General features: G+C 70.2%; 39 protein-coding genes and 3 pseudogenes (1 of these 42 running past the window's edge). 18 read left to right on the top strand and 24 right to left on the bottom strand.

Going from position 1 to position 57,671, the window contains the following annotated elements; all coding sequences use genetic code 11:
- A protein-coding gene (locus tag AWB89_RS09110) for a TetR family transcriptional regulator (RefSeq protein WP_085173005.1) crosses the window boundary here: on the top strand, window positions 1-495 show its 3' portion. The gene continues 105 nt to the left of window position 1, outside the view; only the last 495 of its 600 coding nucleotides appear in the window; its start codon lies beyond the left edge, outside the window; the stop codon is at window positions 493-495.
- 19 nt (window positions 496-514) lie between these two features.
- On the opposite strand, the gene AWB89_RS09105 is transcribed toward AWB89_RS09110, so the two are convergent.
- On the bottom strand, window positions 515-1,615 hold the full coding sequence (locus tag AWB89_RS09105; RefSeq protein WP_085173003.1) for an NAD(P)H-dependent amine dehydrogenase family protein: 1,101 nt from the start codon (window positions 1,613-1,615) through the stop codon (window positions 515-517).
- A gap of 311 nt (window positions 1,616-1,926) precedes the next feature.
- Between AWB89_RS09105 and AWB89_RS09100 the strand changes: the two genes are divergently transcribed.
- The 7 genes from AWB89_RS09100 to AWB89_RS09075 all read left to right on the top strand — a co-directional run bounded on the left by AWB89_RS09100 (window position 1,927) and on the right by AWB89_RS09075 (window position 6,867).
- Window positions 1,927-2,598: a hypothetical protein gene (locus tag AWB89_RS09100; protein WP_085173522.1), complete on the top strand. Its 672-nt coding sequence runs from the start codon at window positions 1,927-1,929 to the stop codon at window positions 2,596-2,598.
- A gap of 161 nt (window positions 2,599-2,759) precedes the next feature.
- The gene (locus AWB89_RS09095; RefSeq protein ID WP_085173520.1) at window positions 2,760-4,289 is read left to right on the top strand and encodes a nitric oxide reductase activation protein NorD; all 1,530 of its coding nucleotides are present in this window, start codon (window positions 2,760-2,762) and stop codon (window positions 4,287-4,289) included.
- The gene (locus AWB89_RS09090) at window positions 4,286-5,092 is read left to right on the top strand and encodes a CbbQ/NirQ/NorQ/GpvN family protein (RefSeq protein ID WP_085173001.1); all 807 of its coding nucleotides are present in this window, start codon (window positions 4,286-4,288) and stop codon (window positions 5,090-5,092) included. Before AWB89_RS09095 ends, AWB89_RS09090 begins: the two co-directional genes overlap by 4 nt.
- Window positions 5,093-5,108: 16 nt before the next feature.
- On the top strand, window positions 5,109-5,237 hold the full coding sequence (locus AWB89_RS28265; RefSeq protein ID WP_263993100.1) for a hypothetical protein: 129 nt from the start codon (window positions 5,109-5,111) through the stop codon (window positions 5,235-5,237).
- A complete protein-coding gene (locus AWB89_RS09085) occupies window positions 5,234-5,944 on the top strand; it encodes a hypothetical protein (protein ID WP_085173000.1) in 711 nt (236 codons plus the stop codon). Before AWB89_RS28265 ends, AWB89_RS09085 begins: the two co-directional genes overlap by 4 nt.
- A gap of 17 nt (window positions 5,945-5,961) precedes the next feature.
- Window positions 5,962-6,396: a hypothetical protein gene (locus tag AWB89_RS09080; protein ID WP_085104784.1), complete on the top strand. Its 435-nt coding sequence runs from the start codon at window positions 5,962-5,964 to the stop codon at window positions 6,394-6,396.
- A gap of 48 nt (window positions 6,397-6,444) precedes the next feature.
- On the top strand, window positions 6,445-6,867 hold the full coding sequence (locus AWB89_RS09075) for a hypothetical protein (RefSeq protein WP_085172998.1): 423 nt from the start codon (window positions 6,445-6,447) through the stop codon (window positions 6,865-6,867).
- Between the two features lie 20 nt (window positions 6,868-6,887).
- Here the strand turns inward: AWB89_RS09075 and AWB89_RS09070 are convergent, their stop codons facing one another.
- The 3 genes from AWB89_RS09070 to AWB89_RS27700 all read right to left on the bottom strand — a co-directional run bounded on the left by AWB89_RS09070 (window position 6,888) and on the right by AWB89_RS27700 (window position 22,635).
- Window positions 6,888-9,455, bottom strand: a complete 2,568-nt coding sequence (locus AWB89_RS09070; protein WP_085172996.1) for a sugar epimerase family protein — start codon at window positions 9,453-9,455, stop codon at window positions 6,888-6,890.
- 3 nt (window positions 9,456-9,458) lie between these two features.
- Window positions 9,459-21,935, bottom strand: coding sequence for a type I polyketide synthase (locus AWB89_RS09065; protein ID WP_085172994.1), 12,477 nt, complete (start codon window positions 21,933-21,935; stop codon window positions 9,459-9,461).
- Between the two features lie 337 nt (window positions 21,936-22,272).
- Window positions 22,273-22,635: a hypothetical protein gene (locus AWB89_RS27700; protein ID WP_085104776.1), complete on the bottom strand. Its 363-nt coding sequence runs from the start codon at window positions 22,633-22,635 to the stop codon at window positions 22,273-22,275.
- A gap of 161 nt (window positions 22,636-22,796) precedes the next feature.
- On the opposite strand from AWB89_RS27700, the gene rbpA reads away from it, so the two are divergent.
- On the top strand, window positions 22,797-23,132 hold the full coding sequence (rbpA, locus tag AWB89_RS09055) for an RNA polymerase-binding protein RbpA (RefSeq protein ID WP_066913172.1): 336 nt from the start codon (window positions 22,797-22,799) through the stop codon (window positions 23,130-23,132).
- Between the two features lie 15 nt (window positions 23,133-23,147).
- Here the strand turns inward: rbpA and lnt are convergent.
- From lnt to AWB89_RS09035, 3 genes and pseudogenes are all read right to left on the bottom strand, one after another.
- Window positions 23,148-25,951 (bottom strand): annotated as a pseudogene (gene lnt, locus AWB89_RS09045) (apolipoprotein N-acyltransferase).
- Entirely contained in the window at window positions 25,944-27,476 is a 1,533-nt protein-coding gene (locus AWB89_RS09040; protein ID WP_085173518.1) for an amidohydrolase, read from the bottom strand. Before AWB89_RS09040 ends, lnt begins: the two are co-directional and overlap by 8 nt.
- A gap of 124 nt (window positions 27,477-27,600) precedes the next feature.
- On the bottom strand, window positions 27,601-28,125 hold the full coding sequence (locus tag AWB89_RS09035; RefSeq protein WP_085172987.1) for an FxsA family protein: 525 nt from the start codon (window positions 28,123-28,125) through the stop codon (window positions 27,601-27,603).
- A gap of 73 nt (window positions 28,126-28,198) precedes the next feature.
- Between AWB89_RS09035 and AWB89_RS09030 the strand changes: the two genes are divergently transcribed.
- On the top strand, window positions 28,199-28,906 hold the full coding sequence (locus AWB89_RS09030; protein WP_085104767.1) for a dienelactone hydrolase family protein: 708 nt from the start codon (window positions 28,199-28,201) through the stop codon (window positions 28,904-28,906).
- A 24-nt stretch (window positions 28,907-28,930) separates the two neighbouring features.
- Window positions 28,931-29,539: a hypothetical protein gene (locus tag AWB89_RS09025; RefSeq protein ID WP_085104765.1), complete on the top strand. Its 609-nt coding sequence runs from the start codon at window positions 28,931-28,933 to the stop codon at window positions 29,537-29,539.
- An 11-nt stretch (window positions 29,540-29,550) separates the two neighbouring features.
- Here AWB89_RS09025 and AWB89_RS09020 read toward each other — a convergent pair whose 3' ends face one another.
- Genes AWB89_RS09020 through AWB89_RS09010 form a run of 3 tightly spaced genes read right to left on the bottom strand, consistent with a single transcriptional unit; the run spans window position 29,551 to window position 31,356 of the window.
- Window positions 29,551-30,405: a type 1 glutamine amidotransferase domain-containing protein gene (locus tag AWB89_RS09020; RefSeq protein WP_085172984.1), complete on the bottom strand. Its 855-nt coding sequence runs from the start codon at window positions 30,403-30,405 to the stop codon at window positions 29,551-29,553.
- A 5-nt stretch (window positions 30,406-30,410) separates the two neighbouring features.
- The gene (locus tag AWB89_RS09015) at window positions 30,411-30,797 is read right to left on the bottom strand and encodes a PPOX class F420-dependent oxidoreductase (RefSeq protein ID WP_085104761.1); all 387 of its coding nucleotides are present in this window, start codon (window positions 30,795-30,797) and stop codon (window positions 30,411-30,413) included.
- A gap of 4 nt (window positions 30,798-30,801) precedes the next feature.
- Window positions 30,802-31,356 carry a TetR/AcrR family transcriptional regulator gene (locus AWB89_RS09010; protein ID WP_085172982.1) on the bottom strand — a complete coding sequence of 185 codons (555 nt, stop codon included), beginning with the start codon at window positions 31,354-31,356 and terminating at the stop codon, window positions 30,802-30,804.
- A 108-nt stretch (window positions 31,357-31,464) separates the two neighbouring features.
- Between AWB89_RS09010 and AWB89_RS09005 the strand changes: the two genes are divergently transcribed.
- The gene (locus AWB89_RS09005) at window positions 31,465-31,917 is read left to right on the top strand and encodes a nitroreductase/quinone reductase family protein (protein ID WP_085172980.1); all 453 of its coding nucleotides are present in this window, start codon (window positions 31,465-31,467) and stop codon (window positions 31,915-31,917) included.
- A gap of 79 nt (window positions 31,918-31,996) precedes the next feature.
- On the opposite strand, the gene cobN is transcribed toward AWB89_RS09005, so the two are convergent.
- The 3 genes from cobN to AWB89_RS27695 all read right to left on the bottom strand — a co-directional run bounded on the left by cobN (window position 31,997) and on the right by AWB89_RS27695 (window position 38,119).
- Entirely contained in the window at window positions 31,997-35,572 is a 3,576-nt protein-coding gene (gene cobN / locus AWB89_RS09000; RefSeq protein ID WP_085172978.1) for a cobaltochelatase subunit CobN, read from the bottom strand.
- Between the two features lie 3 nt (window positions 35,573-35,575).
- Entirely contained in the window at window positions 35,576-36,250 is a 675-nt protein-coding gene (locus AWB89_RS08995; protein ID WP_085172976.1) for an alpha/beta hydrolase, read from the bottom strand.
- Between the two features lie 81 nt (window positions 36,251-36,331).
- Window positions 36,332-38,119, bottom strand: a complete 1,788-nt coding sequence (locus AWB89_RS27695; RefSeq protein WP_085172974.1) for a nuclear transport factor 2 family protein — start codon at window positions 38,117-38,119, stop codon at window positions 36,332-36,334.
- 113 nt (window positions 38,120-38,232) lie between these two features.
- Here AWB89_RS27695 and cobG point away from each other — a divergent pair, with 113 nt between their 5' ends.
- From cobG to AWB89_RS08975, 3 genes are read left to right on the top strand one after another with little or no spacing between them, the layout of a single operon-like run.
- Complete coding sequence (gene cobG, locus AWB89_RS08985) at window positions 38,233-39,354, top strand: precorrin-3B synthase (RefSeq protein ID WP_085173516.1); 1,122 nt, start codon at window positions 38,233-38,235, stop codon at window positions 39,352-39,354.
- 4 nt (window positions 39,355-39,358) lie between these two features.
- Complete coding sequence (locus AWB89_RS08980; RefSeq protein ID WP_085172971.1) at window positions 39,359-39,985, top strand: precorrin-8X methylmutase; 627 nt, start codon at window positions 39,359-39,361, stop codon at window positions 39,983-39,985.
- On the top strand, window positions 39,982-41,463 hold the full coding sequence (locus AWB89_RS08975) for a precorrin-2 C(20)-methyltransferase (protein WP_085172969.1): 1,482 nt from the start codon (window positions 39,982-39,984) through the stop codon (window positions 41,461-41,463). Before AWB89_RS08980 ends, AWB89_RS08975 begins: the two co-directional genes overlap by 4 nt.
- A 4-nt stretch (window positions 41,464-41,467) precedes the next feature.
- On the opposite strand, the gene AWB89_RS08970 is transcribed toward AWB89_RS08975, so the two are convergent.
- The 4 genes and pseudogenes from AWB89_RS08970 to AWB89_RS08955 all read right to left on the bottom strand — a co-directional run bounded on the left by AWB89_RS08970 (window position 41,468) and on the right by AWB89_RS08955 (window position 47,274).
- On the bottom strand, window positions 41,468-42,094 hold the full coding sequence (locus AWB89_RS08970) for a flavodoxin family protein (RefSeq protein WP_085172967.1): 627 nt from the start codon (window positions 42,092-42,094) through the stop codon (window positions 41,468-41,470).
- Between the two features lie 51 nt (window positions 42,095-42,145).
- A pseudogene (locus AWB89_RS08965) lies at window positions 42,146-45,063 on the bottom strand (MMPL/RND family transporter).
- Window positions 45,060-45,491, bottom strand: coding sequence for an MmpS family transport accessory protein (locus AWB89_RS08960; protein ID WP_085172965.1), 432 nt, complete (start codon window positions 45,489-45,491; stop codon window positions 45,060-45,062). The pseudogene AWB89_RS08965 and the gene AWB89_RS08960 overlap by 4 nt, the downstream one beginning before the upstream one ends.
- Window positions 45,492-45,735: 244 nt before the next feature.
- Window positions 45,736-47,274, bottom strand: coding sequence for a PPE domain-containing protein (locus AWB89_RS08955; protein ID WP_085172963.1), 1,539 nt, complete (start codon window positions 47,272-47,274; stop codon window positions 45,736-45,738).
- Between the two features lie 138 nt (window positions 47,275-47,412).
- Here AWB89_RS08955 and AWB89_RS28260 point away from each other — a divergent pair.
- Window positions 47,413-48,048, top strand: a pseudogene (locus tag AWB89_RS28260) (DUF2275 domain-containing protein); the annotation flags it as partial.
- Window positions 48,049-48,231: 183 nt separating this feature from the next.
- Window positions 48,232-48,786, top strand: a complete 555-nt coding sequence (gene sigC / locus AWB89_RS27925; protein WP_241520463.1) for an RNA polymerase sigma factor SigC — start codon at window positions 48,232-48,234, stop codon at window positions 48,784-48,786.
- On the opposite strand, the gene AWB89_RS08945 is transcribed toward sigC, so the two are convergent.
- Genes AWB89_RS08945 through AWB89_RS08930 form a run of 4 tightly spaced genes read right to left on the bottom strand, consistent with a single transcriptional unit; the run spans window position 48,783 to window position 52,175 of the window.
- The gene (locus AWB89_RS08945) at window positions 48,783-49,511 is read right to left on the bottom strand and encodes a cobalt-precorrin-6A reductase (protein ID WP_372515261.1); all 729 of its coding nucleotides are present in this window, start codon (window positions 49,509-49,511) and stop codon (window positions 48,783-48,785) included. The genes sigC and AWB89_RS08945 overlap by 4 nt on opposite strands.
- On the bottom strand, window positions 49,508-50,260 hold the full coding sequence (gene cobM / locus AWB89_RS08940; RefSeq protein WP_085172959.1) for a precorrin-4 C(11)-methyltransferase: 753 nt from the start codon (window positions 50,258-50,260) through the stop codon (window positions 49,508-49,510). Before cobM ends, AWB89_RS08945 begins: the two co-directional genes overlap by 4 nt.
- Entirely contained in the window at window positions 50,257-51,429 is a 1,173-nt protein-coding gene (cbiE, locus tag AWB89_RS08935) for a precorrin-6y C5,15-methyltransferase (decarboxylating) subunit CbiE (RefSeq protein ID WP_085172957.1), read from the bottom strand. Before cbiE ends, cobM begins: the two co-directional genes overlap by 4 nt.
- Window positions 51,426-52,175 carry a decaprenylphospho-beta-D-erythro-pentofuranosid-2-ulose 2-reductase gene (locus AWB89_RS08930; protein WP_085172955.1) on the bottom strand — a complete coding sequence of 250 codons (750 nt, stop codon included), beginning with the start codon at window positions 52,173-52,175 and terminating at the stop codon, window positions 51,426-51,428. The genes cbiE and AWB89_RS08930 overlap by 4 nt, the downstream gene beginning before the upstream one ends.
- Before the next feature lie 35 nt (window positions 52,176-52,210).
- On the opposite strand from AWB89_RS08930, the gene AWB89_RS08925 reads away from it, so the two are divergent.
- Window positions 52,211-52,621, top strand: coding sequence for a F420-dependent biliverdin reductase (locus AWB89_RS08925; RefSeq protein ID WP_066913250.1), 411 nt, complete (start codon window positions 52,211-52,213; stop codon window positions 52,619-52,621).
- Window positions 52,622-52,642: 21 nt separating this feature from the next.
- On the opposite strand, the gene AWB89_RS08920 is transcribed toward AWB89_RS08925, so the two are convergent.
- From AWB89_RS08920 to AWB89_RS08910, 3 genes are all read right to left on the bottom strand, one after another.
- Window positions 52,643-52,858: a hypothetical protein gene (locus tag AWB89_RS08920; protein WP_085172953.1), complete on the bottom strand. Its 216-nt coding sequence runs from the start codon at window positions 52,856-52,858 to the stop codon at window positions 52,643-52,645.
- Between the two features lie 28 nt (window positions 52,859-52,886).
- Entirely contained in the window at window positions 52,887-55,400 is a 2,514-nt protein-coding gene (locus AWB89_RS08915; protein ID WP_085172951.1) for an ADP-ribosyltransferase domain-containing protein, read from the bottom strand.
- A gap of 85 nt (window positions 55,401-55,485) precedes the next feature.
- On the bottom strand, window positions 55,486-57,671 hold a 2,186-nt coding region (locus AWB89_RS08910), incomplete at its 5' end, for an alpha/beta hydrolase-fold protein (protein WP_142282491.1).

Genomic DNA, 57,671 nt, shown 5'->3' with positions numbered 1-57,671 from the left:
GAGGCAGACGTCGGTGCCATCGTGGCCGCCGCGGGAGTCGCCCACGGGACGTTCTTTTTCCACTTTCCCACCAAGGAGCACGTCCTGCTGGAGCTGGAGCACCGCGAAGAGGAACGCATAGCCAAGCAGTTCGCGCAATTCCTGAAGTCCAAGCATGACCTTGCCTCCGCATTGAATGAGGCGGTCCGCCTGGTGGTCGGTTTGGAGCGCCGGCTGGGCGATCTGCTCTTCAACGACTTTCTCGCGCTGCACTTCTCCCAGACCCGCCCCCAGACCGAAGATGGCAGGGATCACCCCCTGATCGTCTTGGTCGCCCAGGAAATTGCGCTTGCCCAAGAACGCGGCGAGGCGGATTCGCAGGCCGATCCGATGAACAGCGCGGTGTTCTTCCTGCTAGGTCTTTACGCCCTGTTGATCACCACCAACCACTGGCCGACCGGCCACGCCCTGCTGGAAGACTACGTCGCGCGGACGTTGCGCGGTCTGAAGCCCTGAGCCGCAACGCCTTACGCCGCTAGCGCACCACACCGCGCAGCGGCACCAACCCGAGTTCCTTGTGGGTCAGGAACCCCGGGGCGGCGTCGCACACGGCCGGGACCGTGTTCGCCGGGCCCATCGCGGTCCAGGTGTAGCCGGGCTTGGGGTAATTGCCCTGCGGATCCGCCGGCGCCTGCAAAATCAACTCGGTGGGCTCGTCGCCCTCGATCACGATGCGGTAGTGATAGTGGCCGCCCCAATCCGGCTGCGGCTCAATGGCATCGTATTCGTCCATCGTGTACATCTCGTGGAAGGTGATGAGGGGCTTGCCGTCGACCCACGTCGTCCATTGGTGATGCTGGGAGGCGACGGTGCCCTTCTTGATCGAGCCCTTGAAGCCCGGCATGTCGCTGGACGGGCCGCCCTCATAGGGGATGTCGCGGATCGCCGTTCCCAGTTCGACGTCCGTGGTGTACTTCTCGACCGTCTTCCCGAGGCCGTCGACCACCATGGCCATCGACTGGGCGAACAGTGGCCAGGCGTTGCCGAGCAGGTTCGGCCCCGCCAAAAACTCTTCGGGCGTGTTCCCCATCCCCATTTCGTGCAGGTACTTCAAGGTGTCCTTGCCGAAGTTCACCACCTCGTAGATGTGGATGGCGTCGATCCGGCTGACGATGCGGGCCAGCGTCAGGACGAGGAGATCTCCGGCAAAGCCGGGGTTGACCCCGCCCGCGTGGAAAGATGTTCCGCCCTCGTGGCACGCCGCATCGATCTTGTCGATGTCCGCCTTGCTGTGCTCGGTCCGAAACCACCACGCGCCACCCGATGCGACGACGTTCTTGCCCGAACGCAACAGACGGCAGACCTCGTCGGGATCCGACCACAGCGGCGCGTAGAACACGCAATCGGCATCGAGGGCTTCGATCTCCGCCTTGTCGGTCGTGGCGAGCACCCCGATCGGCGCGACGCCGACGAGTTCGCCGGCGTCCTTGCCCACCTTCTCCGGGCGGTTGCAGAGCACCCCGACCACCTCGAAGGCGGGGTTGTGCGCAAAATGACGGAGCGCCACCGTCCCGACATTGCCTACGCCCCATTGGATGACGCGATACTTCTTGTCGGTCGGCGATTTGAGCGCCATCGCTACTCCTTTGCATGCATCCACATGGCTGAGCGCCCGAGCGTAGGCACGTCCTTGAGATGATGTCAACGACAATCGTCCTGACTTCTGTCAGTCGATTCTCCCATCGCCGCCTCGCATGTGCGCTCGGCCGCGTTGGATATCGGTGCCACAAAGGCATACCGTCCACACCGCGCGCGATATGCCCCCAATGCTCGGCCCCTTATGCTGACTTAAGTCAGCCTGTTATAGTGCACGAGCCTGCCGATCAGCTTCGATGACGAGGAGGGTTCGTGAATCTGCCGAAGCTGCGCCAGCGCGAATCGGCGCCTATGGGGCTCACGCTTGACGAGCACATGGAGCAATCGCAGCGCGCACAGCGTCAGGCCGACAAGTGGCTCATTTCCGGCAGCCTCCTGATCGGCACCGCGGCGTTGGGCATCTTCGGGCTGCCGCTGTTCGGATGGGGTGTGCGGCTGCAGCGCCGGGCGCAACACGATGGCCTCTCCGTTCGGCCGATGCTGGTCACCTTGCTCGGTTACCTCGTCATCATCGACGCCGCGATCAATACCGTCGGATGGGCGCTCGACCTCGTCGCAAACCACACCCTGCTGGCCCGCGTTCTTTTGAACGGCTGGGGCAACATGTTCGATGCGGGCTACTTCTGGCACTACAACGAGCTATGGATAGGCGGCGCGGCGGGGCCCGGCGAAAAGGGCTGGGAAGTCGGCCTCATCCTGACGGTGTTCACGATGCGAATCGCCGCGGCCATCGGATTCCTGCAGATGAAGCGTTGGGGCCACCAGTGGATGGTGGTCACCTGCTGGATGGGGGTCGTCATCTGGATCGGCTACGTCTTCAACATGACCATGTTCGCCGACGTGCGTTTCGCCGGCGTCGTGCTGCCCGTCGTCGGGTGGTGGCTCTACGACATCTTCTACATCACCCCCTTTTTGGCGATCCCGTACCTGCACACCGTCAACCGCGAGCTCTTCTCCGACTGAGAGCCGCGAGCCGAAATTCACCACGTCCTTGAGGAGGTCACATCGTGGGCTATCTGTGGGAGATCCTTCGCTACGTCGCCGCCTGGGGCGGCACGGGCCTGATCATCTGGTTTTGGTATTGGCTGTTCTCCAACATCGGCACGTTCTGAGCGATGCCGGCGATGGCTGACGGCTCCGACGTACGGGCGATGGCGCTCGAACGGAGTTGCGCCGTGACCGCGGTCGCGCTGAGCGAGCGGCGCCGCGAGGGCGCCCGGCTCGTCACCGGTGCACGCCGCGCCTTCGGGTTGAACGCCAGCCTGATGTTCGTTCATGTTCCCCACCCGGCAGTGTCCGGCTGGACACGCAGGACCCTGACATGCGGTGTCGCCCTGCAATGTTCGCCATCCAAGGAGCGCATCACCGGATATCGGCTGCACGAGCTGTCCACCCGCGAGCTGCGCGCCCTCGCGATTGTCGAAGGCGGCGTCGCCCTCGGCTGGATGGCGTCACGCTGGCCGGGCCTGCTGACCGAGGCGCGGCGGGTGCTCCCGGAAGTCCAGACCGAAGCCGGTGACATGACTGCGGAGCAGATGCTCAACCGCGCGATCGCGCTGGCGGCCACGGGGCGGGCGCTGACGGTTCATCCACTGCTGGGCACGCTGCCGCTCGCCCACACCATGCCGCAGGGATGGGCCGACAGATTGCGCCGCAGCTTTGGCAGGATGCCGTGGACGACCACGCAGCAGCGTCTGCCGCGGCCATATTCGGTTCCCGTCGGCGGCGACGGGGGCGTCCGCAACCCAAACCTGCCGCCGCCCAGCCGGCCGCAGGACAACGACCTCGACGTCACCCCGGAACATCGGCCCGGGATCCCCTACCCCGAATGGAACGCGTGGACGCAGCGCTTCCTGCACGACCACGTCGCCGTCGTCGAGAGTGCGGACGTCCGGCGCGTCGACCCGGCCGCCCCCGTGAGCGTCGACGTGCGCAAGTGGTTCGAAGAGCACACTCACCGTGCGATGACGAGCCGCCTCGAAGACGGCGCCGACCTCGACGTGGACCAATACGTCAGCCACTACATCGATCTCACGACCGGCGAGGCCAAGGAGCCGAGGATATTCCGCGACCTGCTCCCCAGCGGCCGCGACGTCACCACCGCTCTGCTCCTCGACGGCAGTTCGTCGTTGGGGGTGCACGGCGGGCGGATCTTCCAGCTGGAGCTGGCCTGCGCCGACGCACTGTCCCGCGCCATGACGCTGGCGCGCGAGCGGCACGGTGTGTTCGTCTTCACCGGCAACACCCGCCATCGAGTCGAGGTGCGCTGCCTCAAGGACTTCGACGACCGCCGATTCGTGCCACCGAGCGGGCTGGGCCTGTCCACGCGCGGATACACCAGACTCGGTGCGCCGCTGCGCCATTTGACGAGCCGGCTGCTGGCGCAGCCCTCCGAGCGGCGCCTGCTGATCGTCATCGGCGACGGTCTGATCTCCGACGAGGGTTATGAGGGCCGGTATGCCTGGGCCGACTCCGCGCACGCCGTCGAGGAGGCCAACGACGCCGGCGTGTCGGTCTACTACGTCGGGGTGGGACCGACGAGAGTCGACCCCCTCCCGGAGGTGTTCGGATCTCGCCGCTCCCAACGGATCCGGCGAATCGAGGAGCTGCCGCGGGTACTGGCTCATGTCCATCGCGAATTGGTCACCGCATGAACGCCGGCCACAGGTATTTCGCGCACGGCAACGAGGTCGAGCTGTTCGAGCAGGCGTTCCGCCGGCGCATACCGGTGATGCTCACCGGTCCGACCGGGTGTGGCAAAACGCGATTCGTCGAGCATATGGGGGTGCTGCTCCGACGGCCCGTTGTCACCATCAGCTGCCACGACGATCTCACCAGCTCGGATCTCGTCGGCCGGTTCATGGTGACCGGCGGTGACGTGGTGTGGACCGACGGCCCGTTGACCCGGGCCGTCAAGGCCGGGGCGATCTGCTACCTCGACGAGGTCGTCGAGGCGCGCCACGACTCGCTGGCCATCCTGCATTCGCTGACCGATCACCGGCGCTCGCTGTACCTCGACCGCGCGAACGAGGTGGTCGAGGCGCCCGAGGAGTTCATGCTGGTGTGTTCGTACAACCCGGCATATCGCAGCTCGCTCAAGGAACTCAAACCGTCGTTCCGCCAACGGTTCGTCACGCTCGCGATGCGGTATCTGCCGCCCGACCGCGAGGCCGAAGTGATCGTCGCCGAGGCCGGAATTCCCATGGACACCGCGCGGCGGCTCGTCGGCTGCGCGCTGGCGATCCGCACGGCCGACGATGCCTTCCACTTCGAGCCCCCGTCGACGCGAGTCCTGGTCACGGCGGCGCAGCTGATCGCCGCCGGCGCAACCGAATTGGATGCGGCGGAGGCCTGCATACTCGCGCCGCTGAGTACCGACGGCGCCATCACCGACGGTCTACGTGAAGTCGCGGCGGCCAGCCTGGTCGCCACCGACGCCTCGAACACGCTGAGCTAGAAAGGAGCCGATTGGCATGGATCTCAAGGAGCAGAAACGCAAGCGGGCCCTCATCGTCTTCCAAATACTCATCTACGGCTACCTGGCGGCGATGTTCGGAATCCAGCTCTACATGTCGTTTGCCCGGGGGTGGTGGGATCTGTGAACCTTCCTCTGCTCAACCGGCTTTCAGCCAACAGACCCTCGGTCGGCCTCGAGGAGCACCACGACGAATCCCGGCAGGCTCAGCGCCGCGCCGATAAGTGGATGATCATCGGCGCGGCCCTGATGGGCATGTGGGCCCCGGGTCTGATCGGATTCCCCATCTTCATGCGGGGGGTGTGGCTGCAGCGCCAAGCGCTGCGCGCCGGCCTGTCCGTGCGGCCGATGATCGTGACGCTCATCGGCTATCTCGTCCTGATCGACGGGATGCTCAACAGCCTGGGCTGGGCCCTGGACCTGGTCGCCAACCACACGTTGATCAACCGCGTGCTCATGGTCGGGTGGGGCAACATGTTCGATGGCGGCTACTTCTGGCACTACAACGAGCTCTGGGTTGGCGGCGCGGCGGGGCCCGGCGAGAAGGCCTACGTGGCGGGGTTGATTTTCACGGTGTTCTCCATGCGCGTCGCCGCGGCGATCGGGTTCTTGCAGATGAAGCGGTGGGGCCACCAGTGGATGGTGATCACCTGCTGGATGGGCGTGGTGATCTGGTCCGCCTACGTGTTCAACATGACCATGTTCGCCGACGTGCGTTATGCCGGTGTGGTTTTCCCGGTCATCGGCTGGTGGCTCTACGACATCTTCTACATCACGCCGTTCCTCGCGATCCCGTACCTGCACACCGTCAACCGCGAAATCTTCACCGACTAGCTTCAAGGAGCATTGCGATGACCGCACCCTCAGCCGCCGAAAACCAAAGCCCCGCCGCCGATCTCGAACCGGGAACCACGCCCTACTACGCACGGATGCATCGGTGGATCAAACGCGCCGTCTTGGTCTGCCTGGTGGCTCTGGTGATCGAAGGCGCGTTCACCTTGCCTTTCATGGCGGTCTATTACGGCTACCCCACACTCAGCCTCACCGAGATCTGCAGCGAGCTGCTGAAGATCCGGTACTCCAACGACACCCTGGAGTGCAAGTATCCCTACCCGCCGTTCGGACCGCCGGAGGGCGCCGAGGGCAAGGCGACCGCGCAGGACGTCTGGGGCATCCAGCCGATCCCGAAATACCACCGGCTCGGATTCCGCGAACTCGTCAAGATTCACAACGAACGGCTGGCCCGGCAGGCCGCGGGGCATCAGCAACCGGCGCCGCATCCGTAATGCGGCATACTGCACGCGGAGTGCTAACAACCAGCTGAAGGACGTGCCATGACGGCGGACAACCAATCGTCGCTTCATCACGTCGTATTCGCGGTGGCGCCCGAGCGGCACGCCGCCGCCGCGCAACTGTTCACCGACCTGGGCTTCGTCTTCGAGAACTTCCAGCTGACCGAACTCGGCTTGGACATCCACCTCGACTGGAATCGCGGTATCGAGCTGATCAGCCCGATCGCCGAATCCCCCGGGCCGGTGGCCGCTTCGGTCAACGAGTTCCTCGGCGCGCACGGCGACGGCGTCTACAGCGTGGTGATCCGGGTGCCGGCGGCCTCGGCGGCCGAAGCCGTCGCCGAGCGCTACGGAGCCACGACGCGGTTCAAGCAGAGCTTCGCGGGCGAGGGCTCCCATCTCGACGAAATCGACCTGTCGGTGTTGGGCCTGCCGCTCACGTTCCTGGCGACCGACATTCCCTGATCGACGCGCGGCCGCCGGGATCAGACTTCCAGCACGCGGATCTCGCCCGTGGCGCCGTCGACCTCGACGAGCGCGCCCGGCGGCAGGGAGCGGGTGGCCCCCTGGACGTCCACCACGCAGGGGAATCCGAATTCGCGCGCCACCACCGCCGCGTGCGACATCGGGCCGCCCAGCTCGGTCACCACCGCCGCGGCGTAGCAGAACGCGGCGGTGTAGCCGACGTCGGTGACCTCGGCGACGAGGATCTCGCCCGGCTGCAGGTCGTCGATCGTCTCGGGTCGCACGATCCGCACCCGGCCCCGCACCCGACCCCCGCAGACGCCCACCCCGCGCAGGGAGTCGCCGCCGGCCAGCGCCGGCGCGGACGTCACGGTCGGCTGCCAGGTCCCGCTGAACACCGTCGGCGGGACGACGCCGGCCAGCCGGCGCTGCTCGGACCGCCGCTCGGCCACCAGCTTTCCGACGTCCGGCGGCAGCGCATCGAGTTCGTCGACCAGCAGATAGAACACGTCATCGGCGGTGCGGAAGATGCCGGCTTCGACCAGCCTGCGCCCGTACTCGCGCATCAGGTTGCGCAGCACCCAGTTGGCCCGCACCACTTTGTCGCGACGGACTTCGCGATCGCGAAGTTGGTGTCCCGCCAGACGCGCAATCGGCTTGGCCCGCAGCGGAATCCGGGCCGGTTCTGGCTCCGGTGCGGGAGGAGCGCTCATCGCTTTGGTCACCATCCGCACGAGCAGCTCGGGATCGTCGGCGTAGCTGGTCGACAGCATCTCGAGTTCGGCCGGGCCGCGGTGCCCGATCAGCGCCAGCTCGGCGAGCACCGCGGCGTGAAACTCCGGCGCCTCGACGGCCAGCTTGCCCAGCCGCTCACCCGGTTCGGCAAGCAGCGCCGCCACTTTCGGGTCGCGCTGCGCGGCGACCACCAACCGCTGCATGGCCTCGACCGATCGCGCGCTGACCAGTTCAGGTCCCGCGGGCGCGGCGGTGTCTCGCCCACACAAACCGCGCAACAACACGTTGAACGCGGCGCACAGCATGAACGATGCCGAGGCCAGCACCCAGCCGTGCACCACATCGTCGCGCGCCAACGCGATCAGGCTCAGCAGCCGGCGATCCTCCAGCCGGGTGAGGTCGTCGTCGGCCAGGCGCTCCAGGCGATCGACATCGGCGACGAACTCGTCGGTATCGGCGGCCGATCCGGCGGACAGGCCGATCAGGTTGACGCCGAATACCCCGATGTTGCGAACGGTCCGCAGTTGCCTTCGGAGGCGGCCGGTTTCGGAGCGCGGGCGCTCCGCTCCGAAGATCGGCAGCGACGCCATGCTCGGGCCGAAAAACCCGCTATTGCTGACGATCGTCGCGGGTTTGGCGAACGGCACCGTTTCGGCCATGAAGTGCGCCGAGGTGATCGCGCCATAGAGCCGATTGGCGAACACCGCGACGGTGCGCATCGCGATCTCGCGCTGGATGATGCCACCGGGCCGCAGCCGCTCGGCGATGGCCACGCCGCCCGCGCGCAGCCCGCGCACGGTCACCGACGCCGACGCCGGCGAGAACGGACCCGGCAGTGCCTCCGACAAATTGGTGGCCAGGAACGTGGGGAAGCGCGGGTCGATCGGGGTGTCGAACTCCCCGTTATCCCCGGCGGGGCCGGCCCAATTGGGTTTCACGCCGTCTTCGCTCGGCGCGTCCACGGCGGGCAGGTCCTGGATGCTGGTCATCCGCCAGGGCAGCGATACCACCCGCTTGCCAATCGTGACCCGGCCGCGCACCGCGAGGGCGAAATCCTCGACGCACTCAGCGGAGCTCCACGCCGGCCGGAATTCCCACTGCTCGCGCAACCGCGCGGTATCCATGAACGGGGCGTCCTGCACGAGTTGCAGCTCGGCCGGTCGCACGCCCAGCGGCACGATCGGGCGCCGGAGCGCCGCGGCGACCCGCCGGAACGTCAGTTCGCCGGGCGCCGCGAGATTGACCGGGCCGCTGCCGACTTCGGCGTCCACGATCGCCCGGTGGAGGAGGCGAAGCGCGTCGTCGAGGTGAACGACCTGCATGCGATGATCGGCCGTCCCGCCGGGAAAGGCCGGCAATGCCAACAGCCGGCGCACCCAGTTGTCGACGCCGCGGCCGAGAATCAGCGCGGAGCGGATGGCGATCCATTCCAGGCCCGAATCCTCCAGCATCTGTTCGACGCGGGCCTGGTGCCGACCGTCGGCGCTCAGCGGCATTCTCGCGTCATGCTCGGTCTTGGGCGCGTCTCCCCCGCCGTAGACGTGCGCCGACGACGGGAAAACGATGCGCCGGGTTCCGGTTCCGGCGACCGCGTCGAGAACGTTGCGCGTTCCCCCGATGTTGACCCGCTCGACGTTGCGGGCCCAGGCGCAGTGCGCGACGACCTCGGCACCGGCGAGGGCACGGCTGACCGCGGCAGCGTCCCTGATGTCCGTCTCGACGAAATCGGCGGCGCTGAGCCAGCTTTCGGGGCGATGCCGGGCGATGCCGACGACATCGTGGCCCTGGGCGAGCAACCGGGCGGCGAGGCCGCGGCCGAGCACGCCGCTGGCCCCGGTAATCGCGATTCTCATCGGCTACTCGTCGTCATCGTCGCGCAACGCCGCGTTGACCAGCGCGTCGAGGTCCATGCCCGCGATGTCCGTTTCGGTGGTCGCCGCGGGGGACGCGGGACCGCCGCTGTCGGCCTCATTCGCCAACGCCAGCAGCAGCTCGAGCACTCCCGCCTGGCGCAGCCGCTTGACCGGAATGGACCCCACCACACGCTGGATCTCGGCCTCTCCGGGCGCGGCGGCCGGCGCCTGCTGCTCCGAGCTGCCGACCAGCTCGCGGTACATGTAGCCGGCCAGTGCGGCGGAGTTCGGGTAGTCGAAGATCAGCGTCGGCGAAAGCGCCAGTCCCGTTGCGGATTTCAGCCGGTTGCGCATTTCGACCGCGGTCAGCGAGTCGAAGCCCAACTCCTGGAACGCCCGGTCGGGATGGATGGACTCGGGGCTGGAGTTGCCCAGCACGGTGGCGATGTTGGAGCGCACCAAGTCCAGCAGGACTTCCTGCTGCTCGTCTTCGGGCAGCCCCTCGAGGCGCTGCAGCAGAGCCGATTTCGACTTCGCCGCGGCCAGCGAGTCGTCAACCTGCCGTCGCGTCGGCGCGTTGATCAGGTCGACGAACATGGGCGGCAAGGTGCCGTTGTCGAACTTGACCCGCAGCGCCGCCAGGTCGATGTGGGCGGGCAGCATGAACGGCTCGTCGACGATGAGGGCGGTGTCCATCAAGTCCAGCGCCTCATCGGAGGACATCGCGACGATCCCGTCGCGGCCGAACCGGGCGCGGTCCGCGGCGCCCAGCGCCCCGGTCATGGCGCTGGCCTGATCCCACAGCCCCCACGCCAGCGATATCGCCGGCAACCCCTGTTTGCGCCGGTGCACGGCCAACCCGTCGAGGAAGGAATTGGCCGCCGCGTAGTTGGCCTGACCCGACGCGCCGGCCAGCCCGGCCATCGACGAGAACATCACGAACGCCGCCACATCGAGGTCGCGGGTGAGCTCGTGCAAGTTCCATGCCGCGTCGACCTTGGCGCGCAACACCGCGTCGACGCGTTCCGGCGTCAGCGACGAGATCACCGCGTCGTCGAGCACCCCGGCCGCGTGGATCACTCCGGACAGCGGCCGTTGCACCGGGATATCGGCCAGCACCTTGGCGACGGCCTCGCGGTCCGCCGCGTCGCAGGCGATCACCTGCACCTGGGCGCCGGCGGCGGTCAGCTCGGTCACCAGCTCCGCGGCGCCCGGCGCGTCCAGCCCGCGGCGACTGACCAGCACCAGGTTGCGCGCACCGTGCCGGTTCACGACGTGGCGCGCCAATGCCGAACCCGCCATGCCGGTGGCGCCGGTGATCAGGACGGTGCCGGACACCCAGGCGTCGGGCATGCTCATCACGACCTTGCCGACGTGGCGGGCCTGGCTCAGGTACCGCAACGCCGCGGGTGCGCGCCGCACGTCAAACCTGGTGGCCGGCAAGGGGTGCAGCACGTCCTCGCCGAACAGCGCGGCCAGCTCGTCGAGCAGCTGTGCGATGCGATCGGGGCCGGCCTCGAACAGATCGAAGGCGCGATAGCGCACGCCGGCGTGGTCGCGGGCGACGGTCTGCGGCTCGCGGATGTCCGTCTTGCCCATCTCCAGGAACACCCCGCCGGGGGCAACCAGCCGCAGCGAGGCGTCGACGAAATCGCCGGACAGCGAGTCGAGCACCAGGTCAACGCCTCGCCCACCGGTGACCGCGCGGAACTTGCCCTCGAACTCCAGGCTGCGGGAATCCGCGATGTGGTCGTCGTCAAAGCCCATGGCCCGCAACGTGTCCCACTTGCCGCGGCTGGCCGTCGCGAACACTTCCAGGCCGAGGTGGCGGGCCAGTTGCACGGCGGCCATCCCGACCCCGCCGGCGGCGGCGTGCACCAGCACCCGCTGGCCCGGCCTCGCGGCCGCCAGGTCGACCAGCGCGTAGCGCGCCGTCGCGAAGACGACCGAGGCCGTCGCGGCGGCGGTGTGGGACCATCCGGCCGGCACCTTGGCGAGCAACCGCTGGTCGGTGGTGGCGATCGTCCCGGTGCCGTCCGGGAAGAGGCCCATGACGCGGTCGCCGACCGCGAAACGCCCCGCGCCCGGACCGATTTCGACGACGACGCCGGATCCCTCGATACCCATGACCGCGTCGGGATCGGGATAGAGGCCCAGCGCGATCATGACGTCGCGGAAGTTGGCGGCGATGGCCGACAAGGCGACCCGCACCTGACCGGGGCCTAGCGGCGCCACGTGCTCGGAGGCATCGGGGATCCGCTCCAGCCGCAGGTTCTCGATGGTGCCGTAGCTGCTCATGCCCAGCCGCCATGGCCCGTCGTCGGGCGGCACCAGCAGGCCGCCGACGGCGCGGCTGCCGTGCACCCGCGCGGTGTAGACCGTGGCGTTGCGCAGCACAACCTGCGGCTCGGACGCCGCCAGCACCGCCGCGACCGCGTCGGCATCCAGCGGAGCGTCGGTGTCGACGAGCACGATTCGGCCCGGGTGCTCGGTCTGCGCCGAGCGCACCAGACCCCACACCGCGGCGCCCGCCAGATCGGTGACGTCCTCCCCCGGCAACGCCATTGCGCCCCGGGTCGACACCACCAGCGTCCCGGCCCCCTCGCGGGCCAGCCACGACTGCAGCACCGGCAGGACCGCCCGCGTGGCCGCGTACACCTCCGTCACCACGTCACCGGCGACCGGCGCCGATTCGAACAGCACCGCCGTCCGCTCCGCCTCGGCGCTGTCCGATTCCGCTGTCCCCCAGGCCGATACCGACACCGGCTGCACCGCGGACAGCGGCTGGGCCGACCAGATGACCTCGAAGAGCCGGTCCGGCCCCGAGCTCGACACCGCGGCCAGCAGCTGCTGATCGGTCACCGGCCGGGCGACCATCGACGCCACCGACAGCACCGGCAGCCCCAACCCGTCGGCCAGCTCGATCGACACGGCCGACTGCCCCACCGGCACGATCCGCGCGCGCACCGCCGCCGCGCCGGCGGCATGCAACGACACCTGCTGCCAGGAGAACGGCACCAGCATCGAGCCCGCCGCGAGCTCGCCGTCGTCGGACGCCAGGATCACCGCGTGCAGTGCCGCGTCGAGCATCGCGGGGTGCACCCCGAACCCGGTCACCGACACCCCGGCGTCCTCGGGCAGCGCGACCTCCGCGAATACTTCGTCGCCGCGGCGCCACATCGACGTCAGGCCGCGGAACGCGGGCCCGTAGCCGTAGCCGCGCTCGGCCAATTGCTCGTAGCCGTCGCCGATGTCGACCGGCACGGCGCCCACCGGCGGCCAGGCCGACAGGTCCGCGCTCGGCTGCACCGACCCCGCGCGCAGCACGCCCTCCGCGTGCAGCGACCAGCCGGACCCCGCCTCGGCGCGCGAGAACACCGACACCGCGCGGGCGCCCGACTCATCCGGGCCGCCGACCACGACCTGAACCGCGACCGAAGCACCGGTCGGCAACACCAGCGGCGCGGCCAAATTCAGCTCGTCGACGATCCCGCAGCCCACCTCGTCGCCGGCGCGGATCGCCAGCTCGACGAATCCCGCGCCGGGGAACAGCACGACGCCGCCGACGGCGTGATCGTTGAGCCAGCCCTGCGCGGCCGGCGACAGTCGACCGGTCAGCACCACGCCGCCGGAAGCCGGCAGCTCCACCACCGCGCCAAGCAAGGCGTGTTCGCCGGCGGCCAGCCCCAGCCCGGCGGCGTCCGCCGGGGCGCCGTCGCCGGACAGCCAAAAGCGCCGCCGCTCAAAGGCGTACGTGGGCAACTCGACGAAGCCGCCGGTCCCCAGGGCGGCGCGCCAGTCCACGTCCATCCCCGCGACGAATCCCCGCGCGACGGCATTGGTCAGTGTCGCCGGCTCCGGTCGGTCCTTGCGCAGCGCCGACATGGTGGTGACGGGGGCGTCCGGAAGCGACTCTTCGATCGCCGCCGTCAGCCCGCCGCTCGGGCCCAGCTCGAGGAAACGGTTGGCGCCGGCCGAATGCACGAAGCGCACGCTGTCGGCGAATCGCACCGCCTCCCGGACGTGCCGCTTCCAGTAGGCCGCCGTGCCGAAGTCGTCGCCCGCGAGCTGCCCGGTGAGGTTCGAGACGATCGGGATGGTGGGCTTGCCGACGGCCAGTCCCGCCGCGACGGTGCCGAATTCGTCGATCATCGGGTCCATCAACGGGGAGTGGAAGGCGTGGGACACGGCGAGTCGGTGCACGCGGCGCCCGTCGGCGCGCAGCCGATCGGCCACCGCGGCCGCCGCCTCCTGGTCGCCCGAAATCACCACCGAGGCGGGCCCGTTGACCGCCGCGATACCCACACCGGGGGTCAGCAGCGGCAGCACCTCCGCTTCGGTGGCCTGCACGGCGATCATCGCCCCGCCCGTCGGCAGCGCCTGCATGAACCGGCCGCGCGCGGCGACCAGGACCGCCGCGTTCTGTAGCGACAGCACTCCGGCGACGTGCGCGGCGGAGATCTCACCGATCGAGTGGCCCAGCACGAAGTCGGGCCGCACGCCCCACGATTCGAGCAGCCGGAACAGGGCGACCTCCACGGCGAACAACGCCGGCTGCGCGTATTCGGTGGTGTTCAGCAGGTTTTCGTCACTGCCCCACACGATGTCCCGCAGCGGCCGCAACAGGTGCTGGTCCAGTTCGCCCAGCACGGCGTCGAACGCCTCGGCGAACACCGGGTATGCGGCGTGCAATTCCCTTCCCATGCCGAGCAGCTGGGAGCCCTGCCCGGGGAAGACGAAGACGGTCTTGCCGGGCGTCGCCGTGCCCTGGACGGCGGAGACGGCCTGACCGGCGGCCAACTCGTCGAGGCCGGACAGCAGCTGTTCGCGGTCGGCACCGACGACGACGGCCCGGTGCTCGAAGTGTGAGCGGCCCGCCAGCGTCCACGCGACGTCGGCGACGTCGAGCTCGCCGTGCCGGCGTAGGTGTCCGGCCAGCCGGGCGGCTTGAGCGCTCAACGCCGGCAACGACTTTGCCGAGATGGGCCACGGCGCCACCGGTAGCTGCGGCCGTTGCGCGGTGGGCGCGGCCCCGACCGGGGCCGCCTCGATGATCACGTGGGCGTTGGTACCGCTGATGCCGAAGGACGACACGCCGGCGCGGCGCGCGCGGGTGGCCGGCCAGGGCTGGGCCTCGGTCAGCAACGACACCCTGCCCACCGACCAATCCACGTGCGGGCTGGGCTCGTCGACATGCAGTGTGGCGGGCAGCAATTCGTGGCGCATCGCCAGCACCATCTTGATCACCCCGGCGACGCCCGCGGCGGCCTGCGTGTGACCCATGTTCGACTTGATCGAACCCAGCCGGAGCGGCTCGCTGCGATCCTGACCGTAGGTCGCCAACAGCGCCTGGGCCTCGATGGGGTCGCCCAGCGTCGTTCCGGTGCCGTGGCCCTCGACGGCGTCGACCTCGGCCGCCGACAACCCGGCATTGGCCAGCGCCGCGCGCACCACCCGCTGCTGCGAGGGGCCGTTGGGGGCGGTCAACCCGTTGGAGGCGCCGTCCTGGTTGATCGCCGAACCGCGCACCAGCGCCAGCACGGGATGCCCGAGCCGCTGCGCGTCCGACAGCCGCTCCACCACGAGCATCCCGCCGCCCTCGGAGAATCCCGTGCCGTCCGCCGCGCCCGCGTAGGCCTTGCACCGGCCGTCGGCCGACAACCCGCGCATGCGGCTGAACTCCACGAAGATGTCCGGCGTGGCGTTGACCGTGACGCCGCCGGCCAGGGCCAGGTCGCATTCGCCCGAACGCAGCGACTGCGCCGCCATGTGCAGCGCCACCAACGACGACGAGCACGCCGTGTCCACCGAGACCGCGGGGCCCTCCAGGCCCAGCGCATACGAGATACGACCCGACGCCACGCTCGACGACTGCCCGGTCAGCCGGAAGCCCTCCGCGGCCGGCGCGGCGCCGATGCCGTAGCCCTGCGTGTAGACGCCGGCGAACACGCCGGTCGCGCTGCCGCGCAAGCCGCCGGGCTCGATCCCCGCGCGCTCCAAGGCTTCCCAGGACAACTCGAGGAACAGCCGTTGCTGCGGATCCATGGCCAGCGCCTCGCTGGGCGCGATGCCGAAGAAGGCCGGGTCGAAATCGGCGACACCGTCCACGAAGCCGCCGGTGCGGGTGTAGCAGGTGCCCGGAACGTCGGGGTCGGGGTTGTAGAGCCCGGCCAGATTCCAGCCGCGATCGGTGGGGAACTCGGTGAGCACGTCGCGGCCCTCGGTGAGCATGTCCCACAGGTCGTCGGGGCCATTCACCCCACCCGGGTAGCGGCACGACATGCCGACGATCGCGATGGGATCGTCGTCGGTGGCGCGCATGACCGGGGCCTGCTTGATTTCCTGCGGCACGCCGGCGAGTTCGGAGCGCATGTAGCCGGCCAGGCCGTTGGGCGTCGGGTAGTCGAAGATGAGCGTCGGCGAAAGGGCCAGCCCGGTCGCGGTTTTGAGCCGGTTGCGCATTTCGACCGCCGTCAGCGAGTCGAAGCCCAGCTCCTGGAACGCCTTGTCGGGGTCGATCGCCTCGGGGCTGGTGTTGCCCAGCACCGTGGCGATGTGCGAGCGCACCAGGTCCAGCAGCACGGCGTGCTGCTCGGCTTCGGGCAGCCCCTGCAGGCGATGCGCGAGAGCCGATTTCGACTTCGCGGCGGCCAGTGTGTCGTCGACCCGGCGCCGGGTGGGCGCGCTGAGCAGATCGGCGAACATCGGGGGCACGGCGACGGCGTGGGCGCGCAGCGCGCCGAGATCGATGCGGGCCGGCGCCAGGAACGGTTCGTCGACGATCAACGCGGTGTCGAACAATTCCATCGCCTCGGCCGAGGACAGCGCCAGGATCCCGTCGCGGCCCAGCCGGGCGAGGTCGGCGGCGTCCAGCCCACCGGTCATGGCGCTGGCTTGGTCCCACAGCCCCCACGCCAGCGAGATCGCGGGCAGCCCGTGCGCCCGCCGATGCGCGGCCAGCCCGTCGAGGAACGAGTTGGCCGCCGCGTAGTTGGCCTGGCCCGAGGAACCCACCAGCCCGGCCATCGACGAAAACATCACGAACGCAGACAGATCCAGGTCGCGGGTCAGTTCGTGCAGGTTCCACGCCGCGTCGACCTTGGCCCGCAGCACCTCGTCGACGCGCTGCGGCGTCAGCGAGGTGAGCATCGCGTCGTCGAGCACGCCGGCCGCATGGATGACGCCGGACAGCGGCAGCCCGGCGATGGCCCGCTCCAGCGCGTCCCGGTCGGCCGCATCGCACGCGAGCACCCGCACCCGGGCGCCGGCCGCCTCCAGCTCGGCGACCAGTTCGGCCGAACCCGGCGCGTCCGCGCCGCGGCGGCTGAGCAACGCCAGGTCCCGAACGCAGTGGTGCGCCACCAGATGACGGGCCAGCGTCGAACCCGCCATCCCGGTTCCGCCGGTGATCAGCACCGTCCCCGAGGCCAGCCCGGAAGGCATCGTCATGACGACCTTGCCGATGTGGCGGGCCTGGCTCAGGTAGCGCAACGCGCTGCGCGCGCGTCGCACGTCGAACGTGGTGACCGGCAACGGCTTGAGGATTCCGGCCTCGAACAGCCCGGCGAGCTCCAGCATCCACTGATGCATCCGGGGGCGGCCGGGCTCGAACAGGTCGAAGGCGCGGTAGCGCACACCCGGGTATTCCTGGGCGACGGCGCCGGGGTCGCGGATGTCGGTCTTGCCCATCTCCAGGAAAATGCCGCCGGGGGCGACCAGCCGCAGTGAGGCATCGACGAATTCGCCGGCCAGCGAGTCCAGCACGACGTCCATGCCGGCCCCGCCGGTGACGGCCCGGAACTTGTCCTCGAATTCCAGGCTGCGCGAGTCCGCGATGTGGTCGTCGTCAAAGCCCATGGCCCGCAAGGTGTCCCACTTGCCGCGGCTGGCGGTGGCGAACACCTCCAGGCCCAGATGCCGGGCCAGCTGGACCGCGGCCATCCCGACGCCACCGGCGGCGGCATGCACCAGCACCCGCTGGCCCGGCTGAACCTCGGCCAGGTGGATGAACGCCATGTACGCGGTGGTGAAAACGGCCGAGATGCCGGCGGCTTCGGCGTAGGTCCAGTCGGCCGGCATCGGCACCAGCAGGCGCACGTCGCCGGGCACCAGCGTGCCGCTGCCGTCGGGGAAGAACCCGTACACCGAGTCGCCGACGGAGAACTCGGTGACCCCGGGCCCCACCTCGACCACCACGCCGGCGCCTTCGCCGCCGAGCAGGGCGTCGTGGGTGAACATGCCCAGGGTGATCATGACGTCGCGGAAGTTGGTGGCGATGGCGCGCAGGGCCACCCGGACCTGGCCCGGCTCCAGCGGGGCGTCGGCGTTCGGAACCGGCTCCAGTTGCAGGTTTTCGAACGTGCCCGCGCTGCTGATGCCCAGCCGCCAGGGCACCTCCGCGGGCGGGGTCATGATGCCGTCGACCGCGCGGCTGCCCCGCACTCGCGCGAGATACGCCGCGCCGCCACGCAGCAGCACCTGGGGCTCGCCTGCCGCCAGCGCGGTGGCGATCGCGGCAGCGTCCAGCGGCGCATCGGAATCCACCAGCACGATGCGGCCGGGGTGCTCGGTCTGCGCCGACCGCACCAGCCCCCACACCGCCGCGCCGGCCAAGTCGGTGACGTCCTCACCCGGCAGACCCACCGCGCGCCGGGTGGCGACGAGCAGCACACCGGAGTCGCGCTCGGTCAGCCACGGCTGCAGGGCCGCCAGCGCCCGGTGCGTGCGCTCGTACACCGCGGCGACCGGATCACCTTCGGCCGCAACGGATTCGAATACTTCGTGCGCGGGCGCCTCGGCGTCGGTGACGGTTGTCGTCGCCGGCGTCCAGTGCACCTCGAACAACCGGTCCGGGCCCGCGCCGGACACCGCGGCCCGCAGCTGCTGCTCGCTCACCGGGCGGGCCACCATCGCGCCAACCGACAGCACCGGCAAGCCGAGTCCGTCGGCAAGCTCGATGGAAACCGCCTTCGAGACACCCGAAGCCCCAGCCGGCGCGATGCGCGCGCGTACCGCCGATGCCCCGGCGGCGTGCAACGAGACGCCCTGCCACGAGAACGGCAACACCACTTCGTCGGCCGCACCGGCGATTTGGTGGTTCATCACCAGCGCATGCATCGCCGCGTCGAGCAGCGCCGGGTGCACACCGAAGCCGTTGACGCCGCCGGCGGCATCGGGCAGCCGCACCTCGGCGAACACCTCGTCGCCGCGGACCCACGCCGCGGTCAACCCGCGGAACGCCGGGCCGTAGCCGTAGCCGCGCGCCGCCAACTGTTCGTAGCCGTCGGCGGGATCGGCCGCGACGGCGCCCGCGGGAGGCCACACCGACAGGTCCGCGCCGGGCTCGACCGCGCCGGCGCTCAGCACCCCCTCGGCGTGGCACACCCAGCCGGAGCCGGCGTCGGCGCGCGAGAAGATCGACACGCTGCGCCGGCCGTCTTCCTCGGCTCCCACCACGACTTGCACCGCAACCGAGCCGGACGCGGAATCCTTGCCCGGCAACATCAATGGCGCCTGCAGCGTCAGCTCGTCGACGGTCGAGCAACCGACCTCGTCGCCCGCGCGGATCGCCAGCTCCACAAACCCGGCCCCGGGGAACACGGCGACACCGGAGACGCCGTGGTCGGCCAGCCACCCCTGCAGGCTCGGCGCCAACCGCCCGGTCAGCGCCACCCCGCCCGAGGCCGGCAGCTCCACGACCGCGCTCAGCAGTGGGTGCTCGCTGGCCGCCAGCCCCAAGCCCGTGGCGTCGGCGGCGACACCTTCCCCGGACAGCCAAAACCGCCGGCGGTCAAAGGCATACGTCGGCAGCTCCACGAATCCCGCCCCGTCGAGGACGCCCCGCCAATCCACGCTCAGGCCCGCGACGAACGCGGTGGCCGCGGAGGACAGGAACCGCTCGAGCCCGCCGTCGTCGCGGCCCAAAGTCGGGACGACGATGGCCTCGGTGTCACCGGCGGCGCAATCGTTGGCGGTGTCTTCGATCCCGGCGATCAACGCGGGATGCGGGCTGGATTCGATGAAGGTTCGGTACCCGTGCTCGGAAGCACTGCGCACCGCCTGGTCGAACTGAACGGTCTGCCGGATGTTGCGATACCAGTATTCGGCGTCCAATCCCGCGGTGTCCAAACGGCTTCCGGTCACGGTCGAAAAGAATGCCGTGCGCGACGAGCTCGGCTCGATACCGGCCAGCGCCGCGGCGAGCTCACCGCGAATCGCCTCGACCTCGACCGAGTGCGACGCATAGTCGACGTCGATGCGGCGCGTGCGCAGCTCCAGGTCGGCGCAGAACGCGACGAGTTCGTCCAGGGCGGCCCCGTCACCGGACACCACGACGGCGGACCGGCCGTTGACCGCGGCGATGCTGACCCGATTGCCGTAGGGCGCCAACAATTCCCGCGCGCGCTCGGTGCTGCACGCGATGGACAGCATGCCGCCGGGGCCGGCCAGCGACCTCAACAACTGACTGCGCAGCGTGACCACCCGCGCGGCATCGCGCAACGACAGCGCGCCGGCGACGTACGCCGCGGCGATCTCGCCCTGCGAGTGACCGATCACCGCATCGGGGCTCACGCCGACCGACTTCCACAGTTCGGCCAGCGCCACCATCACCGCGAACAGCACCGGCTGCACGACATCCACCCGGTCCGTGCCGGGAGCGTCGGGCGCGCCACGCAGGACGTCGGTCAGCGACCAGTCGACGAATTCGGCGAAGGCCTGTTCGCACGCCTCGATCTGGCGCGCGAACACCGGTGCGGTGTCGAGCAATTCGACGCCCATGCCCAGCCACTGCGAGCCTTGCCCGGGGAAGACGAAGACGGTCTTGCCCGCGGGCGCGGCGGTGCCGCGAATGACCGACACGGGCTCGTCGGTGGCCAGCTCGTCCAGGCCCGCCAGCAACCGGTCCCGATCGGCGCCGATGACGACGGCCCGGTGCTCAAAGCTCGACCGGCCCGCCAGGGTCCACGCCACATCGGCGCTATCGAGCTCACCGTGGGCGCGCACGTGAGACGCCAGCCGGGCGGCCTGAGATCGCAACGCGGAGGCCGACTTTGCCGACACGACCCACGGCAGCACGGCGGGCGCGGGGCCGGATCGCCGCGGCTCGACCGCGGGCACCGCCTCCACGATCACGTGCGCGTTGGTCCCGCTGATCCCGAACGACGACACGCCCGCCCGGCGCAGCCGGCCCTCGGCCGGCCAGGGGCGCGCCTCGGTCAGCAGCGACACCGCCCCGGCCGACCAATCCACGTGCGGGCTGGGCTGATCCACGTGCAGCGTCGCGGGCAACGTCTCGTGGCGCATCGCCTGCACCATCTTGATCACGCCGGCCACGCCCGCGGCGGCCTGCGTGTGACCCATGTTCGATTTGATCGACCCCAGCCACAGCGGTTCGGTGCGGTCCTGGCCGTAGGTGGCCAGCAGCGCCTGGGCCTCGATCGGGTCGCCCAACGTCGTGCCGGTGCCGTGGCCCTCGACCACGTCCACGTCGGCGGTCGACAATCCCGCGTTCGCCAGCGCGGCGCGCACCACGCGCTGCTGCGACGGGCCGTTGGGCGCCGTCAACCCGTTGGACGCGCCGTCTTGGTTGACCGCGGAACCGCGCACCACCGCGAACACCGGATGACCCAACCGCTGCGCGTCCGACAACCGCTCGACGACCAGCATCGCGCCGCCCTCGGACCAGCCGACCCCGTCGGCGGCGCCGGCGTAGGCCTTGCAGCGGCCGTCCGGCGCCAGCCCGCGGTGCCGGCTGAATTCCACGAAGACGGTCGGCGTGGCGTTCACGGTCGCGCCGCCGGCCAGCGCGAGGTCGCACTCCCCCGACCGCAGCGACTGCACCGCCATGTGCAGCGCCACCAACGACGACGAGCACGCCGTGTCCACCGACACCGCCGGGCCCTCCAGGCCGAGCACGTAGGAGACCCGCCCCGAGGCGACGCTGGAGGTCATGCCCGTCAGCCGGTAGCCCTCGATCTCCTCGGCCAACATCCCGTAGCCCTGCACGATGAGCCCGGCGAACACGCCGGTGGCGCTGCCGCGCAGCCCGCTCGGATCGATCCCGGCCCGCTCCAGCGCCTCCCAGGACAGCTCCAGCAGCATCCGGTGCTGGGGATCCATCGCCAGCGCCTCGCTGGGCGCGATCCCGAAGAAAGCCGGGTCGAAGTCCGCGACACCGTCGACGAATCCCCCGGTGTGGGCGTAGGTCTTGTGGCGGGCGTCGGGATCCGGGTCGAACAGCCCCGCCACGTCCCAGCCGCGGTCGGTGGGGAACTCCGTGATCACGTCGCGGCCGTCGGCGACCATCCGCCACAGGTCTTCAGGGGTCTCTACCCCGCCGGGGAAGCGGCACGACATGCCGACGATGGCGATCGGCTCGCTCGAGCGCTCCAGCAGCGCACGGTTGGTGCGCTTCAGGCGTTCCACCTGGACCAGCGCTTTGCGCAGCGCCTCGGTCGCATGCTGGAGTTGGTCCACCATCTACTAACCTCGCCTAACCCTCACCCGGCGTGTGGCCGTCGCGTCGCCGCCAGGGGCGGCCTCGCCGAACGTCCCGGCCGCGCGTCCCGGCCGAGCCACGGAAGTTGCTGCGCGAATCGGTCTCGTGGATTTTTCGACCAGCCCCAACAAACTCCGCGCTGCTCTGGAACCCGAGAATGTCGCTCGTGAGTATGGCCAACTCCGGCACGATTTCAAAAACGTCCGACACTCCCGGCTGCTAGAGGAGGACCGGCTTCGCTTGTACGCCCGAGTACGGCTGGTCCGCCACCCATGGCGCGACTGTACTCGGCTACCCATTGGTCGTGGTCAAACCGGGTTAGACGGCCGCTCGGCGCCATCCGTCGGCGGCGTGGGCGGCGCGGATCAGCACGTTGCACAGGTCGCGCAGTTCCCTCGCCCCGGCGCCCTCGTCCAGCGCGGTGGCGACGTCCTCGGCCGCGCATCGCACCTGGTAGACGCGATCGGACAGGTCGGCCGCCTCGTCGGCCGACAGCACCACCGCGTCGGCGGGCAGGGCCGTGGCCCCTTCGGCATTCAAGCCCCGGGTCAGCGAGGCGCGTTGCTCGTAGGCGCGTTGCCGGCACGACTGCCGGCAGTACTGGCGGCGGCGGCCCATGCCGGCATCGGTCACGTCTCGACCACACCAGCGGCACGGTTGCGGGCGGGAGCGGCGGGTCACGCCTGCCGACTGTAGTCGGCCGCCTTTGCGATCCCCGGTATCATGGATGGTCGCGTCGCGTATGCCGCGTGTCGGCCTGGGAACTACGCCGACCGTCATATCGTTTGCTTAAGCGGAACAGAATTGCACCACAGCCCGCAGAACCTGAAGGAGTAGCACGCATGGCCGATCGCGTTCTGAGAGGCAGTCGCCTTGGAGCCGTGAGCTACGAGACCGACCGCAACCACGACCTCGCGCCGCGCCAGATCGCGCGGTACCGCACCGAGAACGGCGAGGAGTTCGAGGTCCCCTTCGCCGACGACGCCGACATCCCCGGCACCTGGCTGTGCCGCAACGGCATGGAGGGCACCCTCATCGAGGGCGACCTGCCCGAGCCGAAGAAGGTCAAGCCGCCGCGCACCCACTGGGACATGCTGCTGGAGCGCCGCTCGGTGGAGGAGCTCGAAGAGCTGCTCAAGGAGCGCCTCGACCTGATCAGGTCGAGGCGCCGCGGCTGACCCGCGGGCGCGCCGCTAGCTGCGGTCGTCGGCGCGGATCGCGCGGGGACGGTTCGTTCGCCCCTCGATGCCCCATCGGGTGACCTTGACCAGCGCCTCGCGGATGTTCGATCCGCTCATCTTGGATACACCGAGTTCCCGCTCGGTGAAGGTGATCGGCACCTCGGCGATGACGAATCCGCTGCACACGGTGCGCCAGGTCAGGTCGATCTGGAAGCAATAGCCCTTGGAGTCCACGCCGTCGAGGCCGATCGTCTCGAGGACCTCGCGGCGGTAGGCCCGATAGCCGGCGGTGATGTCGTGGACGCCGATGCCCAGCGCCAGCCGGGCGTAGGTGTTGGCCGTCCACGACAGCGCCCACCGCCGCCATGGCCAGTTCCGCACCGCGCCGCCCTCGACGTAGCGCGAGCCGATGGCCAGGTCCGCGCCGGCGTCGACCGCGTCCAGCAGCAGGTGCAGCTGTTCGGGCGCGTGGCTGCCGTCGGCGTCCATCTCGACGAGGACCGAGTAGTCCCGGCTCAAACCCCAGGCGAATCCCGCCAGGTAGGCGGCCCCCAGGCCGTCCTTCGCGGTGCGGTGCATCACGTGCACGCGGTCTGGATCGGCCGCCGCCAGCTCGTCGGCGAGCTGCCCGGTGCCGTCGGGGCTGTTGTCGTCGACGATCAGCAGGTGCACGCCCGGGCACGCGTCCGTGAGCCGCCGATAGATCACCGGCAGGTTCTCCCGCTCGTTGAACGTCGGGATGATCACCAGGACGCGCTCGCTGGGACGGTTGCCCGGGACCCGGGGCGCCGGCTGGCCGGTGGTCATGTAGCTCCTCTGTGTCGCCCGAAATCAGGTTGCCCGCCCTCGTCGGGCGGCGTGTCGTCACCGCCGCCCACCTCCGGCGCAGCGTCTTGCGCGGTCTGGGCGTCGCCCTCGTCGGGCGGGGGTTCGCCCGGGGGCGTACCGGCGTCTTCCGGTTCACCGCGGGGCCGCGACCTCAGGCGAACCGGACGCACGAACCATCCATTGTGCCGTATCCCTACCAGAATGGCCGCTCCGGCCGCCAGCACCAGAACCCACTGCAGGATCGGGGCCCAGCGGGTTGCCGGCGTCAGCTTGGTCTTGAGGCGCACCTGCATGTCCAGGTAGGCGGGCTCGAAGAAGTCGGTGCGCGCCAGCTCGGCGCCGTCGGGGGCGATGACCGCGCTGATCCCGGTGGTGCCGGCGACCACGACGTAGCGGTCGTGCTCCACGGCGCGGACCTTCGCGAACGCCAGCTGCTGCTCGCTCATCGTCTTGTTGAAGGTGGCGTTGTTGCTGGGCACCGCCAGCAGCTGGGCGCCGTTGCGGACCGCCTTGCGCGGCGCCCGGTCGAAGATGACCTCCCAGCAGGTGGACACCCCCACCGGCACCCCGGCGATGTGCACCACCCCGCTGCTTTTGCCGGGCACCATGTGGCCGGCCCGGTCGGCGTACCCGGACAGGTGCTTGAACAGCCACGGCATCGGCAGGTACTCGCCGAACGGCTGCACGATTTCCTTGTCGTGGCGGTCGGCCGGCCCGCTGACCGGGTTCCACACGATGACGGTGTTCGTGTAGGCGGAGCTCTCGGGCGTGCGGCCGGGCACGTCGAGCACCGTGCCGATCAGTATCGGCGCGCCGATCGCCGCGACGGCGCGCGCGACCTGCTCGGCGGCGTCGGCGTTGGTGAGCGGATCGATGTCCGAGGAGTCCTCCGGCCAGATCACGAACTGGGGCTGCGGCGCCGCGCCCGAACGCACGTCGTCGGCCAGCCGCAGGGTCTCGCGCACGTGGTTGTCCAGCACCGCGCGGCGCTGGGAGTTGAAATCCAGGCCCAACCGCGGCACGTTGCCCTGGACCGCCGCGACAGTGACCGAGGGGTCCCCGCCCGCCCCCGCGCCGGCGTGGCGCACCTGCGGCCAGACGAGCACGGCGGCGAACAACACCAGGCTGATGCAGACGCCGGGCAGCAGGACGGCGGGCGGCGGCCCCGGGGCCTCGGCGGCCCGGGGGGCGTGACCGGTCTTCCACCACTTGGCGATTTCCAGCGCGATCGCGGTGGCGCTGAATCCCACCAGCATGACCGCCGTCGACAGCAGCGCGACGCCGCCGAGCTGAACCAGCGGCAACAACGGACCTTGGGTTTGACCGAACGCCACCGCACCCCAGGGAAAACCGCCGAACGGGAAGACGGACTTCAGCCACTCCTGGGCGGCCCACACCAGCGCGAACCAGACCGGCCAGCCGGGCAGCCGCCGCACGATGACGGCGCACAACCCGAACAGACCGGGAAAGAGCGCGCACGTCGTCGCCAGCGCCAGCCAGGGCACGGCGCCCACCAGCAAGCTGATCCAGGGCAGCAGCGGGATGTAGAAGGCCAGCCCGAACAGGAACCCGTAGCCGAAGCCTCCCGCGGTCGTGGTCGCCGGCCGCGTCAGCACCCACCCCAGCAGCGCGGCGGCGACGACAGCGGCCCACCACCAATTCATGACGGGGAAGCTGGTGAACAGCAGTAGCCCGCCGGCGATGGCGAGCGCGAGGCGCGGCAGGCGCGGCACCAGCGCGGCGCGGGCCCCGGGCAGCCGCGCGGCCGCCGCCCCGGCCAGCCCCGCCAGCGCCCGGCGTGCGAGCGCGCCCAGCCGATCGGCTGGCCCGGGTCCGTCGGGTGCCGGCTCTTCCGGCGCGGGGTGCACCTCGAGGGGCTCGTCGTCGCGGTCGGATTCGGCCTCTTCGCTGATCGGGTCCTCGGAGACCGGGGCGGCCTCCGGGTCCTGGCCGGATCGCTCCTCGCGTCCGAACCACTCCCTAGCCATGAACGACGGCGCCTCGGTGGACGGTTCGACGGCAGCGCGGCAGCGCGTCGGAGGGCCCCAAGCGCGGCAACGCGGGCACCCGGGAGCGCGGGTCGGTCGACCAGCGCTGGACGGCGTCGCGGGGCGCGAGGACGTCCAGGGTCCCGGCGTCCCACACGGCGTACGAGGCCGGGGCGCCCGGCACCAACGTGCCCGTCTGTCCGTCGCGGACGCCGGCCGCCCGCCAGCCGCCGCGGGTGGCGGCGGCGAACGCGGCCCGCGCCGACACCGCGCTGCCGGGGGTGTGGTGATTGACGGCCGCGCGCACGCTCGCCCACGGGTCGAGGCCCGTCACCGGGGCGTCGGAACCGAGCGCGAGGGGCACGCCTTGGGATGCTAACAGCGCGAGCGGGTTGAGTAGCCTGCCTCGTTCGGGGCCGAGTCGCCGCGCGTACATGCCGTCGGCGCCGCCCCACAGCGCATCGAAAGTGGGCTGCACGCTGGCGATGACGCCCCACGCGCCGAGTTTGGCCGCCTGGTCGGCGTCGACCATCTCCACGTGCTCCAGGCGGTGCCCGCAGCGCGCGACCGCGGCGACCCCGAGGTCCGCGACGACCCGTTCCAGCGCGGCGACAGCGGCCGACACCGCGGCGTCGCCGATGACGTGGAAACCGGCCGTCACCTCCGCCTCGGTGCAGGCCCGCAGGTGGCCTTCGATGGCGTCGGGATCCAAGTAGCAGGTGCCGACGCGGTCCGGCGCGTCGGCGTAGGGCTCGTGCAGCCACGCGGTGTGCGACCCGAGCGCCCCGTCGACGAACAGGTCGCCGGCCAGCCCGCGCGCGCCGGTCTCGCTGCTCAGTTGCCGCGCCTCGGCGGCCGTGGTCACCGCCTGACCCCAGTAGCCGATCACCTCGACGCCGTGGTCGAGTTCACGCAGCCGCAGCCAGTCGCCGAGCCCGCCGATCTCCGGGCCCGCGCATTCGTGCACCGCGACGATGCCGGCCGCCGCGGCGGCCTGGAGGGCGGCCTTGCGGGCCTCGGCCAGCTGCCCCGGCGTCAGCAGGTCGCGGGCGACCTTCCGAACCAGGTGATGGGCGTCGCCGGTCAGCGGCCGCTCGGGGGTGAAACCGGCCGCCGCGGGCAAGTCCGCGACCAACCGCCGCAGCCCTGTCGAGGCCAGCGCGGAGTGGACGTCGACGCGGGCCAGGTAGGCGGGCCGGTCGCCGAGGACCGCGTCCAGTTCGGCGGTGGTCGGCGGGGTGTTGTCCGGCCACGACGATTCGTCCCAGCCGTGTCCCCACACCGGTTGGCCGGGGTGGGCGGCGGCGAAGTCGGCGACCAGCCGGAGGCACTGGGCGCGCGACGTGGCGCACCGCAGGTCCAGGCCGCTGAGCGTGAGGCCGGTGGCGGTCAGGTGGATGTGGCTATCCACGAATCCCGGGGCGACGAAGCCGCCGTCCAGGTCCTCCACCTCGGCACCGGGAAACTGGGCGCGCCCGACGTCGTCGCTGCCCAGCCAGGCGACGACGCCGCCGCGCACTGCCATCGCGGTCGCGTCGGGGTGGGTCGGGCTGTGCACCCGGCCGTTGACCAGCAGCGTGGTAGGGGTGCCGGGCGGAGGATCGGCGGACGTCACAGCCCAAAACTACGTGCGGCGACCGCCGGAGCGGCTAATCCCACCCGGGGTGGCCGGGGAATCCGCCGCGCATCTCGTTGGGCAGGGCGGGCGCCCGGTACTCCCGGACATCGACGACCTCGCCGTCGATGTAGTCAGCCGGGCCCTCGGCCGGGTAGCCCCGGCGGCCGTCGGCGCCGAACAGCCGCGCGTCGGTGATCAGCGGCATCCGCCGTCGCCAACCGCGCAATCCGAGCGCGGTCAAGCCGGGGCGGGCGACCGACCGTATGGGCGGAACCAGCAGCAACAGCCCCAACACCGTGGTCACCAGCCCCGGGACCAGGATCAGGACGGTGGCCAGCGTGACCATGGTGCCCTCGCTCACCGCGCCGGGATCGGAGCGCAACTGCCGGACCTGCCGGAGGAGTTGGGATCCCGCCATCGGCGCCAGCACACCCCACGCGAGCAGGAAGGTGGCCAGCAGCACCAGCAGCGTCCAGCCCCATCCGACCGTCGAGACCAGGGCGATGACCGCCGCCAGCTCGACGACGGCGTAAATCAACAGCAGCCGCGACAACATGTCAGGGAAACGTCCGCGGGCGGTCCGCGAGTTCCCCTGGTGGCGCGCGTCCAGGCTGCAGTTAGATGACGCTATGACAACGATTGAGATCGACACGCCCGACGGACCGATCGATGCGCTGCTGGACGTTCCGCAGGGACAGGGCCCGTGGCCGGGCGTGGTGGTGATCCACGACGCGTTCGGGTACGGCCGGGACAAGCAGGCGACCAACGCGCGGATCGCCCGGGGCGGGTACCTGGCGCTCACTCCGAACCTGTACGCCCGCGGTGGCCGCATCCGCTGCATCACGCGCGTCATGCGGGAGATGCAGGCGCAGCGGGGCCGCGCGCTTGACGACATCCTCGCGGCGCGCGATTACCTCAAGGCGATGCCCGAGTGCTCGGGGCAGGTCGGCATCGCGGGTTTCTGCATGGGCGGCCATTTCGCCCTCGTCATGTCGCCCAAGGGTTTTGGCGCCTCGGCGCCGTTCTACGGCACTCCCCTGCCGCGCAACCTCGACAAGACCCTGGACGGGGCATGCCCGATCGTCGCGAGCTTCGGCGCCCGCGACCCGCTGGGCCGGGGTGCGCCGGAGAAGTTCCGGGAGGTGACCGAGGCCAAGCAGATCACCACCGACACCAAGGTGTACCCCGGCGTCGGGCACAGCTTCGCCAACACCCTTCCCGCGCAACCGCTGCTTCGCATCACGGGTTTCGGCTACGACCAGGCGGCCACCGACGACGCGTGGAACCGCATCTTCGCGTTCTTCGGCGAACATCTGGCGGCCGGGGCGGCGACGTAGCGCCGCCGGCCTTAAGTTACGACGATGCGCGGGTTGGAGATTCGGCGGCGGGCCGTGTGGCTGGGCATCGGCGCGGGGTTGGTCGTGCTCGCGGTCGCGATCGGCGTCGGTTTCCTCGCCCTGTCCGAGCGCGACGCCCGCGCGCCCACCCGCGACGCCGCGAGAACGGTTGCCGCCCAGGCCGGTTCGGGGAAGAACTTCAGCCCCAACGAGCAACAGCTCGTCGGCCTGCTGCCCCCGGGCTACAACCCCGCCGCGTGCACCCGGGCCACCGATCCGTTCCCGACCGCGGTCGCCAGCCTGGACTGCACCCAAAGCGCCGACTCGGGCACCCCGACCTACGCGCGCTTCACCCTCTACGACGACCTGGACGCGCTGACCGGTGATTTCCAGACGACCGCCAGCGGCATGCTGGTCTCGGCGTGCCCGGCCGACAACACCTTTCCGCTGCCCGGCACCTGGTCCAACGGCAACCAGATCGGCGGCAAGGTGGTGTGCGGCAGCGTCGCGGACCGCGCCAACATCGCCTGGACCCGCGACGCCCAGCTGCTGTTGGCCACCGTTAACGGCGGGCCAAACCTCGACAGCCTCTACCAGTGGTGGCAGCGCTACGGGATCCTGACGCAGCACTGAAAACCGCAGCATCACTTCAGCTTCCGCGACACGGCGGCCGCGAAGGTGTGCGTGTCACCCGGCCAGCGCGCCGACACATAGTTGCCGTCGTCGACGACGAACGCCGGGCGCGGGTCGGCGGCGGTGTCCCGCACCATCCCCGATGACCTGAGCCACCGGTGCGGCGAGCCGCGTCCCACGTCGCAGAAGTCAGCCGGATCTTTCAGGGCGCGAGTGACTTCCGCCTGCACGGACATGTACCCGCCGGGCTGGCCGGGCTCCTCGGTGTAGGTGCGGTAGTAGTTGCGGTCCCAGAACCGGGTGAGGCGGGTGATGTTCCACGCGGTGCGCTCCATCGCCCAGGTGAGCGCGGTCGTCTTGCGCCCGTAGAGCACCGAACGCCCGGTGGCGGGGTCGACGCTGCGCGCGGCGAGCAGCACGCCGTGACAGATCGCGCCCACGACCAGGCCGCGGGCGAAGGCGTCCACGACCAGCCGCTGCAGGAGGTCGCTGTCGACGTAGCTGCGCATGCCGCGGGCGCGGTGGCCGCCGGGCAGCAGCAGCGCGTCGATGCCGTCGAGCCCGGCGCGCGACCAGCTGACCGGGTGCCGGTATTCGGCCGACGCCAGCATGTCCCGGTACGCGCCGCGGCCGTCCCTGTTGGCCCGCAGCGCCAGCCCGACGAGCGGCACGGCGCCCAGCACGGGCAGCGCGGACCAGACGTCCAGGCCGCGCCCTGTCACCATGATGTCGTCGGCGACGCCGGGGGCGCCGCTTTCGGTGGCGAAGACCACCCGGTGCCCGTCGCGGGTGAGCACGCGCCAGCTGACGGCGACCTCGGTCGGGTCGAAGTCGCGATCCGGGGTCGGGATCAGGACGGTGCCCATTTGTATTAGCTTGGGGCCACTTTCAGCTCGAGGCCGACGTTGTTCTCCATGCCGCCGCGCAGCTTGCTGAAGAAGTTGAAGACCTTGCCGACGATGCCGTAGCGCTTGCCGATCGCATCGTAGACGGCCGCCGTCTGCGACTTGTCGAGGATGGCCGCGGTGCCCTCGACGGCCTCGCTGGTCGGCTTGCCCTGCATGGTGCAGGTGGCGAGCGTGACCCGGGGCGTGTTGCGGATCCGCTTGACCTTCCACGATTTTTCCTGGGTGATGACGAGCAGCCGGTCGCCGTCGGCCGCGGCCCAGATCGGAACCGGCTTCGGCCTTCCGTCCTTGGTGAAGGTGGTCAGCAGGATGTACTGGGCCTTGGCGAGGTCGGCGAAGGTGGGCGTCACGGTGTCAACCTACGGCAAATTGGGCGGTGAGCACACGCCTCACCCGCCGCAGCGGGGTCGGCGATCGTTGCGCCACCGACATGATGACCGCGCCCTCCACGGCGGCAACCGCGGTGGTGGCCAGGTCGGCGGCCGCCGATCGTTCCATGCCGGCCTCGCGGAGGAGCCGGGCCAAGAGGCCCTCCCAGGTGCTGAACGCCGCCGCCGCGGCGTCGGCAGCGGCGGGCGCGTCCGCTCGGCCCAGCGTCGCCGCGACGATCGGGCAGCCCGCCGTGTAGTCGCTGTCGGCCAGCATCGCTTCCCACATCTGCAGGAAGGCGGCCACGGCTCGCCCGGGATCGGCGTCCTGCAGGCAGTCCTGAATCGCTTCCGTGAGCTCGGCGCTCGCGGCTTCCGTCGCCGCCTGGACGAGCTCCGGTTTGCCGCCCGGGAAGTTCAGATACAGCGTTCGGCGCGCCAGACCGGAGTGGTCAAGCAGCGCCGACACGCTCGCGCCGGCGACCCCGGCGGTACGAACGAGGGCAATTGCGCTGGAAATCAAGCGCTCCCGTGCGGACATGGACCTTCCTCGCCTTCGCCGTTCAGCATCCACTTGCGGTAGACCGATTATTCTACTAGCTTGACAACCAGATAGTAGACCGATCGATCTAGCGCCGGAGGGCTAACCATGTCGAGCGAAGCCATCGCGACCCGGCGGGCCGTCCGGAAATTCCGCCGCGAGCGCCTCATCGGGCGTTACCTCGCCAACCCGGCCGTGGCGCTGCTCGGCCGCCTCGGGATCCGGACGACGTTCGCGACCGAGCTCGAAACGACCGGACGAAAATCCGGGGCCCGCCGGCGCGTTCCGGTGTCCGCCAACTTCGACGATCAAGGCGCCTGGGTGATCTCCCAACACGGGCGGCGCAGCGGGTGGGCCCTCAACGTCGCGGCCGACCCGAAAGTGCGCATCCGGCAACGCAACCGGTGGCGCTCCGGCGTCGCCCGGTTCGAGCCCGACGACGACCCGGCAAAGCGGGCCGGCACGTTCGCGACCTCACGGCTGTGGTCGCCGGTCGTCGCCGCGACCTTCCGCGCCCTGCAGTCCGACCCGATCAGCGTCCGGATCGACTTCACGGACTGACACCCGCGAGCAGACGCAGAATCGCACGCGACTGGTGTTATTTATGCGATTCTGCGTCTGCTCGCGAACGTAAGGCGGGCTAGCCTTCCAGGTCGCCCTCGGTCTCGAGCAGCGCCTGACGCAGCCCGTCGAGCGTTTCCGGTTGCGGCTGCTCCCACATGCCGCGGCCCGCGGCCTCGAGCAGCCGCTCGGCCATGCCGTGCAGCGCCCACGGGTTGGATTCCGCCATGAACTTGCGGTTTTCGGCGTCCAGCACGTAGCGCTCGGTCAGTTGCTCATACATCCAGTCGGCCATCACACCCGCGGTGGCGTCGTAGCCGAACAGGTAGTCCACGGTGGCCGCCATCTCGAATGCGCCCTTGTAGCCGTGCCGGCGCATCGCCGCCATCCAGCGCGGGTTGACCACGCGGGCGCGGAACACCCGGGTCGTCTCCTCCGACAGCGTGCGGGTGCGAATCGCGTCGGGCCGGGTGTTGTCGCCGATGTAGGCGGCGGGGGCCTGGCCGGTCAGCGCGCGCACCGTCGCGACCATCCCGCCGTGGTACTGGAAGTAGTCATCGGAGTCGGCGATGTCGTGCTCGCGAGTGTCGGTGTTCTTGGCCGCCACCGCAATCCGGCGGTACTGGCGGTTCATGTCGTCGACGGCCTCACGCCCGTCCAGGTCCCGCCCGTAGGCGAAACCGCCCCAGGCGGTGTACACCTGCGCGAGGTCGGCGTCGTCGCGCCAGTTGCGGCTGTCGATCAGCTGCAGCAGCCCGGCGCCGTAGGTTCCCGGCTTCGACCCGAAGATCCGTGTGGTAGAGCGCCTTACGTCACCGTGCTGGGCCAGGTCGGCCCGGGCGTGCGCGCGCACGTAGTTGTCCTCGTCGGGCTCGTCGAGGTCGGCGACCAACCGGACCGCGTCGTCGAGCATGATGACGACGTGCGGGAAAGCGTCGCGGAAGAACCCCGAAATGCGCACGGTGACGTCGATGCGCGGGCGGCCCAGCTCGCCCAGCGGGATCGGCGTCAGGCCGACGACGCGCCGTGACGCGTCGTCCCAGACGGGCCGGACACCCAGCAGCGCAAGGACTTCGGCGATGTCGTCGCCGGCGGTGCGCATCGCCGAGGTGCCCCACACCGACAGCCCCACCGATTGCGGCCACTGCCCGTGGTCGGCGCGGTACCGGGTCAGCAGCGAATCGGCCAGCGCCACACCGGCTTCCCAGGCCAGCCGCGACGGCACCGCCTTGGGGTCCACGGAGTAGAAGTTGCGCCCGGTGGGCAGGACGTTGACCAGGCCGCGCAGCGGCGAGCCCGACGGGCCGGCGGCGATGAACCGGCCGTCCAGAGCCTTGAGCACCTGCTCGATTTCGCCCGCGGTGCCGGCCAGCCGGGGCACCACCTCGGTGGCAGCGAACCGCAGCACCGAGGCGACGTCGGCGTCGTCGGTGAGCCGGTCGGCGGCGTCGGGATCCCAGCCGGTGGCCTGCAGCGCCCCGACCAGTTCCCGGGCCGCGGCCTCGGCCCGGTCGACCGACGACCGTTCGTCGGTGCCGTCCTCGGCCAGGCCCAGGGCCTGCCGCAGCCCCGGGATGACGTGCTCGCCGCCGAACAGCTGGCGCGCCCGCAGGATCGCCAGCACGAGATCGAGTTCGGCCTCCCCCGTGGGCTTTTGGCCGAGGACGTGCAGCCCGTCGCGGATCTGCACGTCCTTGATCTCGCACAGCCACCCGTCGACGTGCAGGATCATGTCGTCGAAGGCGTCCTCGGCGGGCCGCTCGGTCAGCCCGAGGTCGTGGTCCATCTTGGCGGCGCGGATCAGCGTCCAGATCTGCTGGCGGATGGCGGGCAGCTTGCCCGGATCCAGCGCGGCCACGTTCGCGTGCTCGTCGAGCAGTTGCTCCAACCGCGCGATGTCGCCGTAGGTTTCGGCGCGCGCCATCGGCGGGATGAGGTGGTCGACGAGCACGGCGTGCGCGCGCCGTTTGGCCTGAGTGCCCTCGCCGGGGTCGTTGACCAGGAACGGGTAGATCAGCGGGAGGTTGCCCAGCGCGGCGTCGGGCCCGCAGGCCGCCGACATGCCCAGCGTCTTGCCGGGCAGCCATTCCAGGTTGCCGTGCTTGCCGAGATGGACGATCGCATCGGCGTGGAATCCGGCGTCCAGCCAGTGGTAGGCGGCGAGGTAGTGGTGGCTGGGCGGCAGGTCGGGGTCGTGGTAGATGGCGACCGGGTTTTCGCCGAACCCGCGGGGCGGTTGCACCATCAGGACCAGGTTGCCCGCTTGCAGTGCGGCGATGACGATTTCGCCGTCGGGGTCGCGGCTGCGGTCGACGAAGAGGTCACCTGGCGCCGGCCCCCAGTGCGCCTGCACGGCATCGGTGAATTCGCTTGGCAGCGTGGCGAACCAGGCCCGATAGTCCTTGGCGGAGACCCGGATCGGGTTGCCTTCCAGCTGTCCCGCGGTGAGCCAGTCGGGGTCTTGGCCGCCGCGTTCGATCAGCGCGTGGATCAGGGCGTCGCCGTCGCCGGCCTCGACGCCGGGCAGATCTCCCACCCGGTAGCCGCGCTCCCGCATCGCCCGCAGCAGCGCGACCGCGCTGGCCGGCGTGTCCAGCCCGACCGCGTTGCCGATGCGCGCGTGCTTGGTGGGATAGGCCGAAAAGACCAGTGCCACGCGCTTGTCGGCGGGGCCGACGTGCCGCAGCCGCGCGTGGCGGAGCGCCAGGCCCGCGACGCGCGCGCAGCGTTCCGGGTCGGCGACATAGGAGATCAGCCCGTCGTCGTCGATTTCCTTGAACGAGAACGGGACCGTGATGATGCGGCCGTCGAACTCGGGCACCGCGACCTGGCTGGCCACGTCGAGCGGGCTCAGGCCGTCGTCGTTGTCGCGCCATTGGTCGCGGGGGCTGGTCAGGCATAGCCCCTGCAGGATCGGGATGTCCAGGGCGGCAAGGTGTTCGACGTTCCAGCTGTCGTCCTGACCGCCGGCCGCCACGGTCGCGGGCCGCAGTCCCCCGGCGGCCAGCACGGTGACCACCATGGCGTCGGCGTCGCCGAGGCGGTGCAGCAGTTCGGGTTCGGCCGTGCGCAGCGAGGCGCAGTAGACGGGCAGCGCCCGTCCGCCGGCGTCTTCGATGGCCCGGCACAGCGATTCGATGTAGGCGGTGTTGCCGGCCAGCTGCTGGGCGCGGTAGTACAGCACCGCGATGGTGGGGCCATCGGCGTGCCTGGCATCCGGCCGGTCCAGCTCGCCCCACGTCGGGGTCACCACCGGCGGGGTGAAGCCGAAGCCGGTCATCAGGACCGTGTCGGAGAGGAAGGCGTGCAGCTGGCGCAGGTTGTCCACGCCGCCGTGGGCCAGGTAGATGTGCGCCTGGACCGCGATGCCGGCCGCCAGGGTCGATAGGCCGGTCAGCTCCGCGTCGGCGGCCTGTTCGCCGCTGACCAGCACCGTCGGGACGCCGCTAGCGATCACAGTGTCGATGCCGCTCTGCCAGGCACGGTATCCGCCGAGGATGCGGACGACGACGATCTCCGCGCCGGCGAGCAACTCCGGCAATTCCTCATCGGAGAGCCGCGACGGGTTGGCCCACCGATAGTTCTTGCCGCTGGAGCGGGCGCTGATCAGGTCCGTGTCGGACGTCGACAGCAGCAGGATGGTCGGCTCAGCCACCCATCATTCGTACCGCAGCGTCGCCGCGATGCGGGCGGCGACCTCGGCGGCGACCCGTTGCGCCTCCTCGCTCCTCCCCGGCTCGTAGCGATCCGCGACGGGGTCGTAGTCCGCGCCGGCGATCGACCCGTGATCGGCGGCCAGCTCCACCAACTCGACGGGCCAACCCACCGCCCGCAGCTCCGCGGCGAAGTCCCTGCTGGCCGCCACCGGCACGGCGTCGTCGGCGAGGCCGTGCAGCAGCGTGAACGGCGCACCGACGCGGTCGGCCGACAGCATGTCGCTCGGCGGGCGACCGGAGATCGGATCGGGGACCATGAAGGCGCCGGCCAGGCACACCGTATGGGCCAGGGCGAGGTCGAAGCGCGCCGCATCGAGTGTGAGGCCCGCGGCGGCACACCCGCCCAGCGACCACCCGACGAGGACAAGGGCGGCGTCCGCGGCCAGATCGCGGGCGAAGTCGAGCGAGCGCAACAGGTCGGCGCGCCCGCCGTCGTCGGCGTGCGAATTCCAATCGGGCGCCACCACCGCCGCGCCGCGGTCGGCGAGCATGCCGGCCAGCGGCCCGACGGCGGCGCGGGCGTCGGTCTGCATTCCATGCCACAGCAAGACCGTGGGTTGGGCTGAGTCGCCGAACACGTCGACCAAACGCCCCGGGGCGTACTCCTGCGTCCTCACGGGGACGAGTGTGCCCACGGTGATGCGGATTCAATCGCGCCGAACGTCTGGCCGGGGCGAAAGCTCCGCGCGAACCCGCAACTAGCCGGTCGCCACCCGCTTGCTGCCGAACACGCGTTCCTGCATGGCGGTATCGCCGAAGGAGTGGGCCTTGACGACCTTGCCGTCGCGGAACTCGAACACGTCGGCCTCGTCGGCGCTCTCGTCGCCGACGGTGACCCGGGTCAGGACGATGACGACGTCGCCGTCAGCGAGGTAGCGCTTCGTCTCGACCTTGGTCGCCTTCTCCGACAGCCGCATGAACAGTTCGGTGAGCTCGTTTTTGCCCCGATACGTTCCGCCAATCATGCTGTCGCCGTTGATGGTCCACTCGGCCGAGTCGCTGAAGACATCCAACGCCGCTTCCAGGTCGCCCGCGGTGAACGCCTCGTAGCCCTTCTTCGTGACCTCGATGTTGTCGTTCGACATCTGACTTCCCTTCTCTTCCTTGTGGTTAACTTCGAGCCTGTCGTCGACGGCTTGCACACCGGCCGGCCGACGGCTGCAGGCTCGAGCGACGCGGCGCAAGACCGACGGACGGAACAACCGGGCCGGCGGGTCGACCATCGCCGTGACCCGCATGAACTGCCCGGCGACGACGGGGTCGACCTCGACGGCGGTCAGGACGCGCTCCAGGAAGGCGTTGCTGATGCGCATCGGCATCGGCCGGCGCCCTTCGACTTCGGGGAGGGCCAAGTCGGAGCCGGCGGCGGTCTGCCAGGCCACCCGGACGGTTTTCGCCGACGCGCGGAAGAAGCGCCGCGCCAGGCCGCGATCCCCGCGAAGCAGGCAGTCCCGCAGCACCGTCGCCTCGATCGCGGCGACCGTCATGCCCTGCCCGTAGATGGGGTTGAAGCAGCACACCGCGTCGCCGACCACCAGCAGGCCTTCGGGAGTGCGCCGCATCTTGTCGTAGCGCCGCCAGCGGTTCGAGGGCACGCGATGGTGCACCACTTCGCCCAGCGGTTCGGCCGCACGCAACGCGTCCAGCACCTGCGCGGGCACGAAATCCTCTGCGTATTCGATCATTTCGGCGGTCGCGCCGGGCGGCTGCAGCCCGGCCATGGCTCCGACCCCGAACATCCAGGTGTCGTTTTCGTTTCTGATCAGGCCGAACATCTTGGGCCGCCCCGGTTCCGGGAAGAGGGCGATCATGTGTTGGCGGATCGCGCCGGGCTCCAGGCGCAGCAGCTGGCACGCGTAGGCGAGCTGGACCGTCACCTCGTCCTCCTGCGGACGGCCGTAGCCGAGTTCCTCCAAGAACACCGGCATGCGAGACCCCCGGCCGGTCGCGTCGACGACGAGGTCGGCGTGAAGCGCCTTCCCGCGCTGCTGGACCCGGTCCTCCACCCTGGCCCCGATCACGCGATCACGGGCCGGCGTGGTGATCAGGCCGACCACGTCGTGGCATTCGAGGAAGGTGATGTTCGGAAACGCCTTCACCCGTCGGCGCACGTTCCATTCCAGCAGCGGCCGGCTCGGGAAGAGGACCACGGGCGGGTTCGGCGCCCTGCCGGATCGCGGCGTGGTGTGCCCGCCAACCGATATCGACACCTTCGAGAAGTCGCCGTCGTCCCAGATGCCGGCGCCGTTGGCGGTGAGCTCGCCCACGAAGCCGGGGAACAGTTCGTCGAGGACCTGCGTGCCGCGTGCGGCCAGGGCGTGGATCAGCCTGCCCTGCGGAACGCCGCGCCGGTTGATGGGATGGAGGGGCAGGATGTCTCGTTCGACCACCGTGACCCGGTCGTAGAAGTCGGCGAGCACGCGGGCCGCCAACAGGCCGCCCATGCTTGCTCCCAACACCACCGCATGACCACCGCGCTGTTCCATGCATGCTCCTGACCTGGAAGGAATGGGGCAATCGCAGTGTCCGGCGCGGCGTTGCCGGGCGGCTAGCGTAGTCGGCTACTTAACTGCCGCGGCGGCGGTCGTACCGTGTGGTGATGGCCCGCGAACGCGACACCGACGCTTGCCCGGGTGCGCTGCAGGTGCATCAGGCGGCCGATGGCGCGCTGGTGCGGGTCCGACTGCCCGGGGGCAGCATCTCGGCCGCCCAGCTGGCGACGCTGGCCGGCGTCGCGACCGAGTTCGGGTCGGGCACGCTCGAGCTGACCGCACGCGGCAACGTGCAGGTGCGCGGCATCACCGACGTCACGGCGGTCGCCGCGGCCGTCGCGGGGGCCGGGCTGTTGCCGTCGCCGACGCACGAGCGGGTGCGCAACATCGTGGGCTCTCCCCTGTCCGGCCGGCTCGGCGGGGAAGCCGACGTGCGCGGATGGGTGAGCGAACTCGACGCGGCGATTTGCGCCGAATCCAGCCTCGCGGAGTTGGGCGGCCGGTTCTGGTTCGCCATCGATGACGGCCGCGGCGACGTCTCCGGGCTGGGTGCCGACGTCGGGGTGCATGCGCTGGGCGACGGCGTCGCGATGGTGGTGACGGGCCGGGACACCGGCGTGCGGCTGACCGTCGACGAGGTGGTGCCGGCGCTGGTCGCGCTGGCCGTGCGGTTCGTCGAGATCCGCGGAAAGGCTTGGCGCGTCAGCGAATTGGCCGATCCCGCGGAGCTGCTGCCCGATGCGGACATGAGCGCCGCGCCGTTCCCGCCCGTCACGAAGGGCCCGGTGGGGTGGATCGACCAGCAGGACGGCCGGGTGGCGCTGGGCGCGGCGGTGCCGCTGGGCGTGCTGCCCGCGCGGGTCGCGGAGTTCCTGGCCGCGATCGAGGCCCCGCTGGTGGTCACGCCGTGGCGGTCGGTGCTGGTGTGCGATCTCAGCGAGGAGGTGGCGGACACCGCGCTGCGGGTGCTGGCGCCGTTGGGGCTGGTGTTCGACGAGAACTCCCCCTGGCTGAACGTCAGCGCCTGCACCGGCAGCCCCGGGTGCGCGCACTCGGCGGCCGACGTGCGGGCGGACGCCGCGCTGTCGCTGCAGGCGCCGGACGCCGACGCCGCGGCACACCGTCATTTCGTCGGCTGCGAGCGGGCGTGCGGCAGCCCGCCGGCCGGTCAGGTGCTGGTCGCCACCGGACAGGGATACCGGCTGCTTCGCGACCAGCCCTTAAGGTGAGCGGGTGCTCGACTACATCCGCGACGCGGCCGAAATCTACCGGCAGTCGTTCGCGGCCATCCGCGCCGAAGCCGACCTGGCGAGATTTCCGGCCGACGTCGCGCGGGTGGTGGTCCGGCTGATCCACACGTGCGGGCAGGTCGACGTCGCCGACCACGTCGCCTACACCGACGACGTCGTCGCGCGGGCCGGCGCCGCGCTGCACGCCGGCGCCCCGGTGCTGTGCGATTCGTCGATGGTGGCCGCCGGGATCACCGCCGCCCGCCTGCCGGCCGGCAACCGGGTGGTGTCGCTGGTGGCCGACCCGGGCGCGGCCGACCTGGCCGCGCGGCGCCGCACCACCCGCTCGGCGGCCGGCGTGGAGCTGTGGGCCGAGAAGCTGCCGGGCGCGGTCCTGGCGATCGGCAACGCCCCCACCGCGCTGTTCCGGCTGCTCGAGCTGATCGACGAGGGCGTCTCCCCGCCGGCGGCGGTGCTCGGCGGCCCGGTCGGGTTCGTCGGGTCGGCGCAGTCCAAGCAGGAGCTGATCGACCGTCCGCGCGGGATGTCCTATCTGGTGGTGCGGGGCCGCCGCGGCGGCAGCGCGATGGCCGCGGCCGCCGTGAACGCGATCGCGAGCGACGCCGAATGAGCGCGCGGGGCACCCTGTGGGGCGTCGGGTTGGGACCCGGCGACCCGGAGCTGGTGACGGTCAAGGCCGCCCGGCTGATCGGCGAGGCCGACGTGGTGGCCTACCACAGCGCCCGGCACGGCCGCAGCATCGCCCGCGGGATCGCCGAACCGTACCTGCGGCCCGGCCAGATCGAGGAACACCTGGTCTATCCGGTGACCACCGAGGCGACCGACCATCCCGGCGGCTACGCGGGCGCGCTCGAAGACTTCTACGCCGAGGCGACGCGGCGCATCGCCGCGCACCTCGACGCCGGTCGCGACGTGGCGCTGCTGGCCGAGGGCGACCCCCTGTTCTACAGCTCCTACATGCACCTGCACACGCGGCTGACGGAGCGGTTCAACGCGGTCATCGTCCCGGGCGTCACGTCGGTGAGCGCCGCCTCGGCCGCCATCGCCACGCCGCTGGTGGCCGGCGACGAGGTGCTGTCGGTGCTGCCCGGCACCCTGCCGGTGGCCGAGCTGACCCGCCGGCTCGCCGACGCCGACGCTGCGGTGGTGCTCAAGCTGGGCCGCTCGTATCCGGCTGTGCGCGAAGCCCTTTCGGCGACGGGGCAGCTGGACGACGCGTTCTACGTGGAGCGGGCCAGCACGTCCGGGCAGCGGATCCTGCCGGCCGGGGAGGTCGACGAGACCGGCGTGCCGTACTTTTCGCTGGCCATGCTTCCCGGTGGCCGTCGGGGGCATCGCCGGCCGCCGCGGGCGGGCACCGTCGCCGTCGTCGGCCTGGGGCCCGGGCACAGCGACTGGATGACGCCGCAGAGCCGGCGGGAGCTGGCCGCCGCGACCGACCTGATCGGCTACAGGACTTACCTGGATCGCGTCCCGGTCCGCGAGGGGCAACGGCGCCACCCCAGCGACAACACCGACGAACCCGCGCGTGCGCGACTGGCCTGCGCGCTGGCCGAGGAGGGGTGCGCCGTCGCGGTGGTGTCGTCGGGTGACCCGGGGGTGTTCGCGATGGCGACCGCGGTGCTGGAGGAAGCCAAACAGTGGCCGGGGGTGCGGATCCGGGTGGTCCCGGCGATGACGGCCGCCCAGGCCGTCGCCAGCCGGGTCGGCGCGCCGCTGGGCCATGACTATGCGGTGATCTCGCTGTCCGACCGGCTCAAGCCGTGGGAGGTGATTTCTGCGCGGCTGGCCGCCGCGGCCGCCGCCGATCTGGTGCTGGCCATCTACAACCCGGCGTCCAAGGCCCGCACCTGGCAGGTCGGCGCGATGCGCGACGTGCTGATGGCCCACCGCGAGCCCGGCACGCCGGTGGTGATCGGCCGCGACGTGTCCGGCCCGGCGGAAGACGTCCGCGTGGTGCGGCTGGCCGATCTAGACCCCGCCGAGGTCGACATGCGCTGCCTGCTGATCGTCGGCTCGTCGCAAACCCAGTGGTACTCAGACGATTTCGGCGACCGGGTGTTCACCCCCCGGCGCTATCCGGGGTGACCTGTTACTCGTACGGCGGATAGGGGCTCTGCCGTAGCGCGGCCGCCAGGTGCACCGCATTGCGGGCCGCGGACTCGGTGGTGGTCGCGACCACTTCCGGCACCTCGTCGAGGTCGCTGAAGTCCCCGCCCTGCATTGCCTCGCCGTTCCAGTACGTGCAGCCCTGCGCCGGTATGGAGAATCCGATGTCGTTGAGGGCCTGGAAGAGGTCGGCGACGATCTTGTGCGCGCCGTCCTCGTTGCCCACCACGGCGGCCAGCGCGACCTTGCCCACCATCTTGGGCCGGCCGGCGTCGTCCTTGTCGGAGATCTCGGCGTCCAGTCGCTCCAGGACGCGCTGGGCGACGCTGGACATGTGACCTACCCACGTCGGGGTGGAGACCACGACGATGTCCGAGGCCCGGACCTTCTCGAGCAGCTGCGGCCACTCATCCCCCGGGCCCATGTCTGATTCCGTTCCGGGCAGCAGGTTCAAGTCGACGCAGCGGACCTTCTCGCCGTCGGCGCCGGCCTTGCGCAGCTGCTCGAGCACCTGGTCGGCCATCAGCTCGCTACTCGAGGTCGCGGGACTCTTCTTCAACGTGCAGATCAATGCGACGGCGCGCAGCCGTTGCTGTGTTGCCGTAGTCATGCTGGCCGAAGTACCCGCATGGGGCGCCGGCAAACGATGCCGACTCGCCTCTCAGCCGGTCCGCACCCCTGCCGCGGCCGGGGTGTTGAGCCTGGCGGTGTCGGCTTCCTCGCCCAGCAGGAGCGAGCGCACCAACCGGCGCGGCCCGAACGGCCGAAGCATGGAGCTGGCCGGGCGCGGCCGCACCCGTATCGGCCACCAGAACCAGCGCCCCAGCAGCGCGGCGATCGACGGCGTCATCAAGGACCGCACGACGAGGGTGTCGAACAGCAGGCCGAGCCCAATCGTGGTGCCGGCCTGCCCAATCGAGCGCAGGTCGCTGGCGGCCATCGACATCATGGTGAAGGCGAACACCAGTCCCGCCGCGGTGACGACGCCGCCGGTCCCGCCCATGGAGCGGATGATGCCGGTCTTCAGCCCCGCCCCGATCTCCTCCTGGAACCGCGACACCAGCAGCAGGTTGTAGTCGGATCCCACCGCCAGCAGGATGATCAGCCCGAACACCGGCGCGATCCAGTTCAACTCCAGGCCGAAGAGGTGCTGCCACACCAGCACCGACAGGCCGAACGCGGCGCCCAGCGACAGCAGCACCGTCCCGACGATCACCAGGGACGCGACGAGCGCTCGAGTGATGAGCACCATGACGGCGAAAATGAGGGTCAGGGCGGCGATCCCGACGATCAGTAGGTCGTATTGCGAGCCGGCCTGGATGTCACGGTAGATCGCCGCCGTTCCGGCGAGGTAGAACTTGGCGCCGGTGAGCGTCGTCCCCTTCACCGCTTGATGTGCGGCGTTCAGCGCGGGCTTGACCGCGGCGATGCCCGCTGGAGTCGCCGGGTCCGCGTCGTGGGTGATGATGAAGCGCGCGCCTTGCCGTCCGGTGAGAGGAAGAGTTTCAGGCCGCGCTGAAAGTCGGGATTCTGGAACGCTTCCGGGGGTAGGTAGAAGTAGTCACCGCTCCTGGAGGCGTCGAAGGCCTGACCCATAGCGCTCGCCGTATCGGTCATCTGCGCCATCTGTGTGACCAGGCTCGAGAAGCTGCTGTGCATGGTCAGCAATGTGCCCTGCATCGACTTCGCGACGGCGATCATCGGCGGGAACTGGGCCATCATCTGGGGAATGATCGCGTCGACGTTGTTCATGTCCTTGATCAGCGTGCTCATGTTCGCGCTGAACTTGTCCACACCGTCGATCGCCTCGAACACCGACCTCGAAGCCCAGCAGGCCGGGATGTTGAAACAGTGTGGTTCCCAATACAAGTAGCTGCGGAACGGTCTCGCGAAATCGTCGAAGTCCGCCAGGTGGTCTCGCATCTCATTCAAAGTGGATTGCATGTCGCCCATGTCGCCGACCATGCGATGAGTCGCGCCGCTCATCTGGCCCAGCAAGCCCTGCATCCGCTCCATCGAGCCGATCATGGCGCCCAGATCGTCGCTCATCTTGAGCATGTCGCCTGTGCGGTCCCTCATGAACTGGAGGTTCTGCTGGATGGGAATCGCTTGGGCACTGATCTGGAACGGTAACGATGTGTGCTCGATCGGGCCGCCCAGCGGCCGGGTGATGCTCTGCACCATCGCGATTCCCGGCGACCGAAAGACGTCTTTGGCGAGCCGGTCGAGAATGATCATGTCGGCGCTGTTGCGCATGTCGTGATCGCTCTCGATCATCAGGATGTCCGGATTCATTGTCGCCGCGCTGAAATGGCGCTCCGCGGCCGCGTACCCGACATTCGACGGCAGATGGGCAGGTATGTAGTAGCGGTCGTTATAGCTGACCTTCATGCTGGGCATGACGAGGATGCCGAGGATTGCGACAGCCAGCGAGGCCGCCAGGACCGGCCCAGGCCAGCGCACCGTGGCGGTGCCGATGCGGCGCCAACCGTGGACTTTGACAGCGCGTTTCGGGTCCAGCAGGCCGAAGCGACTTGCCACGGCGACCACGGCCGGAGCCGCGGTCGTGGCTCCCGCAACGACGACGAGCAGCCCCAGGGCGGACGGGATGCCGAGCGCCTTGAAGTACGACAGCCGCGCCAGGTGGAGGCAGAAGGTGGCTCCGGCGATGGTCAGCCCCGAGCCCAGGATGATGTGCGAGGTACCACGGAACATCGTGTACCAGGCGGTTTCTCGATCCTGGCCCGCCTGGCGGGCCTCCTGGTATCGGCCGATGAGAAAGATCGCGTAATCGGTTCCCGCCGCAATGGCCAGCGACGACAGCATGGCGACGACGAACGTGGAAAATCCCAACAATTCGTTGTTGCCGAGCAGCGCGACAAGCCCTCTGGCCGTGCCCATCTCGAAACCGACCATGACGAGCACCAGCAGCACCGTGCTGATCGAGCGGTAGGCGATGAACAGCATGATCATGATGACCACGCCCGTCACGCCCATCATCTTGAACATGCTCTTGTCGGCGGCTTCGTTCATGTCCGTCGTCAGCGGTGCCGGGCCCGTGACGTAGACCTTAAGCCCCTTGGGGGGCTGTGACTTGTCGACGATGTTCCGCACCGCGTCGACGGACTGGTTGCCCAGGGTGCTGCCCTGGTTGCCGGCCAGATTGAGTAGGACGTAAGCGGCTTTGCCGTCACGGCTTTGGACCCCCGCAGCCGTCAGCGGGTCCCCCCACACGTTCTGCACGTGCTGCACGTGCTTCGGGTCGGCCTGCAGCTTCTGGACCAAGCCGTCGTAGTAACGGTGCACCTCGTCGCCGAGTGGTTGATCGCTCTCGAGGACGATCATCGCGATGCTGTCGGAATCCGACTCGTGGAACGTCGCGCCGATGTGTTTCGCCGCGATCATCGCGGGCGCGTCCTGGGGCGACATGGTGACCGCGTGCTTGCGTGCGACCGACTCGATCGGCGGCACAAGCACATTCAGCGCCACCGTCAGCAGCAGCCATCCGATGATGATGGGCCACGCGAACGTGCGGACGAACCGCATGAACCTCGGGCGCGCGTTGTCGTCGGTGTTCATGCGGCCTTCACCAGACATGACGTTTGCGCGTGACGACCGGCGGTGGACCGTTCGTCCTTGAGCTCACCGTTGACCGTGATGCGGCACCCGATGCTGTCGCTGTTGCCCTGCGCCACCACGCTGGCGATCACCGCCGGCACCGTCGTCGTGATCGTGAAAGTCCAGGGCAGGCTGGTGAAGCTCGCCTGTTCCGGCTGGGCCTTCCTGTCCAGGTAGCTCACGGTTCCAGCCGTGTCGCTGGGCCCGTAAATCTCGTAGGTCACCTGCTTCACGTGCGACGGCTCGAGCGGTTCGGCGCTGCTGCCCGTCGCGGTAAAGATGGCATCGGAACCGAAGACGCCGCGGAGCCGGTCGACGGCGACGGCACCGAGAGCCACCGCCACCACCACCGCGAGGGGCACCCACGCCTTCTTGAGAAAGGTCAACACCGGTGTCTCCTTTCCTCTGGTGGCCACTCGTGGCCTGGTCGTTTTGGCTCAGTGTTAACACCAGACCGCGACGATGGGTAGGGCCGTCGGGCCCGTACAGGAAGTTCTGCGTTCAGGTATACCATACCCCAGGGGGTATTCTCCAGAGCCGCTAGAACCCGCGCGAAAACGCCGATTTCTGCACAGGCCGCAGCGAATCACCGGCGCTCGGGCGATATCCGGTGAATCAGGTTGTCGCGCAGCGCTATTCGGTGGCGCGGTCGTCCCAGCTGTTGGGCAGCAGCGGGGTGACCGGGGCGCCGTTGCATCCGTCGCCGGCCAGTGTCATCAGCCCGGCCGGACGGCCGGCGGCGCCCGACGCGGTGGCGCCGGCGAACCCGAGTCGCCCGCCCCCGTGGCCCGACGCCTCCGGATGCGGCCCCCCGTCGTCGTCGAGGTCCATGAACTCGTGGCGATGGGCGCGGTCCTCGATCGTCACCCTCCGACGACGGCGGCCCCGCGTTCGGTCGTTCGCCGTGGCCGCGGCGGCCGCCGGCTCGTCGGCGCCCTCCGGCGCCGGTTCCTCCGAGCGACGACGCCCGCGAGCGCTCGCGCTGCCGCGCGCCGACAACCCCGAGATGCCGACGGCGTAGAGGACGTCGGAAAGGCCCGCGCTGATACCCGTTGACGCCGACGGACCGAACCCCACCCCCGGCCCGGCACCGACGGGTCCCCCGCCGATGGTGTGAGTTGCGCTCGGCGCCGTGGGACCGGCGACGGTGGCGGCGCTGCTCGCACTGGTCGGCGCGGCGGCGGTCGCGGGCGCGGCCAGAGAACCGGCCGGAGCCGGCGCTGCCACGCCCGCCGGCACGGAAGTCGCCACCGACACCGGCACCGCAATGCCGGTTGCCACCGCGGCACCCACCGCCGCGCCCGCGGCTCCGGCGACGGGAACGGCGGCCAGGGCGGGGACGAGCGAGATGGCCAGCTGGATCGCCTGCTGCCCGAAGGGCCAGAAGATCATCAGCGTGTGGAAGGTCGCCCAGGCCAGCGCGCTGGCCAGCGCCGGCGACATGCCGGGGATCTGCATAAACGCCGAGGTGAGGCCGTTGGCGAACGGGACCGCGGGAATGGGCCACCCGGCCGGGTTGAGGTCCTTCGACACCGGCCACGCGAAATTCTTGGTGTATTGCTGCAACAGCGCCGCGAGCTGATCCTGCCAAGACACGCTGCTGCTCGGCGCCGCCGCGCTGCGGGCCTCCCCGCCCGTCGCGACGATCTGCGGCGCCGGCGCGGCCGTCGGGACCGCCGCCAGGGCCGAGTCGGCGACGGCTTGGTAGGTGGTCATGGTTTCGGCGGCCTGCAGCCACATGCGCACGTAGTCGGCTTCGTTGACCGCGATGGGAATGGTGTTGATGCCGAAGAAATTGGTCGCCACCAGCGCCGCGTGGGTGGCGTGGTTTGCGGCGAGTTCGGCGAGCGTCGGCATGGTCGCGAGCGCGGCGGCGTAGGCGGCCGCGGCCGTTCGGTGCGCTGACGCGGCGAGCGCGCTGGCCGACGCGCTCTCGAGCAACCAGTTCAGATACGGCGCGTGGGCGGCCACGTACCGTTCCGCGCTGGGACCATCCCACGCGCCCTGCACCGCACCCAGCACCCCGATGAGTTCGTCTGCCGCGGCGCCATATTCGGTGCCCATCGCCGACCACGCCTCCGCAGCGGTGAGCAGCGGCCCGGAACCCGGACCGCTGCTGAGCAAGGTGGAGTGCACCTCGGGCGGCAAGGCGAACCAGATGGGGGCGGTCATCGTCGGGGGCCTGCGGGCAGGAACACGAATACCTCTTCGGTGGACGTCGTCAGGAGCGGGCTTGTCTTCAGTGGTCGGTTTGCCGGACGGTTTGGTTCCCGTCCCTCGCTTTTCGACGCCTTTGCGCGCCGCCCGAGCATGCGCAACGATGCAGAGATGCGGTGTGACGTTGCGCGTGAGGCGCTTTCTGCGCGGCTGGACGGCGAGCGTCCGCAGGTACTCGCGCAACAGGTCGATGCCCACCTGGAATCCTGTAGGGGTTGCCGCACCTGGCTGATCGGTGCGGCGGTGCAGACGCGTCGGCTGTCGTCCATCGAGCCTGGCGAGGGACCGGACCTGGTCGGCAAGATCATGGCGAGCCTCGATCAGCAGTCCCCCGCGTATCACCGCTCGATGCGCTGGCTGCGGTCGCGCTACCGGCGTTGGGGCCTGATCGGCGTCGGCCTGTTCCAGGTCGCGATCGCAGCGGCCCAGATCGGCGGCATCGATTTCGGCATGGTGTCGAGCCACATGCACGGCGCCATGTCGGGCGAGCACCTGATGCACGAGTCGACCGCGTGGTTGCTGGCGTTGGGTCTGGCCATGATTGCTGCGGGCATTTGGCCTGCCACCGCGATTGGGGTGGCGGCGATTACCGGCGTGTATTCCGTCGCGCTGTTGAGTTACGTGGTCGTCGACGCCTTCGCCGGCGAAGTGACCGCGACACGCATCGCAAGCCACATGCCCCTGCTGTTGGGGCTGGTGTTCGCGTTGCTGGTGGCGCGCGAACATGTGCGGACCCGGCGGCCGCGCGCCTCCGGCGAGGACGCCGACTATCCCGGCGTGCCGTCGGAGGCGCCGAGCGGTCGGCGGCACCGGCATCTGTGGCCCATCAACCGCTCGGCTCCGCACCCCACCGCAGCGTCTACGACAACCGGTCGTAGACTGGCAGCGCCCGCACAACGAAGGTGGTTGGCCATGACCGCGTCAAGCGACGACGAGGCCGTTACCGAACTCGCGTTGGCCGCGGCGCGCGGCAACGAGCGGGCGCTCGAGGCCTTCATCAAAGCGACCCAGCAGGACGTGTGGCGGTTCGTCACCTATCTGTCCGACGCGGGAAGCGCCGACGACCTGACCCAGGAAACCTTCCTGCGGGCGATCGGCGCGATCGAGCGGTTCTCCGGACGGTCCAGCGCGCGAACGTGGTTGCTGGCCATCGCGCGCCGGGTGGTGGCCGACCATATCCGGCACGCCCAGTCGCGGCCGCGCACCGCCGCCGGCGCCGATCCCGATCACTTCCTCACCGGCGACCGCCACGCCCGCGGGTTCGAGGATCTGGTCGAGGTGACCGCGTTGATCGCCAACCTCACCACCGAGCAGCGCGAAGCGCTGCTGCTCACCCAGCTGCTCGGGCTGCCGTACGCCGACGCCGCCGCGGTCTGCGGCTGCCCGGTGGGCACCATCCGCTCTCGCGTCGCCCGCGCCCGCGATGCGCTGCTGGCCGACATGGAGCGCGAAGACCTGACCGGTTAGCCCAGTCGCGCAACCCAATCCGCGGCCTCGTCGACCGTGCCCACCGCCGCGACCCCTGCCGGAAGCGGCGGCCTGGCCACCATCACCACCGGAATGTCCAGCGCGGCGGCGGCATCCAGCTTGGCCCGGGTCATCGCGCCGCCGCTGTTCTTGGTGACCAGCGCGTCGATGCGGTGCTCGCGCAGCAGCGCCAGCTCGCCGTCGTAGTGATAGGGGCCGCGCGACAGCAGCACCTGGTTGCGGCGCGGGAGTGCGGCGAGGTCCGGCGCGGTGACCGCGCGGATCAGAAACCACGCGTCGCTGCCGGTGAAGGCATGGACCCCCGAGCGCCCGGTGGTGAGGAAGACCCGTGAGTACGCTTGTGCGGCAACCGTTTCCGCTGCTTCCACGTCCGATGCGACGACGATCGCGTCGCCGGGCGCCCAGGCCGGGCGCGCCAGCACCAGGTGCGGGATGTGAAGTTCGCTGCACGCTTCGGCGGCGTGGGCGGTCATCGTCGCCGCGAACGGATGGGTGGCGTCGACGACGGCGTCGATGCGTTCGTCTTGCAGCCAGCGCGTCAGTCCGTCGACGCCACCGAAGCCGCCGACGCGCACCGGGCCGACCGGCAGCGCGGGGTCGGGGACGCGACCGGCCAGCGAGCTGACGATGTCGACTTGCGGGTGCAGGTTTTTCGCCAGGGCGCGGGCCTCCGAGGTGCCGCCGAGCAACAGCACCCGCATCAGTGCCGGCTCCCCCGGGTCCGCCCGGCCGAATACAGGTAGCTGTCGGTGAATCCCTCGGCCGCCAGGACGTCGCCGACGATGATCACCGCGGTCTTGGTGATGTTGGCGTCGTGCATCTGGGCGGCGATGTCGGCCAGGGTGCCGCGCAGCACGGTCTGCTGTGGCCAGCTCGCGAAAGCCACCACGGCAACGGGTGTTTCGGCGCGATAGCTGTTGAGCAACTGCGGGACGATTGCATCGATCTGGGCGGCGGCCAGGTGCAGCACCAGGGTGGCCCCGGACAGGGCCAGGGTGGCCAGCTCTTCGCCCGACGGCATGGGCGTCGACACGGTGGCCACCCTTGTCAGTGTGACCGTCTGGGCCACCCCGGGGACGGTGAGCTCGCGTTTCAACGCGGCGGCCGCGGCGGCGAAAGCCGGTACACCGGGCACGATTTCGTAGTCGATGCCCAGCGCGCCGAGCCGGCGGCACTGCTCGGCCAGCGCGCTGTACAGCGACGGGTCGCCCGAGTGCAGCCGCGCCACGTCGTGGCCGGCGGCGTGCGCGTCGGCGATTTCCGTGACGATCTGCTCGAGCGTCAACGGGCCGGTGTCAACGACTTTCGCGTCGGGCGGGCACAGGGCCAGCAGGTCGTCGGGCATGATCGAACCGGCGTAGAGGCAGGTTGCACAGGTTTGCAGCAGCCGTTGCCCGCGGACCGTGATGAGGTCGGCCGCGCCGGGGCCCGCGCCGATGAAATAGACCGTCATTTCGTCACCGCCCACTGGGTGACCGGCATCTGCGGGCGCCACCCGGTGAAGCCGCCCAGCGGCTCGCCGTGGTAGTGCTGAAGACGCCGCAACTCACCGCCGAGCCGCGAATAGGACTGTGTGAGAAGCGATTCCGATTCAGCGGTGACGGCGTTGACTACCAGTCGTCCCCCTGGGGCCAAGTGGTCGAGGCAGGCGTCGAGGAGGCCAGGCTGGGTCAGGCCGCCGCCGATGAAGATCGCCGAGGGCGCCTCGGCGCCGTCGAACGCCTCCGGCGCTGCGCCGCGCACGTCGATGGCGACGCCGAAAGCCGCGGCGTTGGATTCGATGTTGAGGCGGCGCGCCTCGTCGCGCTCGAACGCCACCGCGTCGCAACCCCGCCAGCTCAGGCACCATTCGACGCTGATGCTGCCCGACCCCGCGCCGACGTCCCAGAGCCGCTCCCCCGGTCGCGGCGCCAGCGCGGCCAGGGTCACCGCCCGCATCCCGTGTTTGGTGATCTGCCCGTCGTGGGCGAACGCGTCGTCGGGATAGGACGACATGCGTTCGTCGGGCAGGTAGCGGACGGCGATGAGGTTGAGGTCGCCGACCTCCCGTTCGGCGTCGTCGGCCCACTGGCGCGCGGTGCCGTCGCGGCGGAGTTCGGTTGGGCCGCCGAGGTTTTCGAGCACGCAGAACTCGGAGTCCCCGCGGCCGTGTGCGGTGAGCAGCGCGGCCAGTTCCCTGGGCGTGGAAGCGGTTTTCGACAGCACGATCGCTTGGCCGCCGCGGCGCACCGCGGCGTGCGGTCGCGCGGTGACCAGGCTGATCACCTCGGTGTCGTGGGCGTTCCACCCCATCCGCGCACACGCCAGCGTCACCGAGGACACGTGCGGCAGCACCCTGACGTTGTGGGCGCCGTGGAGCCGGATCAGCGTGCCGCCGATGCCGTGCAGGAGCGGGTCGCCGCTGGCCACCACATGGATGTCTGCTCCGGAGTCGACGGGCAAGCTTTGCAGCGCGGGCAGCATCGGTGACGGCCACTCATGGCGGGGCGCGGGCAGCGTATCGTCGAGCAGGTCAAGCTGGCGCCTGGACCCGTAAATCACTGTGGCTCTGCGTAATTCGTCGCGCGATGTTTCCGCTAGTCCCGCCATGCCGTCGGCGCCGATGCCGACCACGACGATCATCGTGGCATCCTGCGCCAGATGAACTGCGGCAGCAGCCGCATGGCGAAGAACATCGGCCGCAGCGACCACGGAATCCACACGGTGCGCCGGCCCTTGTTCAGCGCGCGCGCGGTCGCCGCCGCCACTTGCTCCGGGGTACTGGCCAGCGGCGCGGGCCTCATGCCCTCGGTCATGCGACCGACGACGAATCCCGGTCGCGCGATGAGCAAGTGGACGCCGGTGCCGTGCAGCGCGTCGGCCAGCCCGCTGGCGAAGCCGTCCAGGCCGGCCTTCGCCGAGCCATAAACGTAATTGGCGCGGCGCACCCGGACCCCGGCGACCGAAGAGAACACGACCAGCGAGCCGCGCCCGGCGGCGCGCATGGCGGCGGCCAGGTGGGTGAGCATGCTGACTTGGTCGACGTAGTCGGTGCGCACGATGGACACCGCGTGCGCGGCGTCAGTCTCGGCGCGGGACTGGTCGCCGAGGATGCCGAAGGCCAGCACCGCGGTGCCGATCGGTCCGTGTTCGGCGACGATCGAGGCGACCAGCGGGCCGTGCGAGTCGAGGTCGTCGGCGTCGAATTCCCTGGTGTGCACCGCCGCGGCCCCGGCGGCCTTGACGGCGGCGACCTCGTCGTCGAGCTGGTCGGCTCGGCGCGCGGCCAGCACCACCGTCGCCCCGGGAGCCAGCCGGCGTGCGAGCTCGACGCCGATTTCGCTGCGGCCGCCCAGGATTAGTACCGGAGCCGCGCCCGTGTCGTCCACGGCTGCGATTATCACCTGCGCTAGCGTGGGCGGTGATGGCGAATACCACTACGCGGCTGACCGACGACGCGCTGGCCTTTCTGTCGGAACGTCACCTGGCCATGCTGACCACGCTGCGGGCGGACAATTCCCCGCATGTGGTGGCGGTGGGTTTCACCTTCGATCCCAAGACCCACATCGCGCGGGTGATCACCACCGGCGGCTCGCAGAAGGCCGTCAACGCCGACCGCGCCGGGGTGGCGGTGCTCAGCCAGGTCGACGGGGCCCGGTGGCTGTCGCTGGAGGGCCGGTCCAAGGTGAACAGCGACGCCGACGCCGTGCGTGACGCGGAGTTGCGCTATGCCCAGCGCTACCGGACGCCGCGCCCGAACCCGCGGCGGGTGGTCATCGAGGTGCAGGTCGAGCGGGTGCTCGGTTCGTCGGATCTGTTGGACCGGGGCGAATAGCTTCGGCCAGAAGGTCAACGGTTACTTTTCGCGCCGAGGGTCGTACTCAGTGCCTGAAATGTCATCCCAGAATTTTCGTGACACTTCTGTTGGTCGGTCTTCCTCGGGGACAGCCTCTACTTTCTTCTGGAACTCATCGAACATCTTCCGTGCCCGCGCAAGCTTTTCTTCCGACGGTGGAGGAACACCTGCCTCCTCCGCTGTCAAAAAGATCTTTCCCGCGATTTCCTTGCTCACTTCTAACTCCGTCCTGAGCTACAACTACTCACTCTTCTAGCATTTCGATGATGGTCCGACCCGTCAGCGGATCCACTGTTTTATCGACCACAAAGAATCTTGTGTGCGCCGGAAACAAGACCTCTTGCTCCGCGGGAAACATCGAGTGCGCCGAGATATCGCGGCCTGTGCAAGAAAAAATTCTAAACTCAACGTTGCCCGCGAATGCGGGTGCCTGCGCCACAGCCGGATTTGTTGTTGTGCTCATAAAACCTTTTTCGATGACATATTCGCCTGGCCGATATTCAGCAAGCACCTCGGGTGGCAGATTTGACCCGCGAACCACTGCTCCCTCATAGGGCGGAAGCTTGGAGAGCGCATTATTTAACGCTTCAACTCGGGCATGTTGAGACGCGTCCAAGATATCGCCCCTTAACGCGTCGTTCAGGTCTATGTAGCCAGATCCAGTGTAGTGGGTTAGGGCAGAGAGATCATCCGAAGTCAGTCCATCGCTGGGACTCAAATGGTTACCCCGATCAGCAGGTCCGTCATGGTCAGCCGGCCCGTCACCAATTCCGTGCGGCTTTCGGTCGTGGTCTGGCCAGTTGGACGGGTGACCGCCGTCCGGACCATGCGGTCCCCTGCCGTGCGGTGGACTTCCGCCGGGAGGGCCGCCGTCGCCATGCCCGTGCCAGCCGCCGGAGGGCGCGGGCAGTTCGGGCGGGTGACCTGCCGCGGGCAGCGAATGCGGCGCCGCAGAGGTGAAGGACGGCGCGGGCTGCGATCCGTGCCCAGCCGCGGGCGCAGGTTCGGCGGGGGCTCCGCTCGGCGCTAAAGGCTCTCGAACCGCCGAATGATCAACCAATTGCGACGCCGACGGGACACGTTCCGCCGCTGCTGCGGGTACGGGCGGCGGATGCGAAGCGGTCGCCGGTATCGGATCACGCGGACCACCCGCAGCCGATGCAGGCGGCTCGTGCACCGCGCGCCCCGGCGGCAGAGCCGCGTCGGGCGGGCGCGGTACCGACTCGACGGGCGCCTCCAACGGCTTGGGCACCGGCACACCCACCGGGCGGCCGCCAACCGGCGGCGGCTCGATCTTCGGCAGCGTCCCGGCAACGCCTTCGAGGTTCTTGGTCAGATCGCCACCGGCCCCGGCGATGTCCGCCAAGGCGCCGCGGGCACCCGCGAGGCCGCCGGCCGCCTCCGCACCTGCGCGTCCCGCCGCGCCGGCGGCCTCGGCGGCCTCGGCGCCCTGCAGGGCCGCGCCACCGGCTTCCGTCGCGGCGCCGGCTTCGCCGGCCCCAGGAATGAAGAACATCGCGACGTCGAAAGCGTTTTCGCCGAAACCCAACCCCGGTCGCGCCGTGCTCCAATCATCAAGGTGCAGCAGGGCTTTGAGCTGCTGCCAGTTCGCATCGACGAACTCCTTTGGGTTGACGACGCCGTTGACCAGGCTCCCCTTCCACAGCCCTTTCGCCATATCCGACCAGGTTGCGGCCGCGCCATGCGGATCGAGGAGGAACCACCGCGGGTCGAGATCGCCGATGGAGAGCGCCATCCCGACGGCACCCTTCAAGGCGCCCTCGTTTGCGTTGGCGAAAACGTCGAAAACCGTTGCGACCTGGTTGCCGACCGCATCACCCAAGAACTGCTTGAGCTCGCCGCGCACGTACTTTTCCAGTTTGACGACCAAGCCGTCGACGACCCCGAGCCCTGCCTTGACGCCCTGCTCGGCGGCCCGGGCCTCCCGCCCTAGATCGTGCAGCACGTCGTTGATGTCCTTGGCGATCTTCTTGATCTCATCGAGCGCGTCGCCCTTGATGATCAACATCACGTCGTGCCCGAGGTCGGTCAGTGATCCCAGCCGGTTCAGCAGATCCCGGATGTGGTGCTGGGCGCCGTCCACCTCGTTGGCGAAATCATCGAGCGCGCGGCCCACCGCCCCGGATGCCTCGCCGATTTTGCCCAGACAGTCGCCGATTTGCGTTAACGCGTCATCGATCTTTTCGCCTTCGGGGATCTGATGCGCGTCCAGCAACGCCTTGGCGGCGTTCAGGGCACTGCGCATCCCGCCCGTGGCCCCGGCGAAGCCACGCCATCGAGCCGCGGCCGCATGCAGACCGGCCACGTCCCCGTCGGGCCAGACGTCGTCGACGAACGACTGCACCACCGCCCACAGCAGCGGCGGCGGCGGCCCCTGGCCCCACGTGCCTGGCGGCCCGGGCGCCGAGACTTTGTCCTGCGCGGGCGGCGCCTGCAGCGCGCCGGCGCCCCCGCCCAGCGTGGAGGCCGTTTCGGCCTGCGAATAGTTGGCGGCACCCTGCTGTATCAGGGCCCCGCTTTGCCGGCACGCGTTGATGGCGGCCGCCGCCGCCTGCAGCACCTTCTCGCCCGCGTCCTGATACGCCAGGCCGAACACCGCGCCGGCCGCATCCAGGCCGGTATGGGCCGCGAACCCCGCCGTCAGCACCGTCAGGTTCGCGGCCAGGCCATCGCCGGCGGCAATGACGACGCTGCCCACTGCGAACAGCGCCTGAGGATCAACGACCAACGGGACCATCGCGCGAAATTGTCGCCGACGCCGTCGCGGGCCGCTATTCACCCACCAGCGCGCCAAGCTAGCCCGGCCGGGCTAGCCCCACAACTCACTCAGCCCGCAGCGTGACCCGGTGCCGTCCGGCCGGCACGTCCACGGTCGCACCGGCCGGCTGATCGTCAAGTTGCACCTCGACCCCGGCGGGCAGCCCGGCCAACGTGATTCGCGCCGCGACATCGGTGGCCACCGTGATCGTGGACGACGCCAGCGCGGCCAGCCCGGCGCGCGCGACGTCCACCGTGAGGCTGGCGACCCCGGTGAGCCGCAGCGTCAGATACGGCAGCGGGGCGACGGCCCGTCCCACTTGCCAGTCCAGCTCGCTGTACACGCCGGGCGACGGGTCGAGGTTCCAAACGACGCCGCGATGGTGCCGGATCGTGTGCGTCGGATCGGGCCGCGCGTACGACCGCGCGTCGACCTCGGCGACGGCCCCGCGCCGCGCGGTCACCGACGGATCGGCGGTCAGCTCCGAGAGCCACCACACCTGGTGCGGCCCGATGCCCAGATCGGCGCGCACCAATTGCGGATACCACGCGAACGTGATGTGTCCCGGATCGCCTTGGCGCAGAGCCGTTTCCATGTGCGCGATCGGATCCTCGAACTTGTCCTGCAGCACCCAGGCGATGTGATCCTCGAGCGGATAGGCGGTGAACCGGTGCCGGTAGCCCAGCCGGTCCAGCTCGAGCACCTGTTCGGCGGCCGACGGAAACGGCACCAGCTCATCGACCAACCCGTGCGCGATGACGTACGGCAGCCAGCGGGCGTTGACCAGCAGCTTCCAGGTGTCACCCTCGCGGGCGCACGGCGAGTCCAGGTCGAGGTCCGCCGGGATGTCCACGCCGGGCAGTAGCCGCACGCCGCACGCCGGCGGCCCGGCCAGCACCACCGCCTGCGAGAAGACCTGCGGGTAGCTCAACCCCAGCTTGTAGGCCGCGTACCCGCCCATCGAATAGCCGGCGATGACAGTGCGATTGGGGTCGGTGCCCAGCTGCTCGGCGACCCGCGCCCACACCTCCCACACGTCGAGTTCCCCGGTGTCGAAGTACCAGCTCGACGGGCCCCGGGCCAACGGGGTGACCACGACGGAATCGCGGCCCTCGCAGACCTCGTGCAACAGGCGCGGGTCGATCGCGGCGAACTGGCTTTGGCCCAGCGACAGCGAGTGCAGCAACAGCGTCAGCGGCAGCGCGCGCCCCGGCGCGTAGCTGGACGGCAGGCAGACGGAATAGGGCTGGACGCGACCGAGAAACTGCGGCTTGGTGCTCAGGATGTCGTAGGCGGCCAGCCCTCCTGCCACGCCCTGCCCGAGCTCGACCGAGGAGACGTACCAGCGGGTCGACGGGCCGGTGATGATCGGCTCGGGCTCGGTGTCGCGCGCGGCGAGCCGGGCCCACGGCACCTTCACGGCGAACGCGGACACGTCGCCGTGGCTGAGGGCCGCGGCCTGGGCCGCATCCGACCAGAAGTTCAGGTGCGGCGGCTCCTGCTCGTTGGTGCGAAACGCGACGTTGTAGACGTTGGGCTGGCCGGGCAGGGCCCCGCGCTCGGCGGGCACGTCGGCGAACCCGTCGCCGGCCGCGTTGGCCAGCCCGGCGGCGAGCCGGACCGTCCAGGTTCCGGTCGGCTCCACCACAGACCGCGGCACCTGCGCCATAAAGGACCGCGACGGCGCGTCGACGCTGTGCTCGACCGGTGTGGTGGCGCCGGTGGTCAGGTCGATCAACGTGGCCCGCTGCCCCGACACCAGCAGGGCCAGGTCGATGCCCTCCGAGCGCACGCCCGCCCCGGCCGGCCAGTCCGCGGCGGCGGTGCGGGCGGGGTCGGTGTCAAAGGTGAACAGCGCGATGGGCACCGAGGCGTCCACCAGCGTGTTCCAGTCGATGCGCCACCACGTGTGCGTCTCGGTGAGCCCGACGGCGACGCGGAAGATGTCGGCGCCATTCCCGGCGGCGGGCCCGTCGGGGTAGACGTAGGTGCCGCGCGGGGGCGCCTGAATCTTCAGATCCCCGACCGGGATGCCGGTCGCGCCGTGGTCGTCGTAGAGGAAATCGGTCCAGAACAGGGCGCCCCCGGCCAGGCGGCCGACGCCGCAGGTGCGCGGAAACTCCTCGCCGAAGGGCCAATTCGGTGGCACCGGCAGCCGCGGTTCGGGGCGCCGCGCCGCCGGCGGCACCCCCTCGGGCATCCCGTCGACGACGACGAGCTCGGCGGGCGGCGCCGGGGCGGGAGGGACGG

Origin of the sequence: Mycobacterium paraense, from assembly GCF_002101815.1 — a bacterium.
Lineage (GTDB): Bacteria > Actinomycetota > Actinomycetes > Mycobacteriales > Mycobacteriaceae > Mycobacterium > Mycobacterium paraense.
Note: the sequence above shows the minus strand (reverse complement) of the source record. Positions and strands in the feature narration are given on the sequence as shown.

Excerpts from the sequence above, each read along its gene's own strand:
- AWB89_RS27695 (WP_085172974.1), bottom strand. The coding sequence starts at position 38,119 with ATGGAACAGCGCGGTGGTCATGCGGTGGTGTTGGGAGCAAGCATGGGC.
- AWB89_RS09005 (WP_085172980.1), top strand. The coding sequence starts at position 31,465 with ATGTCGAGCGAAGCCATCGCGACCCGGCGGGCCGTCCGGAAATTCCGC.
- AWB89_RS09100 (WP_085173522.1), top strand. The coding sequence starts at position 1,927 with ATGGGGCTCACGCTTGACGAGCACATGGAGCAATCGCAGCGCGCACAG.
- AWB89_RS09095 (WP_085173520.1), top strand. The coding sequence starts at position 2,760 with ATGGCTGACGGCTCCGACGTACGGGCGATGGCGCTCGAACGGAGTTGC.
- AWB89_RS09030 (WP_085104767.1), top strand. The coding sequence starts at position 28,199 with ATGACAACGATTGAGATCGACACGCCCGACGGACCGATCGATGCGCTG.
- AWB89_RS08975 (WP_085172969.1), top strand. The coding sequence starts at position 39,982 with ATGAGCGCGCGGGGCACCCTGTGGGGCGTCGGGTTGGGACCCGGCGAC.
- sigC (WP_241520463.1), top strand. The coding sequence starts at position 48,232 with ATGACCGCGTCAAGCGACGACGAGGCCGTTACCGAACTCGCGTTGGCC.
- rbpA (WP_066913172.1), top strand. The coding sequence starts at position 22,797 with ATGGCCGATCGCGTTCTGAGAGGCAGTCGCCTTGGAGCCGTGAGCTAC.
- AWB89_RS09105 (WP_085173003.1), bottom strand. The coding sequence starts at position 1,615 with ATGGCGCTCAAATCGCCGACCGACAAGAAGTATCGCGTCATCCAATGG.
- AWB89_RS09020 (WP_085172984.1), bottom strand. The coding sequence starts at position 30,405 with ATGGGCACCGTCCTGATCCCGACCCCGGATCGCGACTTCGACCCGACC.
- AWB89_RS09080 (WP_085104784.1), top strand. The coding sequence starts at position 5,962 with ATGACCGCACCCTCAGCCGCCGAAAACCAAAGCCCCGCCGCCGATCTC.
- AWB89_RS28265 (WP_263993100.1), top strand. The coding sequence starts at position 5,109 with ATGGATCTCAAGGAGCAGAAACGCAAGCGGGCCCTCATCGTCTTCCAA.
- AWB89_RS08925 (WP_066913250.1), top strand. The coding sequence starts at position 52,211 with ATGGCGAATACCACTACGCGGCTGACCGACGACGCGCTGGCCTTTCTG.
- AWB89_RS08955 (WP_085172963.1), bottom strand. The coding sequence starts at position 47,274 with ATGACCGCCCCCATCTGGTTCGCCTTGCCGCCCGAGGTGCACTCCACC.
- AWB89_RS08915 (WP_085172951.1), bottom strand. The coding sequence starts at position 55,400 with ATGGTCCCGTTGGTCGTTGATCCTCAGGCGCTGTTCGCAGTGGGCAGC.
- AWB89_RS09025 (WP_085104765.1), top strand. The coding sequence starts at position 28,931 with ATGCGCGGGTTGGAGATTCGGCGGCGGGCCGTGTGGCTGGGCATCGGC.
- cobG (WP_085173516.1), top strand. The coding sequence starts at position 38,233 with ATGGCCCGCGAACGCGACACCGACGCTTGCCCGGGTGCGCTGCAGGTG.
- AWB89_RS09035 (WP_085172987.1), bottom strand. The coding sequence starts at position 28,125 with ATGTTGTCGCGGCTGCTGTTGATTTACGCCGTCGTCGAGCTGGCGGCG.
- AWB89_RS09065 (WP_085172994.1), bottom strand. The coding sequence starts at position 21,935 with ATGGTGGACCAACTCCAGCATGCGACCGAGGCGCTGCGCAAAGCGCTG.
- AWB89_RS09040 (WP_085173518.1), bottom strand. The coding sequence starts at position 27,476 with ATGGCAGTGCGCGGCGGCGTCGTCGCCTGGCTGGGCAGCGACGACGTC.
- cbiE (WP_085172957.1), bottom strand. The coding sequence starts at position 51,429 with ATGATCGTCGTGGTCGGCATCGGCGCCGACGGCATGGCGGGACTAGCG.
- AWB89_RS09075 (WP_085172998.1), top strand. The coding sequence starts at position 6,445 with ATGACGGCGGACAACCAATCGTCGCTTCATCACGTCGTATTCGCGGTG.
- cobM (WP_085172959.1), bottom strand. The coding sequence starts at position 50,260 with ATGACGGTCTATTTCATCGGCGCGGGCCCCGGCGCGGCCGACCTCATC.
- AWB89_RS08970 (WP_085172967.1), bottom strand. The coding sequence starts at position 42,094 with ATGACTACGGCAACACAGCAACGGCTGCGCGCCGTCGCATTGATCTGC.
- AWB89_RS09070 (WP_085172996.1), bottom strand. The coding sequence starts at position 9,455 with ATGAGAATCGCGATTACCGGGGCCAGCGGCGTGCTCGGCCGCGGCCTC.
- AWB89_RS09090 (WP_085173001.1), top strand. The coding sequence starts at position 4,286 with ATGAACGCCGGCCACAGGTATTTCGCGCACGGCAACGAGGTCGAGCTG.
- AWB89_RS09010 (WP_085172982.1), bottom strand. The coding sequence starts at position 31,356 with ATGTCCGCACGGGAGCGCTTGATTTCCAGCGCAATTGCCCTCGTTCGT.